General features: G+C 67.7%; 59 protein-coding genes (2 of these 59 only partly in view). 24 read left to right on the forward strand and 35 right to left on the reverse strand.

Annotation, left to right across the window (positions count from 1 at the left end):
• The 5 genes from BUR94_RS19540 to BUR94_RS19560 all read right to left on the reverse strand — a co-directional run.
• A protein-coding gene (locus BUR94_RS19540; RefSeq protein ID WP_074258105.1) for a hypothetical protein crosses the window boundary here: on the reverse strand, positions 1 to 1,113 show its beginning. 1,290 nt of this gene lie to the left of the window's left edge; the window shows 1,113 of its 2,403 coding nt (coding positions 1-1,113); its start codon is at positions 1,111 to 1,113; its stop codon lies off the left edge, out of view.
• Positions 1,110 to 1,979: a flagellar motor stator protein MotA gene (gene motA / locus BUR94_RS19545; protein WP_074258106.1), complete on the reverse strand. Its 870-nt coding sequence runs from the start codon at positions 1,977 to 1,979 to the stop codon at positions 1,110 to 1,112. The genes BUR94_RS19540 and motA overlap by 4 nt, the downstream gene beginning before the upstream one ends.
• 87 nt (positions 1,980 to 2,066) lie before the next feature.
• Positions 2,067 to 2,678 carry a MotE family protein gene (locus tag BUR94_RS19550; protein WP_074258107.1) on the reverse strand — a complete coding sequence of 204 codons (612 nt, stop codon included), beginning with the start codon at positions 2,676 to 2,678 and terminating at the stop codon, positions 2,067 to 2,069.
• Positions 2,678 to 3,046: a hypothetical protein gene (locus BUR94_RS19555; RefSeq protein ID WP_425445250.1), complete on the reverse strand. Its 369-nt coding sequence runs from the start codon at positions 3,044 to 3,046 to the stop codon at positions 2,678 to 2,680. Before BUR94_RS19555 ends, BUR94_RS19550 begins: the two co-directional genes overlap by 1 nt.
• Positions 3,047 to 3,055: 9 nt before the next feature.
• On the reverse strand, positions 3,056 to 3,559 hold the full coding sequence (locus BUR94_RS19560; RefSeq protein WP_074258108.1) for a flagellar basal body-associated FliL family protein: 504 nt from the start codon (positions 3,557 to 3,559) through the stop codon (positions 3,056 to 3,058).
• A 120-nt stretch (positions 3,560 to 3,679) separates the two neighbouring features.
• On the opposite strand from BUR94_RS19560, the gene fliF reads away from it, so the two are divergent.
• From fliF to fliP, 4 genes are read left to right on the forward strand one after another with little or no spacing between them, the layout of a single operon-like run.
• Positions 3,680 to 5,332 (forward strand): flagellar basal-body MS-ring/collar protein FliF, encoded by a 1,653-nt coding sequence (gene fliF / locus BUR94_RS19565; protein WP_139301366.1) that lies wholly within the window; start codon positions 3,680 to 3,682, stop codon positions 5,330 to 5,332.
• Complete coding sequence (locus BUR94_RS19570; protein WP_074258110.1) at positions 5,329 to 5,919, forward strand: FliH/SctL family protein; 591 nt, start codon at positions 5,329 to 5,331, stop codon at positions 5,917 to 5,919. The genes fliF and BUR94_RS19570 overlap by 4 nt, the downstream gene beginning before the upstream one ends.
• 3 nt (positions 5,920 to 5,922) lie before the next feature.
• A complete protein-coding gene (locus BUR94_RS19575) occupies positions 5,923 to 6,198 on the forward strand; it encodes a FliM/FliN family flagellar motor switch protein (protein WP_074258111.1) in 276 nt (91 codons plus the stop codon).
• Between the two features lie 5 nt (positions 6,199 to 6,203).
• Positions 6,204 to 6,932: a flagellar type III secretion system pore protein FliP gene (gene fliP / locus BUR94_RS19580; RefSeq protein WP_074258112.1), complete on the forward strand. Its 729-nt coding sequence runs from the start codon at positions 6,204 to 6,206 to the stop codon at positions 6,930 to 6,932.
• A gap of 263 nt (positions 6,933 to 7,195) precedes the next feature.
• Here fliP and BUR94_RS19585 read toward each other — a convergent pair whose 3' ends face one another.
• From BUR94_RS19585 to BUR94_RS19610, 6 genes are all read right to left on the reverse strand, one after another.
• On the reverse strand, positions 7,196 to 8,299 hold the full coding sequence (locus tag BUR94_RS19585; protein WP_074258113.1) for a flagellar basal body P-ring protein FlgI: 1,104 nt from the start codon (positions 8,297 to 8,299) through the stop codon (positions 7,196 to 7,198).
• The gene (locus BUR94_RS19590) at positions 8,299 to 9,306 is read right to left on the reverse strand and encodes a flagellin (protein ID WP_074258114.1); all 1,008 of its coding nucleotides are present in this window, start codon (positions 9,304 to 9,306) and stop codon (positions 8,299 to 8,301) included. Before BUR94_RS19590 ends, BUR94_RS19585 begins: the two co-directional genes overlap by 1 nt.
• A 13-nt stretch (positions 9,307 to 9,319) precedes the next feature.
• Positions 9,320 to 10,765 (reverse strand): flagellar hook-associated protein FlgK, encoded by a 1,446-nt coding sequence (gene flgK, locus BUR94_RS19595; protein WP_074258115.1) that lies wholly within the window; start codon positions 10,763 to 10,765, stop codon positions 9,320 to 9,322.
• Between the two features lie 36 nt (positions 10,766 to 10,801).
• A complete protein-coding gene (locus BUR94_RS19600; RefSeq protein WP_074258116.1) occupies positions 10,802 to 12,106 on the reverse strand; it encodes a flagellar hook protein FlgE in 1,305 nt (434 codons plus the stop codon).
• Positions 12,107 to 12,218: 112 nt separating this feature from the next.
• Positions 12,219 to 13,070, reverse strand: coding sequence for a flagellar motor protein MotB (locus tag BUR94_RS19605; protein WP_074258117.1), 852 nt, complete (start codon positions 13,068 to 13,070; stop codon positions 12,219 to 12,221).
• Between the two features lie 94 nt (positions 13,071 to 13,164).
• Complete coding sequence (locus tag BUR94_RS19610) at positions 13,165 to 14,550, reverse strand: phosphohexomutase domain-containing protein (protein ID WP_074258118.1); 1,386 nt, start codon at positions 14,548 to 14,550, stop codon at positions 13,165 to 13,167.
• Between the two features lie 157 nt (positions 14,551 to 14,707).
• Between BUR94_RS19610 and BUR94_RS19615 the strand changes: the two genes are divergently transcribed.
• Entirely contained in the window at positions 14,708 to 15,730 is a 1,023-nt protein-coding gene (locus BUR94_RS19615; RefSeq protein ID WP_074258119.1) for an aspartate-semialdehyde dehydrogenase, read from the forward strand.
• A 190-nt stretch (positions 15,731 to 15,920) separates the two neighbouring features.
• Positions 15,921 to 17,576 carry a mucoidy inhibitor MuiA family protein gene (locus BUR94_RS19620; protein ID WP_074258120.1) on the forward strand — a complete coding sequence of 552 codons (1,656 nt, stop codon included), beginning with the start codon at positions 15,921 to 15,923 and terminating at the stop codon, positions 17,574 to 17,576.
• Between the two features lie 67 nt (positions 17,577 to 17,643).
• On the opposite strand, the gene BUR94_RS19625 is transcribed toward BUR94_RS19620, so the two are convergent.
• Entirely contained in the window at positions 17,644 to 18,099 is a 456-nt protein-coding gene (locus tag BUR94_RS19625) for a hypothetical protein (RefSeq protein WP_175570507.1), read from the reverse strand.
• A 69-nt stretch (positions 18,100 to 18,168) separates the two neighbouring features.
• Positions 18,169 to 18,822, reverse strand: coding sequence for a carbonic anhydrase (locus tag BUR94_RS19630; RefSeq protein ID WP_074258122.1), 654 nt, complete (start codon positions 18,820 to 18,822; stop codon positions 18,169 to 18,171).
• A 234-nt stretch (positions 18,823 to 19,056) separates the two neighbouring features.
• Here BUR94_RS19630 and BUR94_RS19635 point away from each other — a divergent pair, with 234 nt between their 5' ends.
• The 3 genes from BUR94_RS19635 (at position 19,057) to BUR94_RS19645 (ending at position 21,698) form a co-directional block, all read left to right on the forward strand.
• Positions 19,057 to 19,437 (forward strand): hypothetical protein, encoded by a 381-nt coding sequence (locus BUR94_RS19635; protein ID WP_074258123.1) that lies wholly within the window; start codon positions 19,057 to 19,059, stop codon positions 19,435 to 19,437.
• Positions 19,438 to 19,500: 63 nt separating this feature from the next.
• Complete coding sequence (locus BUR94_RS19640) at positions 19,501 to 20,880, forward strand: leucyl aminopeptidase family protein (protein ID WP_074258124.1); 1,380 nt, start codon at positions 19,501 to 19,503, stop codon at positions 20,878 to 20,880.
• Positions 20,877 to 21,698, forward strand: coding sequence for a C40 family peptidase (locus tag BUR94_RS19645; protein WP_074258125.1), 822 nt, complete (start codon positions 20,877 to 20,879; stop codon positions 21,696 to 21,698). The genes BUR94_RS19640 and BUR94_RS19645 overlap by 4 nt, the downstream gene beginning before the upstream one ends.
• Here BUR94_RS19645 and BUR94_RS19650 read toward each other — a convergent pair.
• The 4 genes from BUR94_RS19650 to BUR94_RS19665 form a co-directional block, all read right to left on the reverse strand.
• Positions 21,695 to 22,510, reverse strand: coding sequence for a M90 family metallopeptidase (locus tag BUR94_RS19650; RefSeq protein ID WP_074258126.1), 816 nt, complete (start codon positions 22,508 to 22,510; stop codon positions 21,695 to 21,697). The genes BUR94_RS19645 and BUR94_RS19650 overlap by 4 nt on opposite strands.
• 13 nt (positions 22,511 to 22,523) lie before the next feature.
• Positions 22,524 to 22,868, reverse strand: a complete 345-nt coding sequence (locus BUR94_RS19655; RefSeq protein WP_074258127.1) for a DUF2794 domain-containing protein — start codon at positions 22,866 to 22,868, stop codon at positions 22,524 to 22,526.
• A 255-nt stretch (positions 22,869 to 23,123) separates the two neighbouring features.
• Positions 23,124 to 24,797, reverse strand: coding sequence for a Y-family DNA polymerase (locus tag BUR94_RS19660; protein ID WP_074258128.1), 1,674 nt, complete (start codon positions 24,795 to 24,797; stop codon positions 23,124 to 23,126).
• Between the two features lie 78 nt (positions 24,798 to 24,875).
• Positions 24,876 to 25,196 (reverse strand): I78 family peptidase inhibitor, encoded by a 321-nt coding sequence (locus BUR94_RS19665; protein ID WP_074258129.1) that lies wholly within the window; start codon positions 25,194 to 25,196, stop codon positions 24,876 to 24,878.
• 84 nt (positions 25,197 to 25,280) lie between these two features.
• Here BUR94_RS19665 and BUR94_RS19670 point away from each other — a divergent pair, with 84 nt between their 5' ends.
• The 3 genes from BUR94_RS19670 (at position 25,281) to BUR94_RS19680 (ending at position 27,174) form a co-directional block, all read left to right on the forward strand.
• A complete protein-coding gene (locus tag BUR94_RS19670) occupies positions 25,281 to 26,408 on the forward strand; it encodes an S-(hydroxymethyl)glutathione dehydrogenase/class III alcohol dehydrogenase (protein ID WP_074258130.1) in 1,128 nt (375 codons plus the stop codon).
• The gene (locus BUR94_RS19675; RefSeq protein WP_074258131.1) at positions 26,405 to 26,782 is read left to right on the forward strand and encodes a hypothetical protein; all 378 of its coding nucleotides are present in this window, start codon (positions 26,405 to 26,407) and stop codon (positions 26,780 to 26,782) included. Before BUR94_RS19670 ends, BUR94_RS19675 begins: the two co-directional genes overlap by 4 nt.
• A 65-nt stretch (positions 26,783 to 26,847) precedes the next feature.
• Entirely contained in the window at positions 26,848 to 27,174 is a 327-nt protein-coding gene (locus BUR94_RS19680; protein WP_245794653.1) for a hypothetical protein, read from the forward strand.
• Here the strand turns inward: BUR94_RS19680 and BUR94_RS19685 are convergent.
• Positions 27,171 to 27,782: a class I SAM-dependent methyltransferase gene (locus BUR94_RS19685; protein ID WP_074258132.1), complete on the reverse strand. Its 612-nt coding sequence runs from the start codon at positions 27,780 to 27,782 to the stop codon at positions 27,171 to 27,173. The genes BUR94_RS19680 and BUR94_RS19685 overlap by 4 nt on opposite strands.
• 97 nt (positions 27,783 to 27,879) lie before the next feature.
• Between BUR94_RS19685 and BUR94_RS19690 the strand changes: the two genes are divergently transcribed.
• Positions 27,880 to 28,782: a LysR family transcriptional regulator gene (locus BUR94_RS19690; RefSeq protein WP_074258133.1), complete on the forward strand. Its 903-nt coding sequence runs from the start codon at positions 27,880 to 27,882 to the stop codon at positions 28,780 to 28,782.
• A 10-nt stretch (positions 28,783 to 28,792) separates the two neighbouring features.
• Positions 28,793 to 29,509, forward strand: coding sequence for an NYN domain-containing protein (locus BUR94_RS19695; protein ID WP_074258134.1), 717 nt, complete (start codon positions 28,793 to 28,795; stop codon positions 29,507 to 29,509).
• Between the two features lie 39 nt (positions 29,510 to 29,548).
• On the opposite strand, the gene BUR94_RS19700 is transcribed toward BUR94_RS19695, so the two are convergent.
• Positions 29,549 to 31,186 carry an AMP-binding protein gene (locus BUR94_RS19700; RefSeq protein WP_074258135.1) on the reverse strand — a complete coding sequence of 546 codons (1,638 nt, stop codon included), beginning with the start codon at positions 31,184 to 31,186 and terminating at the stop codon, positions 29,549 to 29,551.
• Between the two features lie 97 nt (positions 31,187 to 31,283).
• Between BUR94_RS19700 and BUR94_RS19705 the strand changes: the two genes are divergently transcribed.
• Together BUR94_RS19705 and BUR94_RS19710 are read left to right on the forward strand one after the other, a co-directional pair.
• Positions 31,284 to 31,940 carry a sulfotransferase family 2 domain-containing protein gene (locus BUR94_RS19705; protein ID WP_074258136.1) on the forward strand — a complete coding sequence of 219 codons (657 nt, stop codon included), beginning with the start codon at positions 31,284 to 31,286 and terminating at the stop codon, positions 31,938 to 31,940.
• Between the two features lie 197 nt (positions 31,941 to 32,137).
• A complete protein-coding gene (locus BUR94_RS19710) occupies positions 32,138 to 32,821 on the forward strand; it encodes a Hint domain-containing protein (protein ID WP_175570508.1) in 684 nt (227 codons plus the stop codon).
• Positions 32,822 to 32,966: 145 nt separating this feature from the next.
• Here BUR94_RS19710 and BUR94_RS19715 read toward each other — a convergent pair whose 3' ends face one another.
• The 10 genes from BUR94_RS19715 to BUR94_RS19765 form a co-directional block, all read right to left on the reverse strand.
• Positions 32,967 to 35,168 (reverse strand): 3-hydroxyacyl-CoA dehydrogenase NAD-binding domain-containing protein, encoded by a 2,202-nt coding sequence (locus BUR94_RS19715; RefSeq protein WP_074258138.1) that lies wholly within the window; start codon positions 35,166 to 35,168, stop codon positions 32,967 to 32,969.
• On the reverse strand, positions 35,165 to 36,112 hold the full coding sequence (locus tag BUR94_RS21110) for a cupin domain-containing protein (protein ID WP_084193219.1): 948 nt from the start codon (positions 36,110 to 36,112) through the stop codon (positions 35,165 to 35,167). Before BUR94_RS21110 ends, BUR94_RS19715 begins: the two co-directional genes overlap by 4 nt.
• Complete coding sequence (locus BUR94_RS19730; RefSeq protein WP_074258139.1) at positions 36,103 to 36,570, reverse strand: hypothetical protein; 468 nt, start codon at positions 36,568 to 36,570, stop codon at positions 36,103 to 36,105. The genes BUR94_RS21110 and BUR94_RS19730 overlap by 10 nt, the downstream gene beginning before the upstream one ends.
• 7 nt (positions 36,571 to 36,577) lie before the next feature.
• Entirely contained in the window at positions 36,578 to 37,789 is a 1,212-nt protein-coding gene (locus tag BUR94_RS19735; RefSeq protein ID WP_074258140.1) for an acetyl-CoA C-acetyltransferase, read from the reverse strand.
• Between the two features lie 21 nt (positions 37,790 to 37,810).
• Positions 37,811 to 38,437, reverse strand: coding sequence for a glutathione S-transferase family protein (locus BUR94_RS19740; protein WP_074258141.1), 627 nt, complete (start codon positions 38,435 to 38,437; stop codon positions 37,811 to 37,813).
• 177 nt (positions 38,438 to 38,614) lie between these two features.
• Positions 38,615 to 38,818, reverse strand: a complete 204-nt coding sequence (locus BUR94_RS19745; protein ID WP_139301368.1) for a hypothetical protein — start codon at positions 38,816 to 38,818, stop codon at positions 38,615 to 38,617.
• Positions 38,815 to 39,027: a hypothetical protein gene (locus BUR94_RS19750; protein WP_074258143.1), complete on the reverse strand. Its 213-nt coding sequence runs from the start codon at positions 39,025 to 39,027 to the stop codon at positions 38,815 to 38,817. The genes BUR94_RS19745 and BUR94_RS19750 overlap by 4 nt, the downstream gene beginning before the upstream one ends.
• A gap of 56 nt (positions 39,028 to 39,083) precedes the next feature.
• The gene (locus BUR94_RS19755; RefSeq protein ID WP_074258144.1) at positions 39,084 to 40,862 is read right to left on the reverse strand and encodes an acyl-CoA dehydrogenase C-terminal domain-containing protein; all 1,779 of its coding nucleotides are present in this window, start codon (positions 40,860 to 40,862) and stop codon (positions 39,084 to 39,086) included.
• Positions 40,863 to 40,887: 25 nt separating this feature from the next.
• Positions 40,888 to 41,283 carry a MerR family transcriptional regulator gene (locus tag BUR94_RS19760; protein WP_074258145.1) on the reverse strand — a complete coding sequence of 132 codons (396 nt, stop codon included), beginning with the start codon at positions 41,281 to 41,283 and terminating at the stop codon, positions 40,888 to 40,890.
• A 269-nt stretch (positions 41,284 to 41,552) separates the two neighbouring features.
• A complete protein-coding gene (locus BUR94_RS19765; protein WP_074258146.1) occupies positions 41,553 to 41,933 on the reverse strand; it encodes a MerR family transcriptional regulator in 381 nt (126 codons plus the stop codon).
• Between the two features lie 136 nt (positions 41,934 to 42,069).
• Between BUR94_RS19765 and BUR94_RS19770 the strand changes: the two genes are divergently transcribed.
• Genes BUR94_RS19770 through BUR94_RS19780 form a run of 3 tightly spaced genes read left to right on the forward strand, consistent with a single transcriptional unit; the run spans position 42,070 to position 44,403 of the window.
• On the forward strand, positions 42,070 to 42,558 hold the full coding sequence (locus BUR94_RS19770) for a PaaI family thioesterase (RefSeq protein WP_074258147.1): 489 nt from the start codon (positions 42,070 to 42,072) through the stop codon (positions 42,556 to 42,558).
• Complete coding sequence (locus BUR94_RS19775; RefSeq protein ID WP_074258148.1) at positions 42,555 to 43,061, forward strand: PaaI family thioesterase; 507 nt, start codon at positions 42,555 to 42,557, stop codon at positions 43,059 to 43,061. The genes BUR94_RS19770 and BUR94_RS19775 overlap by 4 nt, the downstream gene beginning before the upstream one ends.
• Before the next feature lie 4 nt (positions 43,062 to 43,065).
• Positions 43,066 to 44,403, forward strand: a complete 1,338-nt coding sequence (locus BUR94_RS19780) for an MATE family efflux transporter (RefSeq protein WP_245794655.1) — start codon at positions 43,066 to 43,068, stop codon at positions 44,401 to 44,403.
• Between the two features lie 17 nt (positions 44,404 to 44,420).
• Here the strand turns inward: BUR94_RS19780 and arsC are convergent, their stop codons facing one another.
• The 3 genes from arsC to BUR94_RS19795 are packed head-to-tail and all read right to left on the reverse strand — an operon-like array spanning position 44,421 to position 46,155.
• Positions 44,421 to 44,765 (reverse strand): arsenate reductase (glutaredoxin), encoded by a 345-nt coding sequence (gene arsC / locus BUR94_RS19785; protein ID WP_074258149.1) that lies wholly within the window; start codon positions 44,763 to 44,765, stop codon positions 44,421 to 44,423.
• Positions 44,762 to 45,820 (reverse strand): quinone-dependent dihydroorotate dehydrogenase, encoded by a 1,059-nt coding sequence (locus tag BUR94_RS19790; RefSeq protein WP_074258150.1) that lies wholly within the window; start codon positions 45,818 to 45,820, stop codon positions 44,762 to 44,764. Before BUR94_RS19790 ends, arsC begins: the two co-directional genes overlap by 4 nt.
• Entirely contained in the window at positions 45,817 to 46,155 is a 339-nt protein-coding gene (locus BUR94_RS19795) for a DUF952 domain-containing protein (protein WP_074258263.1), read from the reverse strand. Before BUR94_RS19795 ends, BUR94_RS19790 begins: the two co-directional genes overlap by 4 nt.
• Positions 46,156 to 46,295: 140 nt before the next feature.
• Here BUR94_RS19795 and BUR94_RS19800 point away from each other — a divergent pair, with 140 nt between their 5' ends.
• The 3 genes from BUR94_RS19800 (at position 46,296) to BUR94_RS19810 (ending at position 50,118) form a co-directional block, all read left to right on the forward strand.
• A complete protein-coding gene (locus BUR94_RS19800) occupies positions 46,296 to 47,528 on the forward strand; it encodes an MFS transporter (RefSeq protein WP_074258264.1) in 1,233 nt (410 codons plus the stop codon).
• A 98-nt stretch (positions 47,529 to 47,626) separates the two neighbouring features.
• Positions 47,627 to 49,207, forward strand: a complete 1,581-nt coding sequence (locus tag BUR94_RS19805; protein ID WP_074258151.1) for a bifunctional metallophosphatase/5'-nucleotidase — start codon at positions 47,627 to 47,629, stop codon at positions 49,205 to 49,207.
• A gap of 443 nt (positions 49,208 to 49,650) precedes the next feature.
• A complete protein-coding gene (locus BUR94_RS19810; RefSeq protein WP_074258152.1) occupies positions 49,651 to 50,118 on the forward strand; it encodes a GFA family protein in 468 nt (155 codons plus the stop codon).
• Between the two features lie 47 nt (positions 50,119 to 50,165).
• Here BUR94_RS19810 and BUR94_RS19815 read toward each other — a convergent pair whose 3' ends face one another.
• On the reverse strand, positions 50,166 to 51,275 hold the full coding sequence (locus BUR94_RS19815; protein ID WP_074258265.1) for an aminomethyltransferase family protein: 1,110 nt from the start codon (positions 51,273 to 51,275) through the stop codon (positions 50,166 to 50,168).
• Between the two features lie 103 nt (positions 51,276 to 51,378).
• Between BUR94_RS19815 and BUR94_RS19820 the strand changes: the two genes are divergently transcribed.
• The gene (locus tag BUR94_RS19820) at positions 51,379 to 51,681 is read left to right on the forward strand and encodes a DnaJ family domain-containing protein (protein WP_074258153.1); all 303 of its coding nucleotides are present in this window, start codon (positions 51,379 to 51,381) and stop codon (positions 51,679 to 51,681) included.
• Between the two features lie 4 nt (positions 51,682 to 51,685).
• A complete protein-coding gene (locus tag BUR94_RS19825; protein ID WP_074258154.1) occupies positions 51,686 to 52,360 on the forward strand; it encodes an SOS response-associated peptidase in 675 nt (224 codons plus the stop codon).
• A gap of 61 nt (positions 52,361 to 52,421) precedes the next feature.
• Here BUR94_RS19825 and BUR94_RS19830 read toward each other — a convergent pair whose 3' ends face one another.
• Both BUR94_RS19830 and BUR94_RS19835 read right to left on the reverse strand, forming a co-directional pair.
• Complete coding sequence (locus BUR94_RS19830) at positions 52,422 to 52,850, reverse strand: cupredoxin domain-containing protein (RefSeq protein WP_074258155.1); 429 nt, start codon at positions 52,848 to 52,850, stop codon at positions 52,422 to 52,424.
• A 109-nt stretch (positions 52,851 to 52,959) separates the two neighbouring features.
• On the reverse strand, positions 52,960 to 53,136 hold the final stretch of the coding sequence (locus tag BUR94_RS19835) for a GntR family transcriptional regulator (protein ID WP_074258156.1). It continues 573 nt past the right edge of the window; the window shows 177 of its 750 coding nt (coding positions 574-750); its start codon lies beyond the right edge, outside the window; its stop codon occupies positions 52,960 to 52,962.

The following is a 53,136-nucleotide window of genomic DNA, read 5'->3' on the forward strand; positions in this document are numbered from 1 at the left end:
ATCGACGCCGGCGGCGAGGGCGAGGTAGAGCGGCGCGAGATCGGAGGAGGCGAGATACCCCTCGACCACCTGCCGCGCCTCGGCCCCGAAGCCGAGGTAGAGATAGACCCGCGCGAGCGCCTCGGCGGCCTGGCTGCTCGGGGCGTCGAACTCCTGCAGCAGGGCCTGACGCGCGGCCGAGATCATGTCATGCGGGGCGGTCTCCGGCTCGGAGATGAGGAAATCGAAGTGCCGCGGGTCCAGGCAGGCCCCGCGGGCATCCTCGGGCGGCGGCGCGGCGTCGGGCGCGGCGCGGTCGACGCCGGTGATTGCATCCACGTTCTCGCCGGGGTGATTGCTCGGCGGCGTGCTGGCGTCGGGCTGGGCAACCTCTCCCTCGATGCCGCCATACCGGGGGTTTGGCTCGACCATGCCTTGCGCACCGGCGCGGGCCAGCTGCTTGAGCAGTTCGGCCTCGATCTCCGCGATGCGCCGCCGCTCGGCCGCCTCCCTGAACGGGTCGGTCACCGGCGCCTCGCCACCGTCCGGTTGCCGGGGCTGCGGTGGCTCGGCCGCGCGGACCCGGGCGCCGGGCAGGGTGATCTGCCGGTCATAGCGCCGCCTCAAGGCATCGGAGTGGAGCGGGGGAAGAGCGCCCTCGGCAAGCTCGGTGCCAGGGGCTGCGGGTGGCCTTGCCGCAGAGGGCTCCGGCGCGGGCACGGACGGAAAGAGCGCGGTATTGAAACGGTCCGGCACGGGGGGTGGCCCATCGACGATATCGACCACGATGACATTGCGACCCGCCTCGAAGGCCTTGGCGTGACAGGTGCAATCCGTGGCGATGCGCAACAGGCCGCTTGTCGGGTCATGCTCGAGGTTGCGGATCCGGTCGCGGGGAATCAGATCGAAGGCGCCGGAGAGGTCGATGGTGATATCGCGACGGTCCAGCTCGAGCCCGAACCCGCCCTCGATGCGACCGACCCGCCACGCGCTCTCGCGCCCCAGAACGAGGGCGATCCTGGTGAATCCGACGTGCTCGCCCGACCGGAGACGCACGGTCTCGGCCGGGAGGGCGGCCCCGGTCAGGAGGCCGGCGCAGAGAACCGAGAGGCGGAGCCACCCTGTCGGGGTCATGCGGCCTCCGACTTCAGGTTCTTCAGCGCCTCCTCGAGCTCGGAGAAGCTGGGACGGCTGTGGCCGGGCGTGTTCTGGCGGCCGACCTCGATGCAGATGTTGGTGGCATGCTGGTGCAGGTTGGCCACCAGCACCTCGCGGATGAGCTGGTAGAAATGCGCGTCTTCCTCGATCACGGCCTTCATCTTGGAGGCGAAGGGCCCCACGATGCCGTAGGCGAGGAACACGCCCAGAAACGTGCCCACCAGCGCCCCGCCGATCATCTTGCCGAGGATCTCGGGCGGCTGGTCGATGGATCCCATCGTCTTGATCACGCCGAGCACGGCAGCAACGATGCCAAGGGCGGGCAGACCGTCGGCCATGGTCTGCATGGCGTGGGAGGAATGCATGGCGTGGTGCAATTTGGCAGACATCCGCTTTTCAAGCACCTCCTCCACCTGGTTCGGGTCATCGTAATTCATCGAGGCCGAGCGCAGGGTATCGCAGATCATCTCGATCGCCTCGCTGTCCGCGAGAATCTTGGGGTAGCGGGAGATGATCGCGCTCTCGGCCGGAGTCTCTATGTGCTCTTCCAGCGCCACGGGATTTTGCCGGGCGAGCCGGATCAGCTCGAAGAGCAGGCAGAGCAGATCCTTGTAGTCGCTGTGGTCCCAGTGCGGACCCTTGAACACCTTCTTGATGTCCTTCAGCGTGTGCTTGATCGCGGCCATGTCGTTGGAAATGACGAAGGCCCCGATCGCCGCCCCGCCGATCATCGTCAGCTCGAAGGGCAGCGACTTCATGATGATGCCCATCTTGCCGCCCGCGGCGAGATAGCCGCCGAAAACCATCACGAAGATGATGATGATGCCGACAATTCCGATCATGCTCTGCTTGCCCTTGCGCTGCCTTCCGGGACATTGCCCGCCCTCCTTCTGGCAGACCGCAGTTAATTTTCTCTGATCCGTCGCCGCCTATTCGGTCGGGACGGTGCCATTGCGACCGGCGAGGATGAGCGACAGCCGGTAGGCCGCCTTCGGCTCCATGCCGGCGAGCACGGCAGCGGCGCGTTCAGGCTGCATCCGCCCAAGAAACCCGGCGGCGAAGACCGGGTCCATCTCCTCGAAGAGCGCGGCGGCCTCCTTGGGTTTCATGACCTCGTACATGCGGGTGAGCCGGGCGAGGTCGTTCTCGGCCGCACCGTCGGCCAGGGCCAGGGTCTCTTCGAGCTGGGCCTCCGCCTCACGCAGCACGGCCATCTCGCGGGCCACCTCCTCGCGCGCGCGCGCAAGCGCGAGCAACTCGTCAGATACCGCGGCCTCGCGGGCGGTGACGGCGGTCTCGCGGGCGCCGAGCGCGGCCAGAAGGGCGGCGATCTCGGGCTCAGGTTCGCAGCCCGCCACGACAGGCGCCTCGGCCTGCTCCGCGCCGGTCATCCGGTTGGCCACTTCGCGCGCCAGGGCCGCGCCGGTGCCCCCGGTCAGCCGCAGCGTCGCCGAGGCGAGGAGCAGCGCGGCAAGCGTGGTCAGCAGCCCGCGGCCCAGCTTTTGGCGCAGTCGCCTGCGCGGTTTGCCCCTGCCGGCCATCAGGCTGCCTCCTGTTCCTCGCTGCGGGCCGCGCGCCGCCGCCGTGTCACGGTGGGCCGCGCAGAGGGCTGGGCTGCCGTGTCGGGCAGGTCGTGCATCGACGCCAGCAGGATCTCGAGCCGGGCGGCGGAGTCCTCGGCCCTTTTGGTCAGATCGGTGAGCTGCGACAGGCTCCCCCGAGAGGCCTTGCGCGCCTCCTCCAGCGCCCGGGTCAGGTCATCGACCTGCACCGAGAGCACCGCGACGGCGCCGCCCATCCCGCTCTCGAGATCGGTGAACCGCGACAACCGCCGCGACAGGACGAGGCAATAGAGGCCCGCCCCGATCGCTCCGGCGGCCAGCAGCACATCTGCAATCAGGTTCAGCATCGGACTCTCCTAGTTTACCACGAATTCGGTCACGAGCAGGTCCTTCACCCGGCCTTCCCCCGTGACGATCTGTATGCGGCGCAGCATCTGCGCCCGCAGGCTCATCAGCGCGCTCGGGCGCTCGATCTCGCTCACCTCGACGGCGCGGAGGTAGGTGTTGAGCACGTCAAGGATGCGCGGCATCAGCAGTGTGACCTCCTCCTGCCTGCCGGGCTGAACCTCGAGCTCGGCCCGGAACCGCAGATGCGCAGCGTGACCCTCGGACCGGACGGCGATGATGATCGGGTCGAGCGGCACGAAGGCAACGGGCTCCAGCGGCGCGGCCTCGGCGATCTCTTCCTGCATCTCGTCTGCACCCTGTACGCCGCCCAACAGGCCCGTGAAGGTGGCAAAGAAGGCCCCGCCGCCACCGCCCAGCATGAGAATCACGCCCAGGATCAGCGGCAACCTGGACTTCTTCTTCGGTGCTTCGGCCTCTTCACCGGCGTCCGCGGCAGCCTCTTGCTCGGCCATGTCATCGGTTCTCCTGAACAAATCCCTCGATCCGTTCATAGCCCGAAGGTGGCTAACCGATTGTTAAGGCCGATGGGCGATCTAGGGGGCACCGGGGAGAAACCTCGGAGTCGGCGGAGAATGCGCGTGCAAAACCTTTTGGACACCTGGAATGGCCTCGACGCCCGGCGGCGAATCACCGTTCTGGTTGCCACCCTGGCGATGTTTGCGGCGGTGCTGGCCCTGAGCCGGATGGCGACGGCACCGGGGATGACGCTGCTCTATGCCGGGCTCGAGCCGGCCGCCGCCGGCGAGGTGGTGACCTCGCTCGACCAGCAGGGCGTGGCCTATGAGGTGCGCGGCGGTGCGATCTATGTCGACAGCGCCCGGCGCGACGCGCTGCGGATGACCCTCGCGGGCGAGGGCCTTCCGGCAAACGGCGGGCAGGGCTACGAAATTCTCGACGGGCTCACCGGCTTCGGCACGACCAGCCAGATGTTCGACGCCGCCTATTGGCGCGCGAAGGAGGGCGAATTGGCTCGCACGATCCTGGCCTCGCCGCGCGTCCGCGCCGCGCGGGTGCATATCTCCAACCCGGCGAGCCAAGGGTTCGGCCGGACCGAGGCCGCCTCCGCTTCGGTCTCGGTCACGGCCACGGGCGGACGGGTGACGCCGGCCGAAGCGAAGGCCTTCAAGTTCCTGATCGCCAGCGCCGTCGCCGGGCTGACGCCGGAAGGCGTGTCGGTGATCGACGGCACCAGCGGCGCGGTCGTGGCGCCCGACGACGCCCTCGGCGATGCGGCGGGCGACGAGCGCGCCGATGCGCTGCGGCGCAACGTGCAACGGCTGCTCGAGGCCCATGTCGGGCCCGGCAACGCGGTGGTGGAAGTATCGGTCGAAACCCAGACCGACCGGGAGCAGATCATCGAGCGCCGGTTCGATCCGGATGGACGGGTGGCCGTGAGCTCCGAAACCGAGGAACGCTCGAACAGCGCCAGCGGCACCAATCCCTCGGCCGTGACGGTGGCCTCCAACCTGCCCGATGGCGAGGCCGCTGGCGCCGGCGGCGAGAGCCAGAGCCAGGAGAGCACGACCCGGGAACGCACCAACTTTGAAGTCTCTGAAACACAACGCGAAGTGCTGCGCGCGCCGGGTGCGGTGAAACGGCTCACCGTGGCCGTTCTGGTCGACGGGATCCGCGGCGAGGACGCCAGTGGCAGCGCCATCTGGACGGCCCGGAGCGACGAGCAGCTCGGCGCCCTGCGCGAGCTGGTGGCCAGCGCGGTGGGGTACAACGAGGAGCGGGGCGACCAGATCACCATCAAGTCGCTGGAGTTCCTGCCGGTCGAGGAAGTTGGCACGATGGCAGGTGGCTCGCTGCTGGACCGGCTGAACATCATGACCCTGATCCAGCTCGCGATCCTGGCGCTGGTCACGCTCGGCCTCGGCCTCTTCGTGCTCAAACCCGCGCTGACCGCCAGGGCGCTGCCCGCGCCCGAAACCCCGGTGGCGGCGCTGCCGCCCGGTGCGCCGGCGGAAACGGGCCGGGCCGATCTCGACGACATCGCGATGCCCGACGCGCTCACCGGCGAAATCGACGACAGTGACATGGACCTGCCAGACCTCGCCGTGGTGAACGATTTCGACGTGTCGGGGGTGCCCGGAATGGAGGGGTTCGGCGGCAACGGCCGCGATCCGGTGGCCCGACTCCGGCAAATGATCGAGGAGCGCCAGGACGAGACCATCGAGATCCTGAAGAGCTGGATGGAAGAGGATGAGGAGGCCCGGGCGTGAGCAAGGGCGGAATCACCCTCGAAGAGTTCAGCGGTGCCCCGAAGAAGGCGCGCGAGCCGGCTGGTGATGGCGCGCTGGCCGAGGCCCAGCTCGCGGCCTTCGACAAGGGCTACCGGGAGGGCTGGGACGATGCCGCCCGCGCCCATGCCGAGGAGCAGCGGGCGATCGCGGCCGACCTGGCCCGCGCGCTGGACGACATGAGCTTCACCTATCACGAGGCGCGCCGGGCGATGCTGGCCGAAATGCGCGCGCTGATCACCGGGATCGTCGCCAAGGTGCTGCCCGGAACCCTTGCCGGAAGTCTCGGCCCCACGATTTTGGAGCGGATCGAGGCGGCCGTACAGGCGCGCAGCGAAGTCTCTGTCGAGGTGACCGTCGCGCCCGGGAACATGGCGCGCATCGAGCCCCTTCTGCAGGGCGCGGCCACCATCCCGGTGCGGCTGGCCGAAGAACCGAGCCTCGGGCCGGGCCAGGCGGTGCTGCGGTTTGCCAGTGCCGAGGAGATCATCGACCTCGACGCGGTGCTCGAGGGCATCGCCCAGGTCGTCGCAGGGTTTTTTGAGGGTCAGGCGACCCGGGAAGGATGAGACATGACCGAAGAGGCACAATCCGCAGGCAACCCGTTCAGCCAGGTTCCGGTGGAGATCACCGTCGCGGTGGGCAAGGCCCGGCCGCGGGTCTCCGAACTGCTGAAGCTCGGGCCCGACGCGGTCTTGCCGCTCGACCGGCGGGTCGAGGACCCGGTGGAGCTTTACGTGGGCGACAAGCTCATCGCGCGGGGCGAGCTGACCGAGGCCGAAGACGGCCAGCCGGGCCAGCTGGCCGTGCGGCTGACCGAGGTGGCTGACCTCAAGGGCGGGCTGTGAGCCCGATGTTGCGTGCCGCCGGCCTTGCCCTCGTGGTCGCAACCCTGGCGGCGCCACTCGCCGCGCAGGACATCACGATAGACCTGGGGGACGGCGCAGGCGGATTCACCAGCCACACGATCGGGCTCTTCGCGCTCATCACCATCCTGAGCCTCGTGCCCGGAATCGCGGTGATGGTCACCTGTTTTCCGTTCATCGTGACCGTGCTCTCGATCCTGCGCCAGGCCATCGGCCTGCAGCAGTCGCCGCCCAACATGCTGATCGTCTCGCTGGCACTGTTCCTCACCTGGTTCATCATGGACCCGGTGTTCCAGGAGGCCTGGCGCACGGGCGTTCGCCCGCTGCTCGATGCGCAGCTCCCGCTCGAGGAGGCCCTGGCCAACACGATGGCACCGTTCCGGCTGTTCATGGCGGCGCGGGTGGATCCTGAGACGTTGCGCACATTGGGCGAGGTGCGGCCCGGTGCGGTTGCAGGGCCCGCGCCGGGGGAGGCGCCCTTGTCGCTGCTCGTTCCCTCGTTCTTGCTGAGCGAGGTCGAGCGCGCCTTTCAGATCGGGTTCCTGATCTTCCTGCCCTTCCTCATCATCGACCTGGTGGTCGCGGCGGTCCTCATGTCGATGGGGATGATGATGGTGCCGCCGGCGATCGTCGCGCTGCCCTTCAAACTGGCCTTCTTCGTGGTCGCCGACGGCTGGGCGCTGATCTCGGGCGCGTTGATCCGAAGCTACTTCTGACCGGAGACAACGGCGGGACGCAAGGCGACAGATGAGTGCCGCCCGCTGAGCGTGAGCGTTGACCGAAGCGCCGCGGCTGCTGGCGCGCCCTTCCTGCCTGAAGGCGAACCTGCCGTGGATGCGAAGCGGCGGCGCAGCGGGAGGCGAGGGCCGGGCGTGGCTTTGGCAAGCGGAGCGCTGGCACCGCGGCCGGAAAAGGGGCGCTGCGGCTTCGGGCCGCGAGCGAAGCCTGCCCCGAGTGCACCGATCCTCGGGCCCTCGGATCACCGGACAATGAAGTCGGCGTGGAGCGCCCCTGCGGCCTTGATGCTCTTGAGGATGTCGATCATGTCGCGCGGCGAGACCCCCAGGGCATTGAGGCCGGCCACGACCTCGGAGAGCGAAGTGCCCTCGGCGACCTCGGCCAGACCGATGCCAGGCTCTTCGTTGATCTCGGCAGTGGTGTTGGGCAGCACCACGGTTTCGCCGGGGGCGAAGGGGTTGGGCTGCACGGCGATCGGCTTTTCCTCGATCCGGATCGTCAGGTTGCCCTGGCTCACCGCGACCCGGCTGATGCGCACGTCCTCGCCCATCACGATCGTGCCCGAGCGCTGGTCGACCACGACCATGGCGCGGCGCTGGGGCTCTACGGCGATGTTCTCGATCCGGCTCACCATATGGGCCGGCGAGCGCGTGCCACTGCCCGACAGGGTGATCTGCACGGTGCCGGCATCGAGCATGCGGGCGACGGGGGCACCGAAAGCAGCGTTGATCGCCGTCTCGATCCGGTTCGCGGTCGTGAAATCCTGCGTGCGCAGCGCCAGCCGCATGCTGCGCAACTGGGTGAAGTCGAAGGGCACCTCGCGCTCGACCCGGGCGCCGGAGGGGACGGTGCCGGCGGTGGGCACGCCCTGGGTGACCGTGGCGCCATCGCCCTCGGCCGTCGCGCCGCCCGCGATGATGGTGCCCTGCGCCACCGCGTAGATCTGGCCGTCGGCAGCGGTGAGCGGGGTCATCACCAGGGTTCCGCCGAGCAGGCTCTTGGCGTCGCCGATGGCCGAGACGGTAACGTCGATCTGGCTGCCCGCGCGGGCGAAGGGCGGCAGGGTGGCCGTGACGAAGACGGCCGCCACGTTCTTTGGGCGGAACTGTTCGCCGGTGACGTTGACGCCGAGGCGCTCAAGCATGTTCTGCATGATCTCCTCGGTAAAGGGCGCGTTGCGCAACCCGTCGCCCGAGCCGTTGAGCCCGACGACCAGGCCGTAGCCGACGAGATCGTTGCCGCGCACCCCGTCGAACTCGACGAGATCCTTGATGCGGACGGGCGTGGCAGAGGCAGCACCGGCGAGGGCAAGCGCGAGAAGGCAGGCGAGGAGGGTGCGAAACATCAGAGGTAATTCACCAGGCTCAAGGACTGCATTCGGGCAGTCACCGCGTAGATGGTTTCGAGCTGCAACTGAACCTGTTGCAGGCGCGAGGCGGTTTCGTAGGGATCCACTTCGAGCAGGCCGGAGCGGGTGACGGTGAGAGCGGAGGTCTCGGCGGCGCGTGCGGTGTCGGCCTCCTCGATCAGCGCCTCGACGGTGCCGAGCCGGGCCTGGAGCCGGGTCAGGCCGGACTCGCCCTCGATCAGGATCTCGCCGGCGTTCCGGAGCAGCTCGGCGCGTGCGGCATCATCGCCGGCCAGGGCGCCTTCGCCGACCAGCCCGGCCAGGGCGATGCCCTTCAGCGTGGCGCGCAGCTCGGGGTCGAATGCAGTGAAGCCGAGGTCGGCCGAAACCTCCTGCCCGATGTCGACAGGGTCGAGCGGGGTTGTGGAGCCGAGGTAGACGGTGCTCTCGAAGCCGCCGCCCGTGTCGAACCAGGCATCGACGGCCGCCATCAGGCTGGCCACGTCGGTGGCGACCGCGGTTGCGGCGGTGAGCCCTGCCATCAGGGTGGCGGCATCGGCCACCGCAGGGCCGCTGACCGCCTCGCCGGCAAACACGCTGCGGCCGCCGAACTCGGTGTTCAGGGCGGCGAGCACGGGCTGGAGCCGCGCGGCGGTATCCTTCGCAGCGGTGCCGATCAGCTCGGGCTGGGCCGCCTGGCTGGCGTTGAGAAGGTTGGAGGCGGATTCGGCCCCGAAGGCGGAGATGGTCTGGTAGGCGTGCTGCATTACCGAGGCGAAGCTGGCGGCCTCGGTGCTGGCGGTCCGGAAGGCGCTGTTGCGGGCGAGGCTCATCTCGATGCTGGTGATCGGGGCGAAATCGCCCTTCACCGCCTCGGCAATGCTCGACTTCCGGCCCGACGCCATTTCCTGCGTCAGGCGCGTCAGCTCCGACTTGGCGTCGTGGTTGGAGCGGTTCATCGAGTGCAGGCGGGCGAGGTCGCCGAAGCCCAGTTGTCTCAGCATGTGGTCAGCCCTTTCAGATGGCCATGATCCGCTGGATCATCTCGTCGATCGTCTGAAGGACCTTGGCGTTGGCGGCATAGGCCTGCTCGACGATCAGCAGCTGTTGCAGTTCGCGGTCGGTATCCACGCCGCCGGCCAGTTCGGCGCCGAGGAGCGTGTCGTAGCGCGCCATCTGGTAGCCAAGCTCGACCTCGCCGCTCTGCCGCCGGGCGGCGAGGCCGGAGAGGAAGTCGGCGGCATGGCCGGAGGCGGAACGGGACAGGCCGGTGGCGGCGGCGGAGGGGGAACTGCGGCTCTCGTTCAGGCGGTCGGCGACGGCCTGCAGCAGCGAGGCGTTGCCGACCGGGCCGGTCACCGCGGCACCGAGCCCGTCACGCAGGCGCCAGCTGTCGCCGCCGCGATCCGGGTCGGCGAGGATGTTGAACTCGAGCCGGGCGGACAGGCCCTCCTCATCGGTGGAGACAAAGGCCGCGCCGCCGTCGGTGAAGAGGCCCGCATCGCCCGGGGCGAGCGTGGTGTCGAGCGCGGGATCCTGGAAGCGCTCGACGAGGTCGCGGGCCATCATGTCGAGCCCGGCCTGAGCTTCGACGGCGATCTCGTCGCGCTGGGCGAAGAGGGCGTGGAGCGTACCGCCCGCAAAGGGGGCGTTGTCGCCATCGGTGCGGACCGGATTGCCGTTGAGGGTGAGGCCGGAGAGGGCGCCCGAGGCGAGTGTCATGTCGGGGGTGATGAGGTTCACGGGCGTGAAGCCGATGGTGGCGGCGGTGCCCTCGAGCAGGATGCCGCCGGTGGGCGTGAAGAGCGCCACCTTGCCGCCCTCCCGTTGGACCTGCCGGAGCGGAACGATCTCGGAAACACTGTCGATGAGCACCTGGCGCTGATCTTGCAGGGCGGCCGCATCCTGCCCATTGGAACCGGAGTTGAAGATCAGCGCGTTCAGCTCGGCGATCTGCTGGAGCGAGCTGTTGAGCCGGGTCACCTCGCGGGCGATCTGCTGATCGACTTCGAGCCGCAGGTCCTGGAGGCCGTCGGAGATGCTCTCGAAGCGGTCGGCGAGGGCCACGCCGGCCCGCGCGACGGTATCGAGCCGGGCGGGCACGTCGGGCCGGCTGGAGGCCTCGATCAGTGCCCCTTCGAAGCGGGCGTAGGCGGCTGTCAGGGAGCTGGCCTCGTCGGGCGCGCCGAGCAGGCCCTCGATCCGGAGCAGGGCCTGGGCACGGGTGTCGGCCTCGCCGGCGGCGGCCTGGGCGAGCCGCCGGTCGCCGATGATGCGCTCGTTGACGTTGCGCTGGACCGTCCCGACCTCGACGCCGCCCAGCGGCCGGACGGAGAGGGCCACGCTGCGCCGCCCGTAGCCCTCGGTCAGCGCGTTGGCGATGTTGGAGCTGATGACATCGGTCTGGCGCCTGGTGGCGTTCAGCCCCGAGAGCGCGGCCGACATGGAAGCGGAGAGGGTCATGGGAGGCCTCCTGGGTTAGCCTTGGCCGAGAGCGCCTCAGCGTTTGATGTTGGTGGTTTCCTGCAGCATCTCGTCGACGGTCTGGATGACCTTGGCGTTGGAGGAATAGGCGCGCTGGGTCTGGATCAGCGCGGTCAGCTCTCCGGCGACATCGGTGGCGCTCTCCTCGAGCGCGTAACTGAGGATGTCGCCCGTGGGGCCATCGGCGGCGTCCCAGAGGAAGAAGGAGCCGGAGGCGTTGGAGGTCTGGTAGGTCTGGTTGTCGAGCGCAAGCAGCCCGTTGGGGTTGGGCAGGTCGACCAGAGGGATCTGGTAGATGGTGCGGGTGATGCCGATGTCGAAGGCGGCGTAGAGGAAGCCGTTGGCATCGACCTCGACCGAGACCATGTTGCCCACGGGCGAGCCGTCCTTGCTGATGGAGGTGGGCGCGAAACTGTCGGAGAGCTGGGTCATCAGGTTGCCCGAGCCGATGGCGCCGATGTTGATGTCGATCGGGCCGCCATCGACGGTGATGGTGAAAATGCCGGTCACGCCGTCGTAGGCGCCGCCCGCGCCGGTCAGCGTGACCGACTGGATGGTGCCGCCGGAGCCGCGGCTGTCATCGAACACGAGCTGGTATTCGCCCACCACGGCACCGCCCGAGGCGCTGTCTGTGATCGACATGTCCCAGGTGTTGGACGAGCCGGAACCGGGGATCTGGGGTGTGAAGGTGATGGTGAGCGACTCGGAGGTGCCGAGGTTGTCGAAATATTCGATCGACAGGTCGAGCGGGTCGCCCGAGGCGTCGAAATCGGTTTCGGTTGCGGGGAGGTTCATGCCGAGCTGCATGTTCTCCGTCGGTTCGCCGGCGAACTGGTTCACGTTGATCTGGATCGGCTCGAGGCCATCGGCGGTGTCGCGCGCGTAGTTGGGGATGGAGCCATCGGAATCGGCGGGCCAGCCCATGAGCACGAGGCCCGACTCCGTGACCAGGTAGCCATCGGCATTGGTGCGGAAGGAGCCTGTGGTGGCCAGATACATCGGCCGGTCGCCAGTGAGGTTGTTCAGCGAGGCCTCGGTGGTGACGGGCAGGAAGCCGCGGCCGCGCACCGCGAGGTCGGTGGGGTTCTCGGTCGACAGGAGGGCGCCGGGCTGGTCGATGAAGCGCGTGGTGGTCACCCGCACGCCACCGGCAGAGTAGGTGCCGCGCCCGGAGGTGATGACCATGGCGTGAAAGTCGGCCACGGCGCGCTTGTAGCCATTGGTGGCGCTGTTGGCGATGTTATCGGAGATCGTTGCCAGCCGGCTGGCGTTTGCCGCCAGGCCGGCCACGCCCGCATTGAGCGAGGAAGAAATGGTCATGAGAAGCGCCTTTCTGCTGCTTGGGAGCTTGCTTGCAGGCACTATGGGGGTGCGTCCTTAAGGGAGGGCTAACATATAAAATACCAGCGGTTTTGCCGCATTCGCGCCGCAATCAGATGTCGGTGCGCAGCAGGATGAACTCGAGCCGGTTGTTGCGGATCGACATGGGATTGCCCTCGCTCGGCTTGCGGTCGGCGAAGCCCGACACCCGTTGCAGGCGCTGCTCCTCCAGCCCGGCTTCGACCAGCAGGCGATGGCCGGCCGCCGCGCGATCGGCCGAGAGACGCCAGACCGGGTTGTTGGCCCGCACCACCGGCTCGGAGGCGGTGTGGCCATTGACCGCGACCGGGTTGGCGGCGAGGTCGAAGACGCGGGCCAGCATGGCGGTGATCTCGGTCATGATGCGGGTGGGCCTGTCGGTGCCCGGCTCGAAGAGGGGCACGCCCTCGATGTCGAAGACCTCGACGATCAGCCCCTCGTCGGTGACCTTGGTGACGATGTGGCGCAGCGCCTCGCTGGCCGACATGCTCTCGCCCGACATGGCCATGAGCGCCTGCTCGATATCGGTCAGATCGACCGATTGGGTGAGGCTCTCCTCGAGCGCCGCGCCGTCCCGATCGCCCTCCTCGCCGGAGGCCTGGCTCTCCTCGGTGGGGTTGACCTCGGTCGCGCCGGTGCCGGTTTGGGGCAGGGTCTCTTCGGTAAAGACGGAATCGCCGCCGAAGGCGCCCTCGCCCCCGCCCGACACGCGGGAGAGCGGGACGTTGGGGTTGAAATAGTCGGCGATGCCCTTGCGCTGCTTCTCGGTGGTGGCGTTGAGCAGCCACATCAGCAGGAAGAAGGCCATCATCGCGGTCACGAAATCGGCATAGGCCACCTTCCAGGCGCCACCGTGGTGCCCGTCGGCGGCGATGATCTTCTTCTTCTTGATGATGATCGGACGAACATCGTTGGCAGCAGACATACCGCGCCCCTCGCTTTGATACCTGTCTTCACCCGGTCACCGGCTTAGCAGCGGCGGGTGAAGCGGGGCTTAACAGGTAAAATCCGAAGCGGAATCAGGCGGGCTGGCCGGTGTCGCGGATCAGGGCGGAAATCTCGGCGACCTTGTCGTCGAGCAGGGCACGGTCGCCGCGGGTTTCCACGTTCAGGCGCAGGACCGGCTCGGTGTTGGACGAGCGCAGGTTGACCCGCCAGTCGGCAAACTCGAGCGACAGCCCGTCGAGGCGGCTTTCGTCGACCACGCCCGGATCGCCCGCATAGGCGGCCTCGAAGGCAGCCTTGGCGGCCTCGGCATCCTTGAGGCGGAAGTTGATCTCGCCCGATGACGGATAGGCCGCGCGCATCTGCGCCACCATCTCGGAGAGCGGCTTGCCCTCGGTGCCCATCAGCGCGGCGATCATGAGCCAGGGGATCATGCCGCTGTCGCAATAGAAGAAATCGCGGAAGTAGTGATGGGCCGAGATCTCGCCGCCGTAGATGCCGTCTTCGGCGCGCATCAGCCGCTTGATCAGCGAGTGGCCGGAGGGCGAGGGCACGGCCACGCCGCCGGCCTCGGCGATCACCTCGCGGGCGTTGAAGGCCACGCGGGTGTCATGGACGATCTTGGCACCGGGATGCGCGGCCAGAAAACTCTTGGCCAGAAGCGCCACCACGAACTCGCCCTCGACAAAGTTGCCGGCCTCGTCGCAGAGGAAACAGCGGTCGAAATCGCCATCCCAGGCCACGCCCATGTCGGCACCGGCGGCCTTGACCCGGTCGGCCGTGGCAGGCTGGTTCTCGGGGAGGAGCGGGTTGGGGATGCCGTTGGGAAAGGTCGCATCGGGCGTGTGGTGCATGCGCTCGAAGGTGAGCGGGGCACCGGCCGAAGAGAGCCTGGCGGCGATGGCATCGAAGGTCGGGCCGGCCACGCCGTTGCCTGCATTGACCAGAATTTTCAGCGGCTTCAGCGCCGACAGGTCAAGAAAGCTGACGATCTTGTCGGCATAGGCATCGCGGGTGTCGGCCTCGGTGCGGGTGCCGGGCCTGGCGGCGTCGGGCAGGTCGGAGCCGGCGCAGAGCTGCTTGAGCTGTTCCATCTCGCCATCGGCGGTGAGCGGGCGGGAGCCCTCGCCCACCATCTTGATGCCGTTGTAGTCGATCGGGTTGTGCGAGGCGGTCACCATCAGGCCGCCATCGGCGCCGAGGTGGGAGGTGGCAAAGTAGACCTCCTCTGTGCCGACAAGGCCGATGTCTGTCACATCCACGCCCCCGGCGATCAGACCCTCGGTCAGCGCCGCGGTGATCTCGGGCGAGGAGGGGCGGATGTCGCGCCCGATGACGGCGGTCTTGCAGCCCATCACCTCGGCAAAGGCCCGGCCGATCTTGCGGGCGAGGGCCACATCGAGGTTGACGCCGATCTGGCCGCGGATGTCGTAGGCCTTGAATGCGGAAAGATCGGTCATGGGGACTCCGGTGCTGGTTCGGTCGTGCTGCGGTTGCGAAGGGATCGTAGGCAGCACGCGGGAATTGGCAACCCCGGTGCTTCACGCGCGGCTTTGCCCTTTAAACGCGCGCATAAACCCTATATGGCCCCGCATCGTGCAACCAAAGGAGACCCTTATGGGCTATCGCGTCGTCGTCGCCGGCGCCACGGGCAATGTGGGCCGCGAAATGCTGAACATCCTGGCCGAGCGCCAGTTCCCCGTTGACGAGATTGTCGCGCTTGCGAGCCGCAAATCTCTCGGCACAGAGGTTTCGTTCGGCGACAAGACCCTGAAGACCAAGGATCTCGACACCTTCGATTTCGCCGGCTGGGACATTGCGCTCTTCGCCATCGGGTCGGATGCGACCAAGACCTATGCTCCCGCCGCGGCCAAGGCCGGCTGCCTGGTGATCGACAACTCCTCGCTCTACCGCTACGACCCGGAGATCCCGCTGATCGTGCCGGAGGTGAACGCCGACGCCATCGAGGGCTACAAGAACAAGATGATCATCGCCAACCCCAACTGCTCCACGGCGCAGATGGTGGTGGCGCTGAAGCCGCTGCACGACCGCGCGAAGATCAAGCGGGTGGTGGTGAGCACCTACCAGTCGGTCTCGGGCGCCGGCAAGGACGGCATGGACGAGCTCTGGGACCAGACCAAGGGCATGTATGTGCCGGGCCAGGAGAGGGCGCCTTCGAAGTTCCAGAAGCAGATCGCCTTCAACGTGATCCCGCAGATCGACGTTTTCATGGAAGACGGGTCGACCAAGGAAGAGTGGAAGATGGTCGTGGAGACCAAGAAGATCATCGACCCCTCGATCAAGGTCACCGCGACCTGCGTGCGGGTGCCGGTTTTCGTGGGCCATTCCGAAGCGGTCAACGTCGAGACCGAGGAGTTCCTGGATGAGGACGAAGCCCGCGACATCCTGCGCGAGGCGCCGGGGATCCTCGTCGTCGACAAGCGCGAACCGGGTGGCTACACCACGCCGGTGGAATGTGTGGGCGATTTTGCCACCTTCATCAGCCGCATCCGTCAGGACTCGACGGTGGAGAACGGCCTGAACTTCTGGTGCGTGAGCGACAACCTGCGCAAGGGCGCGGCGCTGAACGCGGTACAGATCGCCGAGCTCTACGGCCAGCGGATCCTGAAAAAGGGCTAAGGCGGCGCGCCGTGACGGCGCAGCCTTCCAACACCTAAAAATTTTTTGAGGGCCGGTCCAAGGATCGGCCCTTGGCTTGCGTCCTACCTCGTGAACGGCGCCCGAAAGCGCCGGGAAACGCAACTTGCTTTCACGCAGCCGGAGGCAGAGACTCCGGGCCGAAGGCATTTGAAAACGAGGTTCTTTACGCATGAAGACGTTGCTTTGGGCCACGGCCCTGACCACCCTGCCCGTAGCACTGATGGCGGCCGACTTTCAGGCCGCCGCGCCGGTGACGGGGGCGACCGTCTATCCCCAGGGCGCCACGGTGACCCGCACGGTGCGGGCCGAGGTGCCTGCGGGCGCGCACCGGCTGCTGTTTCCGGTTCGGCAGGGGATGATGAATTACGGGCCGCCGCGCATTCTGGCCTCGGGCGGGATTGCGCTGGGGGCGACCCAGTTGCTGACCGGCTATGTGACCGACGCCGAAACCGTCTACTCCCCGGCGCAGGCCGAGGGGCGCGCGCGGGTCGAGGCGGCGGAAGACGCGGTGACGGCCAAGGCCGACGAGATCGCCAGCGCGCAGGTGGCGCTGGACGCGGCCAACGCGCGGCTGGAGTTTCTGGGCTCGGTGAAGGGCGGCGCGCTGGATGCGATCGACCCCGAGGCGCTGCGCGCGGCGGCGGGGTTGATCGGCTCGGAGACGGCGGCGGCCCAGCTCGAGAAGCAGCAGACCCAGGAGGCGCTGCGCGGGCTCGCCGAGGAGATGGCCGACCTGAAGACGGCGCTGGCGCAGGCGCAATCCGACCTGGCGCGCCTCACACCGCCGGCCGGCCCGATCGACATGCTGGCGGTTTCGCTCGAACTCGACGCGCCGCAGGAGGTGGTGCTGGAGGTGGTCTACCTCGACGGCGCGGCGGCCTGGCGGCCGGACTATGACCTGCGGCTGACCCGAGGCGAGGATGCGTCGGTCGCCATCGACCGCAAGGCGGTGGTGCAGCAGTATACCGGCGAGCTCTGGGACGGGATAGAGCTTGTGCTCTCGACCGCCGACCCCTTTGCCGGGATCGTGCCGACGGAGCCGGTGCCCAACCTCGCCCAGATGGGGGCCGCCGCCTACAAGGGCCGCGCCTCGGCGGGAGCCTCCTACGACACCGCCAGCGTGGCGCGGGAGTCCGAGGTGATGGAAGAGCCGATGGTCGAGGTGGCGACCCCGATCGTCGCCGGGCTGAAGGTGGAGGGCCTTGCGGTGACCTACGACTATCCGCGCAGGGTGACTCTGGCCCCGGACGGCGGCGAGGGTCTGCAACTGGCGCTCGACACGGTGACGCTGGAGGCCGAGGAGAAAATCATCGCTTCGCCACGCACCGACCAGACGGCCTTTCTGCTGGCAGAGCTGCGCAACACGCTGCCGGAGCCGATCCTGCCGGGTGAGGCCTCTGTCTACCGTGACGGGGTGTTCGTGGGCCGCAACTCGGTGCCGCTCATTCCGGCGGGGGCGGAGGAGAAGCTCTCCTTCGGGCCGCTCGAAGCGGTGCGGCTGGAATGGAAGCTGCTGAACAACGACACCGGCGACAAGGGGATCGTCAGCCGCTCGAACACCCGCGAGCAGGCGATGGAGTTCACGGTAGAGAACCTGAGCGACGAGGCGGTGGAGCTGACCGCGCTTTACGCGCTGCCTTATTCGGAGCAGGAGGATCTCGAGGTGGACGTTACCGCGCGCCCGTCACCCACCCGTGAGGACTGGGAGAAGAAGCGGGGCGTGGGCGAGTGGGACATGAGCCTCGCGCCGGGCGAGAAGAAGCTGGTGCGGATCGACGTGACGCTGGACTGGCCTAGCGGGTCCGACCTGTTCTGGTACCCGTAAGCGGAGATCTGAAGGCCGGAGGGGCCGGGGCAGATCTGCCTCGGCCCCCCGGTTTGCGGGGCGGCGCTCAGGCGGCGCGCCTTTCAGCGCCGGTCTGTGCTGCCTTCTCGCGCTGTTCCATCGGGCGGCCGGGGAAGTGGCTGGCGAACTTGATCGTCAGATCCTCGCGGCTCACGCCGAGACGGGTCAGCGGGACCAACGGCTTTTCCTCCGGCCAGGTGCAGAGGATCAGCGGGGGCTGGCCGGTGCGCCCATTCTCGCCCGGGGCGCGGAGCACGTAGCCGAGCTTGCGCAACCGGGCCTGCAAGCCGGGCCAGGTGACGGAATCCTCGATGGCCTGGGCCAGGGCGCGGCGCTTGTCGACCACGGCGGGCGGCACCTTGGGTGCCTCGCCGAGCTGGGAGAGGATGGCTTGCCGAAGAAACTCGGCAAGGGTCTGGTCCGCCGCGCGGGCTGCGCGATTGGCCTTGTTGAGGAGCTTCAGGGGCATCCGGAGGGTGAGGTTCATGGCGGGCTGTTTCATGGCCCGCACATTGCCCCCAAGCCGGTTAATGCCCGGTTTATCGCGCAGCGAAATCGTGGCGTCGACGTGTCAGACCGGCTCGAAGCCCTTGGCCTGGGGGTTGTAGCCCTCGAGCGCGCCTTCGCGGATGTCGAACCACAGCCCGTGCAGGCTGAGCTCCTCGGCCTCGATGGCGCTCTGGACGAAGGGAAAGCCGATCAGGTTGCTCAGCGATTCGACAACCGCCTCGCGTTCCAGCGCCCGCTTCTGCTCGTCGGGGTCGGTCATGTCCTTCACCCGCTCGTAGCCGGGGCGGAGGATATCGAGCCAGCGCCCGATGAAGCTGCTCTTCTCTTCGAGTTCCGGCATCTTGCCTGCGCACATGTCGAGGCAGCCCGCGACGCCGCCGCAGTTGGAATGGCCCACCACGATCAGATGCGCGACCTTGAGCACGGTCACGGCATATTCGATGGCCGCGGAGGTGCCGTGGGGGTCGCCGTCGGGCTCGTAGGGCGGCACGAGGTTTGCGATGTTGCGGTGCAGGAAGATGTCGCCGGTCTGGGCGCCGAACATCTCGTTCACGTTCACCCGGCTGTCGCAGCAGGCGATCACCATCATCGGCGGTCGCTGGCCCTCGTCGGCGAGCCGGCGATACCAGCTCTTGTTCTCTTCGTAGCTTGTTGCCTTCCATCCCTGGTAGCGCCCGACGAGATAAGCCGGCAGCGGTTTGACGAGCCGTTCCATGGCAGTGCCCCTCCTGACGTTTGGGGTTTCTAAACCACATCCCGGCGACGGGGAAAAGGGAAACGCCGGGTGCAAGGCGCGGCACGGCGAGGCGGAGGCGGCCAAGGGACGGGCCGATTGACCGCCGTTCGATGCAAATTGAGGCGATGCAGCACGCGCCGGATAACGGAATCTTCAGCCGTTCGGGCCATCTTCCGCCCCGGGTAAATCGGGGGCTTCTGAGAGGTGCGAGAGATGGCGCAGGTATCCGTATTGCAAGTTGAAGATGAAATCCGACTCGATCCCGATCGGCTGGGCTCGCTCTACTACCAGTTGGGCGACCAGGGGGCGGAAGACGTGGTCTGCCGTGCGATGGAGGAGCTGGCGGTGCGGCTGGCGGATGTGGACGCGCGCTTCCGCGCCCAGGACTGGGACGGCGTGGCGCGGCTCGCACGCGGGCTGATCGCGATTGCCGAACAGATCGGCATGGTGGGCCTCGCCCGGGTGGCGGGCGATGTCGTGCGCTCGGCCAAGGCACTGGATTTTCCAGCGATTTCGGCCACGCTGGCCCGGCTCGGCCGGATCGCGGACCGGTCGCTCACCGAGGTCTGGGACACGCAGGATCTCTCGGTCTAGCCGGGCTTCCGGCGGCGGCGGGCATGTTCTAGTCTGGCGGCCAAACCGCCAGACGGAGCGCATATGTACCCCACCCCCCTGCCGCAATTCGCCCCCTCCGATGCAGAGGCCTGCCCGATCCGGGCCGTCGGCCCCGAGGGGCTCGAGGGCCTGACCGGCGCCGAGGCCGCCTGGGCCAAGGCCACGGCCTTCAAGGCGGGGGCGGGAGAGGTCTGTCTCGTGCCGGGTGCGGAGGGGCTCGGCGCGGTGCTGCTCGGGCTGGGAAGCACGGCCACGCGGGACCGGCGCCGCCTGGTGACCGGCGACCTGCCGGGCCGGCTGCCCGAGGGCATCTACGCGCTCGCCGGCGACTGGAGCGCGCGCGAGGCAGAGGAGGCGGCGCTGGGCTGGCTCTTTGGCTCTTACCGATTCACCCGTTATGTCGAGGGTCCGGCGGTGGCGGCGCGGCTGGTCTGCCCGGAGGGGGTGGACGCGGCACGGCTCGAGGCCATCGCAGCGGGTGAGTTTCTGACCCGTGATCTCATCAATACGCCGACCTCCGACATGGGGCCGGAGGCGCTGGAGGATGCCTTCTTTGCGCTGGCCGCCGAGCATGGCGCGCAGGCGAGCGCGGTCCGGGGCGACGACCTGCTGGTGCAGAACTTTCCGATGATCCACGCGGTGGGCCGGGCCAGCGCCGAGGCGCCGCGCCTGCTGGAGCTGCGCTGGGGCGAGGCGGGGCCCGCGCTCACGCTCGTCGGCAAGGGCGTGTGCTTCGATACCGGGGGGCTCGACCTGAAGCCCGCGTCCTCCATGGGCCTCATGAAGAAGGACATGGGCGGCGCGGCGACCGTGATGGGCCTGGCGCGAATGATCATGGCGCTGGGGCTCAAGCTGCGGCTCCGAGTGCTGGTTCCGGCGGTGGAGAACTCGGTTTCTTCCAACAGCTTCCGGCCGCAGGACATCTTGACGAGCCGCAAGGGGCTGACGGTGGAGATCAACAACACCGACGCCGAAGGCCGGCTGGTGCTGGCCGATGCGCTGACGCTGGCGGGCGAGAAGAGCCCCGACATGATCGTGAGCTTTGCCACGCTGACGGGCGCGGCGCGGGTGGCGGTGGGCGATGATCTTGCGCCCTTCTTCACCGGCAACGAGGCGCTGGCAACGGCGCTCGGCGAGGCGGGCGCGGAGGTGGCGGACCCGGTCTGGCGGCTGCCGTTCCACGCGCCCTACGAGCCGCGCATCGAGCCGGGCATCGCCGACCTCGACAACGCGCCGAAGGGCGGCCTGGCCGGGTCGATCACCGCCGCGCTCTTTCTCCGCCGCTTCGTGCCGGAGGGCGCGGATTACACCCATTTCGACATCTACGGCTGGCAGCCCTCCGCCGCGCCGGGGCGGCCCAAGGGGGGCGTCGGCATGGGCGCGCGGGCGCTGCTCGCTGCGCTGCCGAAGGTGCTGAAATGAAACTCGACCGCAGGCTCACCCCGGCCAACTCCCGCGTTGCCGCCGCCGCCCTGAAGGGGCTGGTGGAGGCGGAGGCCTATGTGGAGGGCGAGGCGGCCTGCGTGACCGCGCCTGTCACTGACATCTGCCGCGACCCGGCGGGCGATCGCGAGCGGCAGCTGCTGATGGGCGCGCGGGTGGTGATCTACGAACGGATCGGCAACGCGGCCTTCGTGCAATCCGCCGCGGATGGCTACGTGGGCTACGTGGCGCAGGACGACCTCGGGCCGGTGGTGGCGCCGACCCACCGCGTGGCGGCCCGCCAGAGCCACCTTTACCCGGAGCCCTCGATCAAGACCCGCGAGAGGGCCTCGCTTTCCTTCGGGGCGCAGGTGGTGGTGACGGGGCAGGAGGGCGAGCTGTGGCAGACGCCGCTGGGGTTCATCCCGCGCCAGCACCTCGTGGAGATCGGCACACGCACCGACCGGCGGGAGGTGGCACAGCTCTTTCTCGGCACGCCCTACCTCTGGGGCGGCAACTCGGGCGCGGGCATCGACTGCTCGGGGCTGGTGCAGGCCGCGCTTTGGGCGGAAGGGCACGATTGCCCCGGAGACAGCGACATGCAGGAGGAGGCAGTGGGGGCGGACCTGCCGCTCGATGCGCCCGTGGAGCCCGGCGACCTGTTTTTCTGGAAGGGCCATGTGGCGATGGCGCTGGATGCCGACCGGCTCATTCATGCGACCGGGCACTACATGAGCACGGTGATCGAGCCTCTCGCGGAGGCCCTCAGGCGGATCGAGGCGTCGGGGCACCCGCTGCGCTCGCGCCGCAGGGTCTAGCGCCACTCCACCGGGTTCAGGTTGAAGAGCGTGGAGAGCTGGGCGTAGACCTCCGGTTCCTCGTCGCGCAGGGCGGCGGGTTGTTCGAAGAAGACCTCGACGGCCACGGCGAAGAACTCCTCGTGACCCTCGCAGCCATAGGGGTCGATCACCCCGCGTTCGCCGCGTGCGGTGCGTTCGCATAGGCGCTCGTAGGCTCCGGTGAAGACGCGCGCCCACTGCGCAAAGCTCTGGCCCGGGGCCATGACCGGGGCACCATCGGCACGGCCCGACAGGTCATCGACCTGGTGGGCGAACTCGTGCAGCACGACGTTTTGGCCGTCGCTGTCATCGGCCGCGCCGGCCTCGGAATGTGCCCAGCTCAGGATCACCGGCCCGCGTGCCCAGCTCTCGCCGGTGCGGACCGTTTCATGCTCGGTCACGACGAAGCCGTTGTGGCTTTGGCGGCGTGACTTGAAGGCGCCGGGGTAGACCAGGATCGTGCGCAGGTTCACGTACCATGTGTCGGTGTTGACCACGAGCAGGCAGGCCTGCGCGGCGATGGAGAGGCGCATCTCGTCGGTCACCTCCAGCCCGCCGCGCCCGATGAACTCGACCTGGTCGAGAAAGAGGTTGATCCGGCCTTCGAGGACCCGCGCCAGATCGGCAGGCAGGCGGCGGGTGATGGGCACCTTCGCCGCGACGATCTCGCGGTGGGCGGGGGCGAGCGGGCTTTGCAGCAGAAGCGCCCGCGCACGGCGGCGGCGCAGGCGGTGCAGGCCATAGGCCAGGGCGGCGAGCGCCAGCAGGGCGAGGACGAGGAGGGCGGGCACGGGGCGGCGGAGGCTACTCGACGGCGCGGATCAGCTTGCGCTCGAGCACCCCGAGCACCGTGCGCAGATCATGCCCGCGCTTCAGCACCTGGCCGTCCATGCCGATCACGGCATACATGCCTTGCCGGCCGCGCAGGCGCGGGCGCTTCTCGATGCGGTAGATCGGGTGCTCGGCGGTGCGTCGGAAGATCGAGAACACCGCCACGTCGCGCAGGCAGGAGATGCCGTAGTCACGCCATTCGCCGGCGGCGACGAAGCGCCCGTAAAGGCCCAGAATGAGCGAGAGTTCGGGCCGCTGGAAGGCGACCTGTTCGTTTGCGCGTTGCCCGGGAAAGGGCGTGGGCGACTGCACGTTCATGAAACAGAGAGTGGGGTGAAGCGGGCGCGAAATCAAGCGCCGCCAAATTGCCGCGAAAACGCCGCCGCCCCGACGTCGCCGTTTCGTCACGCCGCCGCGATCCTTCGGCATGAAGGGCCTTACGCAACGAGCCCCAGGCTCGACCCCGGTGGGGTGGCATCATAGCCCCCACCCAGTCGCCCCATCGGGGTGCCAGACTAGAGCGCCCGCCGGCTTTGTCCGGCGGGCCTTTTTCGTTCAGGATCAGGATCAGGTTCAGGCGAAGCTGCCGTGGCAGAACCAGCCGCCGGTGACCGTGCCGCCATGGGCGTAGAACAGCCACAGCCTTGCGCCGCAGGCGGTTTCGACCTGCCAGTAGTCGCGCTGACCCGAGCGCCAGGCCTGTTCGTCGAGCCACCACTCGGGCGCGATCCGCTCGGGCCCGGTGGCCGAGGCGGTGGCAAAGCGGCGGCGGCGCCAGCGAAACTCCAGCGGCAGGGCGGCGGGGGTGGCGCCGGGCGTGCCGGAAGGGGTGACGAACTCGGGCAGGAACAGGGTGAGCGGGCGCGATGCGGCGGGCCGTTCGGGCCAGTCGGTCGCGGGGGGCGACCAGGCGGCGGCGCGGAGCTGGGTGCCTTTCTCGGGCAGGTGGCTGTCGCCGGGGTGGAGCCGGTGGATCTGCTCCAGCCCGATCCGTGCGCCGAGTCGGCCGATCAGGTCGTCGAGCGCGGTATCGTTCTGCAGCCGGGCTCCCGCATCGGCACTGGCCCCGGCATGGCCCCGGTGCTGGGTGGCGTGGATCGGCTCGGTGACGGTGGCGACGAGGCGGATGGCGTCGATCCCGTCGCCTGCCTCGGCCTCGGCGAGCTTCATCCGCAGGAGCGGGCGCAGGCGGTCGGGATCGGCGGAGGGGCGGGCGAGGCCTAGTTCGAGCACCTGGGAGGAGTGGTCGCAGCGCAGCAGGTGCAGCCTGAGCTGCCGCGCGCCCATGCCGCGCGCCTTGAGGCGCGTCTCCAGCGCGGGCAGCAGGCGGTCGATCCCGGCGGCGAGGTCGGCCTCCAGCCCGATCGGCTCGGGCAGGGTGAGGCGGACGGCGAAGCGCGGTTCGGGCCGGGCGGGAGAGACCGGCTCGGGCGCGGTGCCGAAGGCCTGGTCGAGCCGCAGCACAAGGTCGGCCCCGAAGCGGCGGGCCAGCGCGGCGCGGGGCTGGTCGGCCAGTTCGCCCACGCGCCGGAGCCCGAGGCGGGCGAGCTGCTGGGCGGTCCTTGCCGGCAGGCGCAGGGCGGCGATGGGCAGGGGCGCCAGTGCCTCCCGCGCCTGGCCGGGGGCGGCGATGCGGCCCTTTGGCGCGAGGGTGTCGACCCCTGCGGGCACCGGCCCGCCGCGCTCCCAGTGCCGCCGTTTCACCGCGCGGGCGCGGGTGGCATAGGCCTCCTGGTCGATGGCATCGCCCGAGCGCAGCGCGCCCGGCCCCTGCCCGGCGAAGCGCGCCAGCGCCCAGGCCGCGCCCACGGTGTCGGCCACGCCGGCGCAGAGCGTGAGGCCGAGTCGCGCGCAATCGGCCTCGGCCTCCTCCATCAGTTCGGCCTCGCCACCGAAGAGATGGGCGCAGCCGGAGATATCCACCACCAGCCCGTCGGGCGGGGCTTCGCTGATCCAGGGGGAGAACTTGCCCGCCCAGCGCCGCAGCACGGTGAGAAACCCCGCCTCTACGGCGGGCCGCTCCAGCCGGGTGACCAGATCGGGGCAGACGGCCTGGGCATCGCGCAGGGGTTGACCGGGGCGAAGCCCCGCCGCGGAGGCGGCGACGGAGAGCGAGGCGAGGCTCACCACATTGCCGCTTTCGCGCACCACCGCCAGCGGCGCGTCGGCCAGCGCGGGCTCGACACGGATCAGCCGCTCGGCGGCAAGCCGGGGAAACCACAGCGAGAGGATTCGGCGGTTGGGCATGAGGCAGCGACGTTCATGATTTGTTCCAGATTAGCCGCAGCCTTGCGGGGAGTCGAGTCCGCTCCCCGCGTGGAGATGTCAGCCGCAGGAGACGCGGGTGATCAGGCCGGAGCCGTCGAGATAGAAGTTCATCCGGTAGGGGCTGTACTCCTGCGTCACGATCCCGCCGTGCGGGATGACGCGGATCTGCCGGGTCACGCCGAGTGTGGGGATCACGCTGGAGGGCTGGCCGACGGCGCGCTCGCGGTAGGCGGCGGCCCCGCAGATGTCGGGCTCGCGCTCCACCAGCCCGCTGTCGGAATTGTCCTGAAGCGGCGAGTCGTCGATCGGAGGGGTTTCCAGCGGGGGCTGGCACGCCGCGAGCGCAGTCAGGAGAACAAGGGCCTTCAGAGCTTTCATCGGGTGTTTCTTCCCATATCCGGTTGATTAAGCGCGGAGACTCCCCCACGGTTCCGCCGGACAGATTAACGGGAGATTTGGCAAATGAAAACGCGTGCGGCTGTAGCCCTCGAAGCCGGCAAACCGCTCGAGGTGATGGAGGTCAACCTCGAAGGCCCGAAGGCCGGGGAGGTTCTGGTGGAGATCAAGGCCACGGGCATCTGCCACACCGACGAGTTCACATTGTCGGGGGCCGATCCGGAGGGGCTGTTTCCGTCGATCCTGGGCCACGAGGGCGCGGGCGTGGTGCTGGAGGTCGGCGAAGGCGTGACCACGCTGAAGCCGGGCGACCATGTCATCCCGCTCTACACGCCGGAATGCCGGCAATGCGCCAGCTGCCTGAGCGGCAAGACAAACCTCTGCACCGCGATCCGCAACACGCAAGGTCAGGGCCTGATGCCCGATGGCACCACGCGGTTCTCGATGCTCGATGGCACGCCGATCTATCACTACATGGGCTGCTCGACCTTCGCGAACCACACGGTGATGCCCGAGATCGCGCTGGCCAAGGTGCGCAACGACGCCCCCTTCGACAAGATCTGCTACATCGGCTGCGGTGTGACCACGGGCATCGGTGCGGTGATCAACACTGCGGGTGTGGAGATCGGCTCCACAGCCGCGGTCTTCGGCCTCGGCGGGATCGGGCTGAACGTGATCCAGGGCCTGCGGATGGCGGGCGCGGACAAGATCATCGGGGTCGACTTGAACGACGCCAAGGCCGAGATGGCGAAGAAGTTCGGCATGACCCATTTCGTGAACCCCTCGAAGGTGGAGAACACGGTTCAGGCGATCGTCGACATCACCAAGACCGATTTCGACCAGATCGGCGGCGTGGACTATTCCTTTGATGCCACCGGCAATGTGAAGGTGATGCGCGACGCTCTGGAGTGCTCCCACCGCGGCTGGGGCGTCAGCGTCATCATCGGCGTGGCGCCTGCCGGGGCCGAGATTTCTACCCGGCCGTTCCAGCTTGTCACTGGCCGGGTCTGGAAGGGCACGGCCTTTGGCGGCGCCAAGGGGCGGACCGATGTGCCGAAGTTCGTGGATTGGTACATGGACGGCAAGATCGAGATCGACCCGATGATCACCCACAAGCTGACGCTCGACAACATCAACGAAGGTTTCGAGCTGATGCACGCGGGCAAGTCCATTCGCGCCGTGGTGGAATATTGATCCGCGTCGCGGCGCTGTCGGCGATGCTGGCTGCCTGCTCCCCGGTGTCGTCCGGGGAGCCGGTGCTGGCGTTCGCTGCGGGGGCGGATGTGGTCCTGGCCACCGCGGGTGACATCGAGAGCGTCGCGATCATGGAAAGTTTTCCGCCAGGCCTGAGTATTGGGATAAGTCCCGATCTGTCAGAACGTCTTGGTGGTTTGACCGCCGCCCATGTGGGCGAGGAAGTGGTGCTTTCGATCTGTGACGAAGAGGTTGCGCGGCCTCGGATCGCGGAGCCGATCCAGGGCCGGAACGTGGTGATCTCGCAGGTTGCGCCGGAGAAGGCCGAGGGTTTTGCGGCGGTGCTTGGGGGAGAGGCCTCCTGCCCGGGGTGAGCGTGCAGGCCCCTGACGGAACCTTGGCGGGCGCGGCGCGGTTCTTCTTCAAAGGAGACCTGCCGATGAACACCAAGCCCGCCTTCCCTGCCGACCTCCTGCCCACCGAACGTCAGGCCGATCGCCTCGTGCCCGTGGCGGTCGCCGCCGGCCTCGTCGCCGCCGGTGCGCTGCTCTGGCGGGCCCGGCCCCATGCGCTCGACTTTCCCGACCCGGTCCCGCTCGACGGCAACCCCAGCCGCAGCCTCTTCCGTCGTGCGGCCCGCAAGGGCAGAGACGGGCTGCGGCGCGTGTCACCCGACAACCTCTCGGTCTCGCTCGGGCGCTCGATGGTGATCGCGGGCGGGGCGCTGCTTCTCACCCGTCTGCTCGACGAGCTCTCCGGCGACTAGCCCTTGCGCGCCACCACGAAGCGAGCGGGCGGCTTGGCCGGGTAATTGCCGGTTTCGACAATGGTCAGCCCGGCGGCCTCGTGCAGCGCGTCAATCTCACCGACGCTGAAGAACCGCACCTTGGGGGCTTTTCCGACGAGACGCATCGCGCCGATGAGCGGACGCAGATACCACATGCGGTTCAGCGCCGTGGTCTTGGTGATGACGTATCCGTCGGGCCTGACTCGGGCGGCGAGGCTGGCGACGGCGGCGGCGGGGTCGGGCACGAGATGCAGGAGGTTGAAGGCGATGGCGGCATCGAACTGGCCCTCCGGCAGGGCCTCGATTCCGGTCTGCTCCAACGAGATGTTGGTGAGATCGTCGGCCTCGATCCGGCTTCGGGCGATCTCGAGCAGGCCATCGGAGATGTCGGTGGCCACGATCCGCCCCGCGTGGGGCGAGAGGCGGCGGGCGGTGGTGCCGGTGCCTGCGCCGGCCTCGAGCACCTGGGCATCGGTGCCGAGGTAGCTCGCGGTGCGCTCGAGCGTGGTGGCATAGGCCGCCTCGTCGGTGATCGGGCGGGCCGCGTAACGGGGGGCAACCTTGTTCCAGAAGTCTGCGTCTTTCATTTCGGGCTCCGTGAGGTCGATCGGCTGGCAAGAGATGTAGCCAAACGCGGATCACATAAGAATTGCCTGAATTCGCATTTGATCTATGCATAAGTGCATGAAACCCCCTGCCGCCTCCTTTGACTGGAACCAGGCGCGTGCCTTTCTGGCGGCGGCAGAGGAAGGCTCTCTTTCGGCCGCCGCCCGCAGGCTCGGACAGACACAGCCGACACTCGGGCGGCAGGTAAGCGGATTGGAGGAGGCGCTTGGGGTCACGCTCTTCGAGCGGGCCGGGCGCAGCTTGCAGCTTACCGATGCGGGCCGCCAACTGCTGCCGCACCTGCGCAGCATGGAAGAGAGCGCCGGCCATGTGGCGATGGTGGCCGCCGGGCAGGCACAGGGCCTGAAGGGTCGGGTCGTGATTTCGGCGGCCGACATGATGGCGGCGCGGGTGTTGCCGCCGATCATCGCGAAGCTGGTGCGAAGTGCGCCGGAGTTGCAGATCGAGCTGGTCTCCTCGAACAGCCTGTCGGACCTGACCCGGCGCGAGGCCGATATCGCCTTGCGTCACGTGCGCCCGACGGAGCCGGAGCTGATCGGGCGGCTGGTCGCGGAGCAGCGGGCGACGTTCTATGCCGCCACCGCCTACCTCGAAAGGGCGGGGCGGCCGGAGAGCCTTGCCGAGCTTTCGAGGCACGATTGGGTGGGCCATTCCGACGCGGAGATGATGCTCGAATACCTTGCCGCAAAGGGCATCGAGGTGCCGCGCGAGCGTGTGCGCGTGGTCGCCGACAATGGCCTGGCCTACTGGGAGCTGCTGCGGCAGGGCCTGGGGATCGGGATCATGGCGCGGGAGGAGGTGCTGCTGGGCGAGGGGATTGAGCCGGTGCTGCCGGATTTCACCTTCATGACCGTGCCGGTCTGGCTGGTGGCACATTCCGAGCTGCACTCCGCGCACCGGATCCGCGTGGTCTGGGAATATCTGGCAGAGTCGCTTTCAAAGCGCGCGGCGAAGGCCTAGGTAGTGGCACATGGATAACAAGAACAACACACCCCTCCTCGCCGTCCTGATCGACGCCGACAACACCTCTCCCAAATGGACCAAGGCGATCTTCGACGAGATCGCGGGCATGGGCGAGGCGAGTGTCCGGCGGGTCTACGGCGATTTCTCCTCCAGCCAGATGAACGGCTGGGCCAAGGTGCAGGCCGAGTTCGGCCTGGTGCCGCACCACCAGCCGGCGAACACCGTGGGCAAGAACGCCTCCGACATCGCGCTGGTGATCGACTGCATGGACCTGCTGCACACCGGCCGGTTCGACGGGTTCATCCTCGTCAGTTCCGACAGCGACTTCACCCGCCTCGCGAGCCGCATCCGCGAACAGGGCTACGACGTGTTCGGCATCGGCGCCCAGAAGACGCCCGAGGCCTTCCGCAAGGCCTGCAAGCGGTTCATCTTTCTGGAGAACCTCGAAAAGATCGAAGGCGCGCCGCAGCAGAAGCAGGCCGCGAAGGGCGGCGACAGGCTGAACGAGGCCCGCGACATGATCTTCCGCGCGATGGACGCGCTGGAGACCGAGGACGACTGGTATGCCCTCGGGCCATTGGGTCAGCAGGTGACGACCGCCAACCCCGACTTCGACGTGCGGACCTACGGGTTTCGCAAGTTCTCCGATTTGGTGGGCAAGATCGCCGTGCTGGAAACCCGCCGCGGATCGGGCAACCAGTTGCAGGTGCGCCGGGTGGATTGAGGCGGTCTGTTCCGTTTGCTCCGGGTCTCGAGCGGGGCCTCACCCCGCCGACCACTCCTTCGCATGTTTCCTCAACTCGAACTTCTGGATCTTCCCCGTGGGCGTCTTCGGCAACTCGTGGAAGACCACGTGCTTGGGGGTCTTGAAGCCCGCCAGCGAGGCGCGGCAGTGGGCGATCAGCTCCTCCTCCGTCACCTCCGCCCCCGGTTTCAGCTCGACATAGGCGCAGGGCACCTCGCCCCATTTCTCGTCCGGTTTCGCCACCACGGCGCAGAGCAGCACCGCCGGGTGGTGCATCAGCACGCCCTCGACCTCGACCGATGACACGTTTTCGCCGCCGGAGATGATGATGTCCTTGGCACGGTCGGTGATCTGGATGTAGCCGTCGGGGTGCTGGATGGCGATGTCTTCGCTGTGGAAGTAGCCGCCGCTGAAGGCCTTTTCGCTGGCCTCGGGGTTCTTGTAATAGCCCTTCATCACCATGTTGCCGCGCATCATGATCTCGCCGGGGGTTTCGGCGTCCATCGGGGTCTGGCTCATGAATTCGTCCATCACCGTCACCTCCTCGGCGGTGGGCATGGCAACCCCGGTGCGGGCCTTGATGGCGGCGCGGTCCTTCTGCGCGAGCCCGTCCCAGCGGGCGCTGTCCCAGAGGCACTCGGTGATGGGCCCGTAGGTTTCGGTCAGCCCGTAGACCTGGGTCACGTTGAACCCCAGCGGCTCCACGGCGGCCAGGATGGCGGCGGGCGGCGGCGCGCCGGCGGTGAAGACCTCGACGGTATGATTGAAGCTGCGCCGCTCGGCCTCGGGCGCGTTCACCAGCAGGCCAAGCACGATGGGCGCTCCGCCGAAATGGGTGACCCCCTCGTCGGCGATGGCGTTGAAGATATTCCGGGCGGTCACGTCGCGGCAGCACACGACGGTGCCACCCAAGGCGGGGATCATCCAGGTGTGGCACCAGTTGTTGCAGTGAAACAGCGGCACGATCACCAGGTAGCGCGGCTCCATCACCATCCGCCAGGAGATCACCTGCCCCAGGGTGGAGAGATAGGCGCCGCGATGGTGATAAACCACGCCCTTGGGCCGCCCGGTGGTGCCGGAGGTGTAGTTGAGCGTGAGGCTCTCCCACTCGTCCTCGGGCATGATCCAGGGAAAGTCCTCGCGGCCCTCGGCCAGAAGCTCCTCGTAGATGGTGTGGCGCCCGGTGGCCTCCAGTCCCGCCTCGGCGTCGGGCACCTCGATGAGCACGGGTTTCTCACCCTCCATCACCGAGAGTGCCTCCTCGGCCAGGGGGATGAAGGCGGTGTCGCACAGCACAAGCCGGGCCTCGGAATGCTCGAAGATATAGGCCACCGTGCCCACGTCGAGCCGGACGTTGATGGCGTTGAGCACCGCGCCGCAGGCGGGCACGCCGAAATGCGCCTCGACATGGGGCAGGGTGTTGAGCAGCAGGGAGGAGACGACCTCGCCGGGGCGGATGCCGCGGGCCTCGAGCGCCGAAGCGAGGCGGGAAACGCGGGCGTGATACTGGGCGTAGCTGTGGCGGGTGGCACCGTAAACCACCGCCTCGCGCTCGGGAAAGAGCCGGGCCGCGCGGGCGAGGTGGCTCAGCGGCGTCAGCGGCGCATGGTTGGCGCGGCGTTTCTGGAGCCCGCTCTCGTCTCGCATCCATCCCATCGGCTTGCTCCCCCTCTGCCCGGTCGCACCAGAATAGACGGCGCGCGGCGCGGATCAAGAAATTGCCGGGGGCGGGGCGCGCGGATAGGGTCGCCGCATGATCCTTTCACGCGGGCGCGGCTACCTTTTCATTCATATCCCCAAGACCGGCGGCACCTCGATGGCGCTGGCGCTGGAGGCGCGCGCGATGGCGGATGACGTGATGCTGGGAGATACGCCCAAGGCGCTGAAGCGGCGCAGGCGGGTGAAGGAGGTGACAACCGCCGGGCGGCTCTGGAAGCACTCCCGCCTCAGGGACCTGCCGGGGCTCGTGGAGGAGGAGGAGATGCGGCGGCTGTTTGTCTTCACCCTCGTCCGCAACCCCTGGGCGCGGATGGTGAGCTATTATCACTGGCTGCGGGCGCAGAGCTTCGACCACCCGGCGGTGCTGCTTGCACGGCGGACGGAGTTTGAGGACTTCGTGGCGCATCCGCACACGCGGGCCAGCCTCGGGGCGGCAGATTATGGCAGCTATGTGTGCCTGCCCTCCGGTGCGGAGCACTGCCGATTGTTCCTGCGGTTGGAACATATCGAGGAGGATATCGCGCCCCTGGAGGCGCACCTGGGCTTCGCCCTCGCACCCCTGCCGCATGTGAACCGGAGCGCCCGGGATGCCGACTGGCGGGGGGGCTACAGCGAAGCCAGCAAGGCCGCCGTGGCCGAGCTTGCAGCGAAGGACATAGCCCGCTTCGGCTATCGCTTTGGGCCTGAATGAAGGGGATTGGCAGATTGCGGAGAGCATCTGAATCAATTTTTTGAGACCCGTCGAATTGTAACCCCTGCCGAAACACTGCCCCATTTTGGCCCGCTTCCAGTCTGATTGAAGGCTAGGGAATCACCCCAACTGACCTTGCTGCCACCGGAACCGCAGCTGCCAGGAAGGTTCCGCAACAAGGGATGGTTCGCATGTTCATGGGATGGAAAACGAGCGATTTGGGCATCACCGGGAGCCGGCCCGCGGGGGATCGCCGCCGGGACGCGCGCGGCGCGGGGCACGGGATCGTGGCAGGCACGCTGGTGGCCACCTCGATGGGTTGGCGCCCGGTCGAGGCGCTCATGGTGGGCGATGAGGTCATGACCTTCGACGGCGGGATGCAGCGGATCACCGGCATGAGCCGGGCGCGGCTGTGGACCGGCGAGGCAGAGTGCCCCCGGCCGATGTGGCCGATCCGGGTTCCCGCCGGGGTGATGGGCAACCGCCGCGATCTGGCGTTGATGCCCGAGGAGACCGTGGTGATCGAGAGCGACGCCGCCGAGGACATGTTTGACGACCCCTTCGCCCTCATCCCCGCGCTGGCGCTCATCGACATGCCCGGCGTCGAGCGGATCCGCCCGGCGCGCGAGGTCGAGGTTGTCTCGATCAGCTTTGCCGAGGACCAGGTGATCTTTGTCGAGGGCTCCGCGCTGATCTTCTGCCCGACCGGCGCGGCCGGGGCGCCGATCGGCATGGCGGCCGTGCTGAGCGAAGAGTTCAACGGGACGGCAAGCAGCGCCTACCAGGTGTTGTCGCTCGACGATGCAAGGCTTCTGGCGAGCTGCATGGTCGCGGAGCAGGCCGCCCGTGACGTGCCCGCCGCTGCTCGCAAGGCGGCCTGACTCGATTGCCGGGATCGCGGGCCAGGGATGGCCCGCCCCAGCGATCTTTCGATCCCGTCCGGCATTGGGCCGCTGAAAGAAAAACCCCGGCGAGACAGATCTCCGCCGGGGTTCCTTGTGGTTTCAGGGTGGTGGGTGCCTCACCTCACGCTGCCTTGGCGTCTGCTCCGGTGCCGAAGCGGTCGTAGAAGCTGCCGCCGGAGGCTGCGATCTCGCGCAGCAGGCCCGGTGTGGCGAAGCGGTCGCCGAACTTGGCCGTCAGGGCCTCGGTCAGCTCCACGGCGCGCTCTGCGCCCAGGATATCCAGCCAGCTGAACGGCCCGCCCGACCAGGGCGCGAAGCCCCAGCCGAGGATCGCGCCCACGTCGCCCTCGCGGATGTCTTCCAGCACGCCCTCTTCCAGCGCCCGCACGGCCTCGAGTACCTGCGCGAAGAGCAGGCGGTGCTGGACTTCGCTGAGGTCGGGCTGCTCATCGTCCACCGGATACTTTGCCTCCAGCCCCTCCCAGAGCAGGCCGCGCTTGCCCTTCTCGTCGTAGGTGTAGAATCCGGCGTTGGACTTGCGTCCCAAGCGGCCCTCGTCGGCCATCCAGAACAGCACCTCGTCCACGGCGCCGTCGGGGTAGGCATCGCCCATCGCGGCGCGGGTGGCCTTGGCGATCTTCACGCCGAGATCGATCGAGGTTTCATCGACCAGTTGCAGCGGGCCGAGCGGCATGCCCACCAGCTTGGCGGCGTTCTCCACCAGCGCGGGCTCCACGCCCTCCTTCACCATGCGGATTCCCTCGTTGATGTAGGGGATGATGCAGCGGTTGGCATAGAAGAATCGGGCGTCGTTCACCACGATTGGCGTCTTGCGGATCTGGCGGACGTAGTCGAGCGCCTTGGCCACGGCCACATCGCCCGTCTTCTCGCCCTTGATGATCTCAACCAGCATCATCTTTTCGACCGGCGAGAAGAAGTGGATGCCGATGAACTGTTCGGGATTGTCCGAGGCCTTGGCCAGCTCGGAGATCGGCAGGGTGGAGGTGTTGGTGGCGAAGATGCACTCGGGGCCGACGGCGGCCAGCACCTCCCTGGTCACGGCGGCCTTCACGCCCACGTCTTCGAAGACGGCTTCCACGACCAGATCGCAGCCCTTCAGTGCGGCGTAGTCGGTGGTCGCGGTGATGCGCGAGAGCACCTCTTCCTTCTTCTCCGGTGTGGTCTTCTTCCGGGCGATGCCCTTGTCGAGATAGCTCTCGGAGTAGGACTTGCCCTTGTCGGCGGCCTCCTGCTTCTGGTCGATCAGCACCACCTCGATGCCGGCCTGCGCCGAGACCAGAGCGATGCCTGCGCCCATCATGCCCGCGCCGATCACGCCCACCTTGCGCACCTTCTGGTCGGCCACATCGGGTCGGTTGGCGCCCTTTTCCAGCGCCTCCTTGTTGATGAAGAGCGAGCGGATCATCGCGGCGGAGGAGGGGTTCATCAGCACGTTGACGAACCAACGCGCCTCGATCCGGAGCGCGGTGTCGAAGGGCACCTGCATCCCTTCGTAGACCGAGGACAGCAGCGCCTTGGCGGCCGGATAGACGCCCTTGGTGTTGCCGTTGACCATTGCAGAAGCGCCGACGAAGGTCATGAAGCCTGCCGGGTGATAGGGCTCGCCGCCGGGGATCTTGTAGCCCTTCTCGTCCCAGGGCTTCACGATCTTGGGCTCGGAGAGCACCCATTCCCTGGCGCGGGTCAGCAGCTCTTCGGGGGCCACGACCTCATCGACCACACCGGCGGCCTTGGCCTTCTTCGGGTCGTTCAGCTTGCCTTCGAGCAGCAGGGGCGAGGCGCCCATTGCGCCCAGCTTCCAGCTCAGCCGGGTGGTGCCGCCCATGCCGGGGAAGATGCCGACCATGATCTCGGGCAGGCCGATCTTGGCCTTCGGGTTGTCGGCGGCGATGATGTAGTGGCAGGCCAGCGGGATCTCAAGGCCGATGCCCAGCGCGGTGCCGGGCAGGGCGGCGACGATGGGCTTGCCGCCCTTGTTCTTGTCGTCCATCCCGCCGCGCTCGAGTTTGCGCAGGATCTTGTGGGTCGCCATGATGCCGTCGAAGAGGCCCTTGGCGGGGTTGTCGCCGGCGCTCTCCTTCATCCTGGCGATGATGTTGAGGTCCATGCCGCCGGCAAAGCTGCCCTCCTTGCCGGAGGTCAGGATCACGCCTTTCACGGCGTCATCGGCCAGTACGTCGTCGATCAGGGCGTCAAGCTCTTGAAACCCCTCCATGTTCATCACGTTCATGGACTTGCCGGGGGTGTCCCAGGTGAGGGTCGCCACGCCGTCGGCGTCGATGCTCTTGGTGAATTGGGTCATGTTGTTCTCCCTTGGCGCGGCCCGTCCCACGGGCTGCCGTCTGAATAGGTGAAGCGGGCGTTACCGCTTTCGATTTCGATGCGGAGGTCATGATCGGCATAGTGGGCCACCTCGCGGGGGGCCTTGGTGCCGATCACGAGGAACGAGGCGGGGGCCTCGCTCCGGTTGGTCATGTGATGGCCGTTCGGGTCGCCCGCCGGGAAGGCGGCCACGTCACCGGGGCCCATCGGGTGCGCGCCCTGATCGTCGACCAGCACGAAAGCGCCCTCGGTCACGATCAGGAACTCGTCCTCGTTCTCGTGCCAGTGCCGGAGCGAGGCGAGCGCGCCGGGCTGGAGGGTGACGAGATTGGCGCCGAACTGGGTCAGCCCGCCCATCTGCCCGAGCCGCAGCGAGGCGCGGCCCGCCATCATCGCGGCGTAGGGCTCGGGGTAGATCGACCCGGTCTTCACCGGCGCGGCGCCGAGGTCGAGCACGGCGCTGGGCAGATCGGCGGGAGCTGGCATGTCGTCGGGCCGCATCTGACGGGGGCCGCCTTCGGGGATCAGCTTTTTCTCGCCCTGGTCGGGGTAGTGCACCACGTCATCGCCGCCACGCTTGCCGACGACGAGGTAGCTGCAGGGGGCATCGCCTGCATTCTCGATGCAGTGGGCATTGGCCACGCCCTTGGGCCAGGCGACGGCATCGCCGGGACGGAGGGTCACGCTGCCGCGGTTCTCGTGCAGCGTGGCGACGCCTGAGAGCATCCAGAGAAACTCGTCCTGCTCCTCGTGCCAGTGGCGGTTCGAGGAACGCGACCCCGGAGCCAGCTCCTCGATGAAGGCGCCGAACTGGGTGAGCCCCGCCGTATCGGAGTAGAGCCGCGCCTCAAAGGCCCCGTGACTGGCGATGGCCTCGGGGGTGCCGGAGTCGCGGCGCACGGTCTGGTGCGAGATCACTGGCATGGCCGGTCCTCCCAGCTCCGGCCGAGCGCCTTGGCGAGGCGCTCGTCATCGGTGGCATATTGGCTGGAGGCGATCATCCACCGCCCCTCGATCCGTCGCAGCAACGAGAAGGCAGGAAAGGGCGAAGACAGCAGCGCGCTGCCGCACATCATGCGAGTGACGTGTGTGGCCTTCACCGTATCCGGTCCGTCGAACTCGGCGGCGACGCAATCGCGCTCCAGCGAGGTCAGGCCGATCTGGTCGAAATAGGCCATGACTTCGGTGAAGAGGTCGTGCAGGTCGGCGAGATCCGTCACCAGCCGGACGCCGCCGAAACTGTGCACATCGCCGGGCACGACGAAGTTGCACGCGAAGGCGGCGTAATCGCGGTTGCGATAGGCCGCGCCGGTCACGTCCAGCAGGTGCTGGCTGATGGCGCGGGCCTCCTCGTCGGTGCCTATGGTGCCGGACGCGTCCAAGAGGGCCTCAGACGCGCTCGATGATCGTGGCCGCGCCCATGCCGGAGGCGACGCAGAGGGTGGCGAGGCCGAGCTCCTTGTCCTGCCGCTCCAGCTCGTCGAGCAGGGTGCCGAGGATGATCGCCCCGGTCGCGCCGAGCGGGTGACCCATGGCGATGGCGCCGCCGTTGGGGTTGACCTGTGCCGGGTCAACGTCGAAGGCCTGCATGAAGCGCAGGACCACGGCGGCGAAGGCCTCGTTGACCTCGAAGAGGTCGATGTCGCTCACCTTCATGCCGTTGTCGGACATGATCTTCTCGGTCACGGGCACCGGGCCGGTGAGCATGATGGTCGGGTCGGTGCCGATCTTGGCGGTCGCGCGGATGCGGGCACGGGGCTTCAGCCCGTGGGCCTCGCCGAAGGCCTTGGAGCCGATCAGCACACCCGCAGAGCCATCGACGATGCCCGAGCTGTTGCCGGCGTGGTGGATGTGGTTGATCCGCTCGAGGTGCGGGTATTTCATCAGCGCGATCTTGTCGAAGCCGGGCATGACCTCGCCCATGTCCTTGAAGGACGGGTTGAGGGAGCCGAGCGCCTGCATGTCGGTGCCGGGGCGCATGTATTCATCCGTCGCAAGGATGGTCAGGCCGTTCTGGTCGGTCACGGGCACGATCGTCTTCGCAAAGCGGTTGTCGGCCCAGGCGGCGGCGGCGCGGTTCTGGGACTCGACGGCCAGCGCGTCGGCGTCATCGCGGGAGAACCCGTATTCGGTGGCGATGATATCGGCGCTGATCCCCTGCGGGACGAAATAGTGCTTCATGGCGACGGAGGGATCGACGGCCACGGCGGCCCCGTCCGAGCCCATCGGCACCCGGCTCATGCACTCCACGCCGCCCGCGATGTAGCCCGCGCCCGCGCCGCCCTTCACCTGATTGGCGGCGAGGTTCACGGCTTCCAATCCGCTCGCGCAGAACCGGTTGATCGAAAGGCCGGGGATGCGCTCGTCGAGATCGGAGGCCAGCACCGCGGTGCGGGCCAGGCAGCCGCCCTGCTCCTTGACCTGGGTCGCATTGCCCCAGATCACGTCTTCCACCGCGTGGCCTTCCAGACCGTTGCGCTCTTTCAGGGCATTCAGCACGCCCGCAGAAAGGGTCATCGCGGTGACCTCGTGCAGGCTGCCGTCCTTGCGGCCCTTGCCGCGCGGGGTGCGAACAGCGTCGTAGATATAGGCTTCAGACATGGGGTGTCCTCCGTTATTCGGTCACGCCCGATCCGCGGGCGAGCCGGGCATCAGGTCGTAGGGGTGTTTCCAGCCGGGCAGGGCGCTGATGCGCGAGAGCCAGGCATCGATGGCGATGAAGTCGGCTCGGTCGAAGCCGAAGGGTTCGGGGTAGTAGAGGTAGCCGCAGCAGGCGATGTCGGCGATGGTGAAGGCCTCGCCGGCGACCCAGTCGCGGCCGGTCAGGTGGGCCTCCAGCACCTTCAGCGCGGCCTGGACGCGCCCGCTGACGAAGCCGATGGCCTCCTTGGGGCGCTTGTCCTCGGGCAGGAAGTTCATCAGGAAGCGGAGCGGACCTTGCTGGCCGGTGCCCTTCTGGGCGTCCCAGAGGATCCAGCGGAGGATCTCGGAGCGCGGGGCATCCATGAACTGGCCGGTCTTCTCGCCGATGTGAAACAGGATCGCGCCCGACTGGGTGATGGTCTCGTCGCCGTCAATCAGCACGGGCACCTCGCCCATCTCGTTGATCTCGCGAAACTCCGGAGTGCGGGCGGCGCCGTTGAAGAAGTCGACGAACACCGGCTCCCAGGCGAGCCCTGACAGCTCGAGCGCGAGGGCCGCCTTGTAGGCATTGCCGGATTCGCCGAAGCAATAGAGCTTCATGGTCATGTGTTGGCTCCCTTGGCTCGTGTCGGAGCGGGGGCAGGCCCCCGCACCTTGCGGTCTGTGCACCAAGAAGATGGGCAGGGCTGCTCCGTTTCAGCCTGTCCGTTCCTCCCTCTTGGCGCATAGAGTCCACGAGTTGACCTGCGCGGCAAGGGCGACGTCACGTTGTTTTGGCCTGGCTCAGGCCGAGAGGCGCTCGAGGGTCGTGGCGTTGAGGCGGGTGCGAAGGAGGATGCTCCCGTCCTTCGGGCCGTGAATCAGCGTGGTGGCGCACCATTTGCCCTTGCAGGGGCGGCCCCGTGAGATGGCCAGGGCGGCCTCGGGCGGCGTGGCCGCGGGAAGGGGGACGTTGCCCGGCCAGGGGGCCAGCGCGGGGTGCATCATGTCTCCTGGGCGGCCAGAGCGGCCTTGAAGGCGCGAAGGCGGTGGGGAAGCGTCTCTTCGTGGAACACCGAGGAGGCGTTCTCGAAGAGGAAGGTGAGCGCGTGATCGGGAGAAAGGCCGCTCTCGTCGCAGAACCGCTTGAGGTTGCGGTGAGCCGTTTCGGTCAGGGCGACCTGATGCTTGCGGGTCAGGCGGAGCTTGTGGGCCATGTCTTCTCTCGCGGTCGGAGGGCGGGACTTGTCCCGCCCCTTGGTTGACCGCGAGGTTAGAACGCCTCTGCCGCGAGGTCCATCACCGGCTCGGCGCCGCTCTCGATGCGCTTGAGGTGCATCGCGGTCGCGGGCAGGCGGCGGGCCATGTAGTAGCGCCCGGTGGCCAGCTTGGTCTTGTGGAAGTCGGGGTCGGAGGTACCCGACTCCAGAGCTTCGAGCGAGGCCTTGGCCATCATCGACCAGATCAGCCCGAGGCAGGTGTGGCCGAAGAGGTGCATGAAGTCATACGACCCGGCCAGCGCCGCATTGGGGTTTTTCATGCCGTTCTGCATGAAGAACATCCCGGCGGCCTGAAGATCCTTGGAGGCTTGCTTCAGCGGCTCGAGGAAGCCCGATTTCAGCTCGAGGTTGCCCTCGTTCTCCTTGATGAAGCCTTTCACCAGATCGAAGAAAGCCATCACGTGCTTGCCGCCGTCCTGCGCCAGCTTGCGGCCGACCAGGTCGAGTGCCTGAACGCCGTTGGCGCCTTCGTAGATCTGGGTGATCCGGGCATCGCGGACGTATTGCGACATGCCCCATTCCTCGATGTAGCCGTGGCCGCCGTAGACCTGCTGGGCCTGCACCGCCATGTCGAAGCCCTGGTCGGTGAGGAAGCCCTTCAATACCGGGGTGAGCAGCGAGATCAGCCCTTCGGCCTCCTCGTCACCGGCGCGGTGCGACTTGTCGATCAGGTGCGCACCCCAGAACAGGAAGGCGCGGGCGCCTTCGACAAAGCTCTTCTGGTCCATCAGGTTGCGGCGGATGTCGGGATGCACGATCAGCGGATCGGCGGGACCGTCGGGGTTTTTCACCCCGGTCACGTCGCGGCCCTGGAGCCGGTCCTTGGCATAGGCCAGCGCGTTCTCGTAGGCGATGGCGGCCTGGGCCAGGCCCTGCATGCCGACGCCGAGTCTCGCCTCGTTCATCATGGTGAACATGGCGCGCATGCCCTTGTGCTCGGTGCCGAGCAGGTAGCCCTCCGCCGCGTCGTAGTTCATGACGCAGGTGGCGTTGCCGTGGATGCCCATCTTCTCTTCGAGCTTGCCGCAGCTCACGCCGTTGCGGGCGCCCATCTTGCCCTCGTCATCGACGAGGAACTTGGGAACGATAAACAGCGAAATACCCTTCACGCCATCGGGGCCGCCGGGGATCTTTGCCAGCACCAGATGCACGATGTTCTCGGCCATGTCGTGCTCGCCGGCCGAGATGAAGATCTTCTGGCCGGTGATCTTGTAACTGCCGTCGCCCTGGGGCTCGGCCTTGGTGCGCAGCAGGCCCAGATCGGTGCCGCAATGGGGCTCGGTCAGGTTCATCGTGCCCGTCCACTCGCAGCTCACCATCTTGGGCAGCCACTTGGCCTTCTGCTCGTCCGTGCCGTGGGCGAGGATCGCCGAGGCGGCTCCGTGCGTCAGGCCTTGGTACATCGTGAACGACTGGTTCGCTGCAGAGAACATCTCGCCGACGGCGGTGCCCATCAGATAGGGCATCCCCTGGCCGCCGAACTCCTCGGGAAGGTCGAGGCCGGTCCAGCCGCCCTCCTTGACCTGCTCGAAGGCGGCCTTGAAGCCCTCGGGCGTGCGCACCACGCCGTTTTCGAGCTTGCAGCCCTGCTGATCGCCCACGGGGTTGAGAGGAGCCAGAACCTCGGAGGCCAGCTTGCCTGCCTCCTCCAGCACCGCGCCGGTGAAATCGGCTTCAAGTTCGCTGTAGCCGGGAATATCGGACTGCGAGACCTTGAGGACATCGTGCAGGATGAATTGCATGTCCTTGGTAGGCGCGGTGTAGGTGGGCATCTGTTTCCTCCCTTGCGGCCCCGTGTTATTCGGCCGCCTGTTTCACTTGCTTGGCTGCGAGGGCGTTCTGACCCCAGTTGATCTGGGACTTCAGCTCCTCGATGGCCACGTTCAATTCGTCGCGTTGCGCTTCCATCTCGGCCACCCGTTTCTCGGCCATGTCGATCGAGGCCGCCAGTTGACGGTGCTCGCCGTTTTCCATGTCGTACAGGTCAAGAAGCTGGCGGATGCCCTCAAGCGAAAACCCGAAGCGCTTGCCGCGCAGAATGAGTTTCAGCCGAGCCTCGTCGCGCTTGGTGAACAGACGTTTCTGCCCCTCACGCACCGGAAACAGCAGCTCCTTGGCCTCGTAGAACCGCAGGGTCCGCGCAGTCACCTGGTAGGCGTCGCACATCTCGCGGATGGTCAGGTACTTCTCCATTTTTCTTTCTCCCGTGTGGCGGTCCAGAGTGTCTTTAGCTGAACGCTGCGGGAGATGATGAGTTCGACGGCAGCATACAAGTATCGCGTGCGTTGCCGCAGTTGGAACGCTGCGTCATTTACCGTCCGGTAAAACTTTCGGAAAGTTTACGCAGGGGAACGAGTAACTTTTTTCGACGCCAAACCGCTTTGGGTTCCTCTGAAATTGGAGCTGAAACTATTTATCATGATAAATTGTGGTGGGCTTTGGCGCACCCGGTAATTCGCCTTTCAGGAGAGTGACGCTTCGGTCTCGTCGCGCAGTTGGCGCAGCTCGGCGATGGTCGAGTCGAGTTCGGCGCGCTGCCTCTCCAGCTCCTCGAGCTGGCGGTCGGCGCGCTCGATCCAGATCTCGAGCTGGGGCCGGTTGCCGTCGTTCTCGTACATCTCGAGCCACTGGCGGATGTTCTCGAGCGAAAACCCGAAGCGGCGGCCCCGCAGGATCAGGGTCATCCGCGCCACCTCGCGCGGGCCGTAGAAACGCGAGCGGCCCTGCTTCTCGGGATCGAGGAGTTCGATGTACTCGTAATAGCGCAGAGTCCGTGGCGTCACGTCGAAGCGTGCACACATCTCCTTGAAACTGAGCCGCTGTTCGGGCTTCGTTTCGGCCATGGGCGATGGCTCCCTGTCCTGACTTCCCCACTCGGGTCCAGCCTAAATGAGAGGCACCGGCTTATCAATCATGCAGGGTTGCGGGTGGCTCGCGGCGCGCGGATAGTGGAGCGGAAGACAGAAGGGAACCTCCTTGATGAGCGATTTCAGCGTGGACTGGGTGCAGTCCTTCATCGACGCGCTGCCCTATTCGCGTGCCCTGGGCATGACGGCAGAGGCCGTGTCGGAAGGGCAGGTCACCATTTCGATGCCATACGACGAGGCCCTCACGGGGGATGGCGCGGTGCTGCATGGCGGGGCGATCTCTGCCTTGATGGACACCACCAGCGGCACCGCCGTGATGACCCTGCCGGAGGGGCTGGGCACGGCTACGCTCGACCTGCGGATCGACTACATGCGCGCCGCGACGCCGGGCCAGCGGGTGACGGCTGCGGCGGAGTGCTATCACATCACGCGGACGGTCGTTTTTGTGCGCACCACGGCCTGGGACGAGGATGACGCCAAGCCGGTGGCCACCGCTGCCGGGGCCTTCACCTATGGCCACATGCGGGCGCCCCGCACGACCGAAGAGATGCAGGCGGCGATGCAGGCCCTCGCGGAACGGCAGAAGGAGCTGGGGCAATGAAGAAGCCGGAGCCGGTGCAGGTTATCAAGGAACGCCGCGACACGGCGCTCACGAGGCTGGTGGGAGGCATCGCCTTCGTCCGGTTTCTCGGCATCCGTTTCGACCGGAAGGGCGACGAGCTGACGGCGGTGCTGCCCTACGACCCCAAGCTGATCGGCAACCCGATGCTGCCCGCGCTTCACGGCGGGGCGACGGCGGGATTTCTGGAAGTGGCCGCAGTGGTGCAGCTTGCGTGGCAGGAGCTCTGGAGCCAGATCGAGGGCCGCGCTGTCGATCCGCAGCGCCTTGCCGCCGAGGGACAGCCGCGCCTGCCGAAGACGATTGATTTCTCGGTCGACTACCTGCGCGCCGGCCTGCCGCGCGACGCCTATGCCCGAGCGCGGGTCAATCGCTCGGGGCGGCGCTATGCGAGCGTGCATGTGGAGGCCTGGCAGGACAATGTGCACCGGCCCTTCGCGCAGGCCACCGGGCACTTCCTGATGCCGCAGCAGAAGACGGACTAGGGGCGTGACGCCACTGCCGGCCGGGGTGGCCAAACCGGTGACCCACCGCCGGATCCTGAAGATCGCGGTGCCCATCGTCATCTCCAACGCGACGGTGCCGATCCTTGGCGCGGTGGATACCGGCGTGGTCGGACAGCTCGGCGACCCGGTGCCGATCGGCGCTGTCGGGATCGGGGCGATCATTCTCACCGCGATCTACTGGATCTTCGGCTTCCTGCGGATGGGCACCGTGGGCCTGACGAGCCAGGCCGAAGGCGCCGGGGACGCGGCGGAGGTTTCGGCGCTGCTGGTGCGGGCCCTGCTCATCGCGGCGGCGGGCGGTGCGGCGCTGATCGTGCTGCAATGGCCGATCTTTGCCGGCGCGTTCCTGCTCTCGCCGGCAAGCGCCGAGGTGGAGGACGCCGCGCGTGGCTACATGGCGATCCGGGTCTGGTCGGCGCCTGCGGCGATCGCGGTTTACGGCCTCACCGGCTGGCTCATCGCCAAGGAGCGCACCCAGGCCGTGCTCGTGATCCAGCTGTGGATGAACCTCAGCAACATCGCGCTCGACTTCGCCTTCGTTCTCGGCCTTGGCTGGGGGGTGAACGGCGTGGCCTTTGCGACCTTCCTTGCCGAATGGTCGGGAGCGGCGCTTGGGCTCTGGCTGTGCCGTACGGCCTTCATGGGAGGGCATTGGAACAACCGGGCGCTGATCTTCGACACGGCCCGGCTGATGCACATGGCGGATGTGAACACCAACATCCTGCTGCGCACGCTGATGCTCGAGGTGATCTTCGTCTCCTTCCTGTTTCTCGGTGCGCGCTTCGGCGACGTCAAGCTCGCCGCCAACCAGATCCTGCTGCAGTTTCTCTACATCACCGCCTATGCGCTCGACGGTTTTGCCTTTGCCGCGGAGGTCTTCGTGGGGCAGGCCTACGGGCGCAGGAGCCCGGCGGAGGTGCGGCGCGGCGCGGTGATGACCAGCCTCTGGGGCGGCGGCACGGGGGCGCTGCTGGGGCTCGCGTTTCTCGCCTTCGGGCCGCTGCTGGTGGACGTGATGACGACCGCGCCCGGCGTGCGCGAGGCGGCGAGGGCGCATCTGGTCTGGATGGTGCTCGCCCCCTTCGTCGGTGCGGCTGCCTGGATGCTGGACGGTATCTACATCGGGGCCACACGCAGCCGGGACATGCGCAACCTGATGTTCCTGTCGCTGATCTGCTACGGCGCCGCCCTGGCCACGCTGCTGCCGTTGCTGGGCAACCACGGCGTCTGGGCGGCGCTGCTGGTGAGTTTCGCCGCACGCGGCCTGTTCATGGGCTGGCGCTATCCGGCGCTGGAGCGTGATGCGCTGCGCGCGACCTAGGGCCGCGCGCCGCCGGTTCAGTCGAGGATCGCGAGCACGTCTTCCGGCGGGCGGCCAATGGCGGCCTTGCCGTTGTGAAAGACGATGGGCCGCTCGATCATGATCGGGTCGGCGGCCATTGCGGCGAAGAGCATGTCGGCGGGCATGTCGTCGGTCAGCGCCCTGGCGGGCTCTTCCTTGCGGCGGATCAGCGTGATCGGGGCCACTCCCAGAAGGCGGCAGGTATGCTCCAGCTCGGCCGGGTCGGGCGGGTTTTCGAGGTAGAGGCGGACCTGGGGGGTATAGCCCCGCTCCTCCAGCAGCTTCAGGGTCTCGCGGGACTTGGAGCAGCGCGGATTGTGCCAGATGATCGGGTTGCTCATAGCCACGCCTCCCTGTTGGTGCCTGTGGCCTGAGAGATATGGGTATATCCCTTCGAGGCAAGCAGCGTGTCGAGATCGCGGGCGATGCGGGCGGCCAGGCTGAGGCCGCCGTAGACGAGGGCGGTGTAGAGCTGCACCGCGGAGGCGCCTGCGGTGATCTTGGCGAAGGCCTGCTCGGCCGAGGCGATTCCGCCCACGCCGATGAGGGGGATGCTGCCTTCGGTCGCCTTGGAGAGCGCGGCCAGCACGCGCGTGGATCTCTCGAAGAGCGGCGCACCGGATAGCCCGCCCTGCTCTCCCGCGTGGGGGCTCTGAAGGTCTGCGCGGTCCAGCGTTGTGTTGGTGGCGATGATCGCGTCGATCCCGGTGGTGCGGGCGACGAGGGCGATATCGGCGATCTCCTGCGCGTCCAGGTCGGGCGCGATCTTGAGGAACACCGGAATCGGCCGGGCCAGCGCATTGCGGGCGGCCATGACCCCGTTCAGCAGGGCAGTCAGCGCGTCGGCGCCCTGAAGATCGCGGAGTCTCTCGGTATTCGGGCTGCTCACGTTGACGGTGGCGAAATCCAGATGGGCGCCGCAGCGGCTGAGAACGGTGGCAAAATCGGAGGCGCGGTCGGCGCTGTCCTTGTTGGCACCAAGGTTGAGCCCGATGGCAAGGCCCTGCGGACGGGTGGCGAGGCGGGCGGCCATGGCCTCCATCCCCTCGTTGTTGAACCCGAAGCGGTTGATGGCGGCGCGGTCCTCCGTCAGCCGGAAGAGGCGGGGCCTGGGGTTGCCGGGCTGGGGGCGCGGGGTGATGGCGCCGAGCTCGATGAAGCCGAAGCCCGCACGGGCGAGCGGGTGCATTGCGGTGCCGTTCTTGTCAAAGCCCGCGGCAAGGCCCACCGGGTTGGGCAGCGCAAGGCCCGCGATCTCGCTGGCAAGGCGCGACGAGGTGACCGGGCCGGGCAAGGGGACGAAAGGCGTGTGCAGGGCCCTGAGGGCGAGGCCGTGGGCCCGCTCAGGGTCGAGCCTGCGCAGCGCCGCGAGGCCCAGTTGCTCGACGAGGCTCACAACAGGCCTTCGGGAAAGATATGGCCCGCCTGGCCCAGCGGCAGGGACTTGTCCCAGACCACCTCCGACAGCGCCAGCCGCCTGTAGAGATGCGGAAAGAGCGCGCCGCCGCGCGAGGGCTCCCACTTCAGGGCCGCGCCCAGCGTATCGGGGTCGAAGGCGACCAGCACGAGGTCGCTCTCGGTGGCGAAGTGCTTGGCCGCTGTCTCGACGACCTGCGCGGCGGTCGAGAAGTGGATGTAGCCATCGGCCACGTCGATCGGCGCGCCGTCGGTGAGGCCGGCGTTGCGGAAGGCATCCCATTCGGGGCGGCGGAAGATCTTGTAGATCAGCATGACCGCCGGGATGCCCCAGCGGCGCGGGGCGGTCAAGGTCGGAGGCCATGCGGAGCACGGCACGAAAACGACATGGGGTCGCTATCGGAGGCGCGGGGAGCGCGGGTTTGTGGCGAATGGGCCACGAGAGGCAGGCCGGAATGCACGAAAGACGAATCCCCGAGTGGCTCCGCCACGCCCCCACCCCCGGCGTGCGCGGTTTTGCCGTGCTGGCGGGCACCGAGGCGGTGGCGCGGGGCATGCTGATCTCGGTCTTTCCGCTGGCGATGTACACGGCGCTTGGTGACGCGCGGCTGGTGTCGGCAGTCTACTTTGCAATCGGGGTGGCCTCGCTTCTCACCGGGCTTCTGGTGCCCTCGGTGATCCGCTTCATCCCGCGCCGCTTTGTCTATGCCACGGGCTGCTTGATGTTCGCGGCAGGGGCGCTGACCGCCGCCACCGGCGTACCGCTTGCCGTTTGCGCGGGCCTTGCGCTGGTGACCTGCGCAACCGTCACCTGCTTTGTCTGCTTCAACGCCTATGTGCTCGACTACATCGCCCGGGTGGAGCTGGGGCAGCTCGAGACCTCTCGGCTTTTCTACTCGGCGCTGGGATGGACCGTTGGCCCGGTCGCCGGGGTCACGCTGCGCGAGGTCTGGGCGCCTGCGCCCTTCATCGTCTCGGCCTGCGCGGCGCTGGGGATGCTTGCGGTGTTCCTCGTGATGCGGCTGGGCAACGGGCGGCTCATCACCCGCAGCCGGGGGCCGGAGGCCAACCCCTTCGGCTACCTCGCCCGCTTTCTGGGGCAGCCGCGTCTGGTGGCGGGCTGGCTCTTTGCGGTGATCCGCTCCTGCGGCTGGTGGGTCTACGTGGTGTACCTGCCGATCTTTGCCGTGGAGGCAGGCCTGGGGCCAAGGCTGGGCGGGTTTGCGCTCTCGGCGTCCAATGCGGCGCTGTTCCTCGCGCCCCTGATGCTGCGCTACATGCAGCGCCGCTCGGTGCGCAGGACGGTGCGCACCGGGTTCGCCATGGCCGGGCTGCTGTTTTGCCTCGCGGGCGCGGTGCAGGCGCTGCCCCATGCCGCCGTGCTCTGCCTGTTGGCGGGGGCCTGTTTTCTGATCCTGCTGGATGTCAGTGCGGGCCTGCCGTTTCTGCTGGCGGTGAAGCCTTCGGAACGCACCGAGATGTCGGCGATCTATGCGAGCTTCCGGGATGTGTCGGGCATTCTCACCCCCGGCGCGGCCTGGCTGGTGCTGTTGGCTGCTCCGGTGGCGGGGGTCTTTTGGGCTGGCGGGGCAGCTCTGCTGGGGGCCTGGGCACTGGCGGGGCAGCTGCACCCGAGGCTGGGTGCGGCGCGGGTCGGACCGCAAGGCGCTGTGGCCGAAGCCGGGTGACGTTGCGATGACGGCGCGGTCGGACGGGTTTCCGGCCTTTGACTCTCCCGCCAAAGCGGGGTCAAACTCGGGAAAAATCACCAACCGGGAGCCCTAACATGCCGACCAGATTCCTGACATCCGTTGCCGCACTGGCCCTCAGCGCCGGTGCCGCGCAGGCCGATTTCACCCTGCACGTTCTGCACATCAACGACCTTCACAGCCGGATCGAATCCGTCTCCAAGTACGACTCCACCTGTTCGGCCGAAGACGAGACCGCCGGCGAGTGCTTCGGCGGCGTCGCCCGCGTGGCCACCAAGATCAAGGAGCTGCGCGACCAGATCGCGGGCGAGGGCGGCAACGTGATCGTTCTCGACGCGGGCGACCAGTTCCAGGGCTCGCTGTTCTACTCCACCTACAAGGGCAAGGCCGCGGCCGAGTTCATGAACGCCATCGGCTTCGACGCCATGGCGGTGGGCAACCACGAGTTCGACGACGGCCCGGCCGGGCTCTCGGGGTTCATCGACATGGTCGATGTGCCGGTGGTCTCGGGCAACCTCGACCTCAGCCAGTCCAACGAGCTGAACGGCAAGGTCGAAGACAGCCTCGTGCTCGAGGTGGGCGGCGAGAAGATCGGGATCGTCTCGGCGCTGGCGACCGACACTGTCGAAACCGCCTCTCCGGGCCCGAACGTCATTTTCCAGGACGAGATCGAGGCTCTGACCGCCGATGTCGAAGCGCTGGAAGCGGAAGGCGTCGACAAGATCATCGCGCTGACCCACGTGGGCGTGAAGAAGGATCTGGAGATCGCCGAGAAGGTGCCGGGGCTCGATGTGGTGGTCGGCGGCCACTCGCATACGCTCTTCAGCAATGACGAGGGCAGCGAGTACAAGTATCCCACCATGGTGGGCGAAGTTCCGGTGGTGCAGGCCTATGCCTATTCCAAATACGTCGGCCACCTGGTGCTGACCTTCGACGACAGCGGCAAGCTGGTGAGCGCCGAGGGCGAGCCGGTGTTGCTCGACGCCTCCGTCACCCCCGACGAGGCCATCGCCGCCCGCGTGGTCGAACTGGCCGGTCCGCTCGATGAACTGCGCCAGAAGGTCGTGGCCGAGAGCTCCGATGTCATCGACGGCGGCCGCGACACCTGCCGCGCCGGCGAGTGCCAGATGGGCAACCTGATCGCCGACGCCATGCTCGACCGGGTGAAGGACCAGGGCATCACCATCGCCATTCAGAACGGCGGCGGCGTGCGCGCCTCCATCGACGCCGGCGAGGTGACCATGGGCGAGGTGCTGACCGTGCTGCCGTTCCAGAACACGCTCTCCACCTTCCAGGTCAGCGGTGCCGCGGTGAAGGAAGCGCTGGAGAACGGCGTGAGCCAGCTCGAGGAGGGCGCAGGTCGCTTCCCGCAGGTCGCCGGCCTGAAGTATACCTTCGATGCCGCCGCCGAGGTGGGCTCCCGCGTGTCTGACGTGATGGTGCAGGAAGGCGAGGAGTGGCTGCCGCTGGACGAGGCCAAGACCTACGGGCTGGTGTCCAACAACTACGTCCGCAACGGCGGTGACGGTTACGCGATGTTCGTGGATGCCGAGAACGCCTACGACTTCGGCCCCGACCTGGCCGACGTGACCGCCGAATACATGGCGAAGGGTGGCAGCTACACGCCCTACACCGACGGCCGCATCACCAAGAAGTAACGGCGTTCAGCCCCTGGGAAAGGGCGCTCTTCGGGGCGCCCTTTTTGCTGCCCGCCCGAGCCGCGCAAAGCTAGGGGCCAGCGGCGGCCGCGCGGAGGCATTCAGCGGGTCCGCTGGCGCTCCTGGTGCGGGCGGTGGCGCCGCAGGACTGGCATTGAAACAGGTCATCCTCGCGGGCCTCCCAATGGCAGGCGCGGCGGCGGGGGATGCCGGAGGGTTGGGCAGAGGTGCGGGGCCGGCGGCGGCGCAACAGCAAGTAGAGCATCGTGCAGAAGCAGAGCGACCCGAGAACCCAGTAAAACATAGCAAAAAACCCGCCGGACACGACACTCGACCTCAGGTTGCGTGGCAAGCGCCAGGATTGCAAGACGTAAGGTCAACGTGTTGACTTCCTCGCCGCGGTGGCGCCCATTCGCAACGTGAACTGACATGCGGAGGCCCCGATGGACGGAGGCTGCAGCTGCGAAGATCTCCGCTATCGGCTGACGGACAAGCCGCTGTTCGTGCACTGTTGCCATTGCACCTGGTGTCAGCGCGAGACCGGCTCGGCCTTCGTGCTCAACGCCATGATCGAGACCGCCTGCGTGGAGCTGCTCCATGGCGAGACCGAGGCGGTGGAGACGCCGAGCCATAGCGGGAGGGGGCAGATCATCCACCGGTGTCCGCGCTGCAAGGTGGCGCTCTGGAGCCACTATTCGGGTGCGGGCGAGCTCATTGCATTTGTCCGGGTGGGCACGCTCGACAACGCGGCCGCGCTGCCGCCCGACATTCACATCTTCACCGAAACCAAGCTGCCCTGGGTGGTGATCCCCGAGGGTGTTCCGGTGATGAAGGAATTCTACGCGCGATCCGAGCACTGGCCGGACTGGGCGCTGGCCCGGCGCGACAAGGCTCTGGCGCACAGGATGTGAGGGGCGGGCGGAAAGCCGCGCCCGGCGCCGCGCTCTCCCGGCCTCGTTCAGTCCCCGGACGCGCGGGGCACGACGCGGCGCGGGCCATCGGGCAGGGACACCGACAGCACCGCGCCTTCGGGCAGATCGCGGGGCAGCATGCCGTGGGCGATGTTCAGCCCGAGGCGGCGGGAATGCGCCATCTCGAAGAGCGTGCCGACCTCGGCGCCGCCCTGCACAAGAGGAAGCGGGTGGGCATTGCCGTCTACCGGCGCCCCCTCGACCTCCAGAATTCGGCGCTCGCGCTTCCAGCCCTCGGCCTTGATGCGCTCCAGCGCGGCGCGGCCGATGAAGTCATGGCCCGCCTCCAGGTTCACCATGGCGGCAAAGCCCATCTCGAAGGGGTTGGCCGGCTGGCACTGGCGACGCATGTCGGCACCATAGGAGATGAGGCCGCTCTCGAGCCTCTCGATATCGTTCGGAGCGCCCGGCCCGATCCCGAAGGGCTGGCCTGCCGCCTTGACCCGTTGCCACAATTCGCTGCCCTTGGTGCCATCGCGCAGGTAAAGCTCCACGCCGCCCTGCCTGGACCAGCCGGAGCGCGCGACGACGAGCGGGATGCCTGCCAGCTCCATCTCGCGGAAGCCGAAGAAGGGAAGCTCGCGCACCCAGTTGCCCAGCAGCGCCTCGGCCACGTCCATTGCCCTGGGGCCCTGGATCGCCAGCGGCGACACGTCGGGCTCGCGCACCTGCACATCCATGCCACCCTCCCGGGCCACGGCCAGCGCCCAGAGGTGAATGTCGCTGTCGGCCACCGAGAGCCAGAAGCGATCATCGGCCAGCTTGAGCAAGACCGGATCGTTGATGAGCCAGCCGTCATGGTCGCAGAGCGGCACGTAGCGGCCCCGTCCTGGCTGAAGGCTCGCAAGATCGCGCGGCGTGAGGCGCTGAGCCAGGCGGGCGGCGTCGGGGCCGGTGAGTTCCACCTGCCGCTGGGCGGCGACATCCCACATCGCCACGCCGTTCAGCAGCCGGTCATACTCGGCCTCGGGGTCGCCGAAATGGCCGGGGATGAACATGTGGTTGTAGACGGAAAACCCCTGCACTCCGTCGGCCACGGTCGCATCGAAATAGGGAGACTTGCGGATGTTGGGGCCGATGTGGAGTGCGTAGGGCATGGCGGGGCCTTCGGTGGGGGCAGGTGTGGCGGGCATATCCCCGGCTGCGGGGTGGCTGTAAGCCGGGGCTTTCCCGGCTGTGGCAAAGGGCTAGATTGGGCGCATGGACCACCCGCTGATCGACCTCATCAACGCGAAGATCGCTGCCGCCGAAGCCGAAGGGCAGTTCGACAACCTGGCCGGTGCCGGCCAGCCCTTGCCTGCCTGCGATGACCCGGAAAACGCGGTTCTGCACCGGATCCTGAAGGAGAACGGCGCGGTGCCGGAGTTCGTTTCGCTCTCGCGCGAACTGGCCCGGCTGCGGGAGGCCCTGCGCGAGACCGGAGACCGGACACGGCGTTCGGAGATCCTGAGGGAGATGTCGATGATGGAGGCGAAAATCGAACTCGCCCGCCGCCGGGGCTGAAGCCATGTGCGGCCGTTTCGCCATTACCCTGCCCGACGAGGCCATGGCCCAGCTCTTCGATGCGCTGCCCGGCAATGATTTGCCGGAGGTGCCGCGCTACAACGTCTGCCCGACGACCCAGGTGGCGACGGTGGTGAGTGGTGAGGGCGCGCGGCGGCTGAGGCCGATGCGCTGGGGGTTCATCCCGCATTGGTACAAGTCACCGGCGGACGGGCCGCTGCTGATCAACGCCCGCGCCGAGACCATCGCCGAGAAACCCGCCTTCAGGGCCGCCTGCCGCGAGCGGCGCTGCATCGTGCCGGCAAGCGGGTTCTACGAATGGACAAAGGACGCCGAGGGCAACCGTCTGCCTTGGTACATCACCCGGACGGACGGCGCGCCGATGGGTTTTGCCGCGATCTGGCAGGACTGGTCACGCGAGGGCGAGGACAAGGTGGACGGGCCGACCTGCGCCATCGTCACCTGCGCGGCAACGCACGAGATGGCCGGGATCCACCACAGATCGCCCGTGATCCTGGAGCCGGATGACTGGGCCAAGTGGCTTGGTGAAGAGGGCAAGGGCGCCGCCACGCTGATGCAGCCGCCGGCGCAAGGCGTGGTGCGGATGTGGCGGGTGGACCCGGCGGTCAACTCGAACCGGGCCAGTGGCGCGGCGCTCGTGCAGCCGGTCGGGGCCTGACATGGCAACAGGCCGCTCTCCCTGCCGGGAGGCGGCCCATGCATGGTCATGAAGACGAAGATCAGTTGCTCGAGGATGCCTCGAAGTAGATCTGGCCCTCGTCGAGTTCGCCGTTTTCGTTGGTATCGGAGATGTCGATGCCCGCTTCGAGAACGCCACCGAAGGGATCGGAGCCTTCGCCGACGCTGTAGTCGATGAAGAAGGTCTCATCGAGCTGGTACTCCAGCGACATGCTGGGCGTCACGGTGAACTCCACGGCGACGCCGGCGGGGATCGGCCCGGTGGACCAGGTCATGTCTGTCGACCACACCACGTGGACGCCGAGGTCGTCATTGTTGAATCGCACCTTGTCGCCCGGCTGGGCGAGCACGACGGGTGGCATGAGGTCGTTGTCGAAGATGTTGACTTCGTGAACGGTTTCATCCGCCATCGCGGAGCCAGCGGAGAGCACCGCGGCGAGGGCGGCGAAAGTCACTGTTTTGCGCAGCATCGGAGCCTCCTTGGACTGCGTTAACGCCCCTACCCGGGGGTATCAAAGCAATTGATGCGCTGGAAATCCGGCCAAAACGTGGCCCTGCGGAGGCGAAAGCCGTGACATTTCAAGGTGAATTTTCAGCGGCGACGAGCGAAAGGCCCGGAATGTCCTCCGTGAGGGCATCATTCGGCGCGCGCAGCGCCTGGTCGAAGTTCTGCCGGGCGAGGCGCGCGTGTTCGCGGCCAAGCGCCTCGGCGCGTGTGCCTTCGCGGGCGGTGACGGCGGAGAGCATGGCGCGATG

The organism is Vannielia litorea, from assembly GCF_900142295.1.
Classification (GTDB): domain Bacteria; phylum Pseudomonadota; class Alphaproteobacteria; order Rhodobacterales; family Rhodobacteraceae; genus Vannielia; species Vannielia litorea.

What these genes read in the sequence shown, in the direction of transcription:
- BUR94_RS19755 (WP_074258144.1), bottom strand. Translation starts at nt 40,862, where the DNA reads ATGCCCACCTACACCGCGCCTACCAAGGACATGCAATTCATCCTGCAC.
- BUR94_RS19605 (WP_074258117.1), bottom strand. Translation starts at nt 13,070, where the DNA reads ATGTCTGCTGCCAACGATGTTCGTCCGATCATCATCAAGAAGAAGAAG.
- BUR94_RS19550 (WP_074258107.1), bottom strand. Translation starts at nt 2,678, where the DNA reads ATGGCCGGCAGGGGCAAACCGCGCAGGCGACTGCGCCAAAAGCTGGGC.
- BUR94_RS21110 (WP_084193219.1), bottom strand. Translation starts at nt 36,112, where the DNA reads ATGCCAGTGATCTCGCACCAGACCGTGCGCCGCGACTCCGGCACCCCC.
- BUR94_RS19635 (WP_074258123.1), top strand. Translation starts at nt 19,057, where the DNA reads ATGGCGCAGGTATCCGTATTGCAAGTTGAAGATGAAATCCGACTCGAT.
- BUR94_RS19740 (WP_074258141.1), bottom strand. Translation starts at nt 38,437, where the DNA reads ATGACCATGAAGCTCTATTGCTTCGGCGAATCCGGCAATGCCTACAAG.
- BUR94_RS19715 (WP_074258138.1), bottom strand. Translation starts at nt 35,168, where the DNA reads ATGACCCAATTCACCAAGAGCATCGACGCCGACGGCGTGGCGACCCTC.
- BUR94_RS19645 (WP_074258125.1), top strand. Translation starts at nt 20,877, where the DNA reads ATGAAACTCGACCGCAGGCTCACCCCGGCCAACTCCCGCGTTGCCGCC.
- BUR94_RS19620 (WP_074258120.1), top strand. Translation starts at nt 15,921, where the DNA reads ATGAAGACGTTGCTTTGGGCCACGGCCCTGACCACCCTGCCCGTAGCA.
- BUR94_RS19735 (WP_074258140.1), bottom strand. Translation starts at nt 37,789, where the DNA reads ATGTCTGAAGCCTATATCTACGACGCTGTTCGCACCCCGCGCGGCAAG.
- BUR94_RS19685 (WP_074258132.1), bottom strand. Translation starts at nt 27,782, where the DNA reads ATGAAAGACGCAGACTTCTGGAACAAGGTTGCCCCCCGTTACGCGGCC.
- BUR94_RS19670 (WP_074258130.1), top strand. Translation starts at nt 25,281, where the DNA reads ATGAAAACGCGTGCGGCTGTAGCCCTCGAAGCCGGCAAACCGCTCGAG.
- BUR94_RS19750 (WP_074258143.1), bottom strand. Translation starts at nt 39,027, where the DNA reads ATGGCCCACAAGCTCCGCCTGACCCGCAAGCATCAGGTCGCCCTGACC.
- BUR94_RS19760 (WP_074258145.1), bottom strand. Translation starts at nt 41,283, where the DNA reads ATGGAGAAGTACCTGACCATCCGCGAGATGTGCGACGCCTACCAGGTG.
- BUR94_RS19640 (WP_074258124.1), top strand. Translation starts at nt 19,501, where the DNA reads ATGTACCCCACCCCCCTGCCGCAATTCGCCCCCTCCGATGCAGAGGCC.
- BUR94_RS19655 (WP_074258127.1), bottom strand. Translation starts at nt 22,868, where the DNA reads ATGAACGTGCAGTCGCCCACGCCCTTTCCCGGGCAACGCGCAAACGAA.
- BUR94_RS19575 (WP_074258111.1), top strand. Translation starts at nt 5,923, where the DNA reads ATGACCGAAGAGGCACAATCCGCAGGCAACCCGTTCAGCCAGGTTCCG.
- BUR94_RS19560 (WP_074258108.1), bottom strand. Translation starts at nt 3,559, where the DNA reads ATGGCCGAGCAAGAGGCTGCCGCGGACGCCGGTGAAGAGGCCGAAGCA.
- BUR94_RS19745 (WP_139301368.1), bottom strand. Translation starts at nt 38,818, where the DNA reads ATGATGCACCCCGCGCTGGCCCCCTGGCCGGGCAACGTCCCCCTTCCC.
- fliP (WP_074258112.1), top strand. Translation starts at nt 6,204, where the DNA reads ATGTTGCGTGCCGCCGGCCTTGCCCTCGTGGTCGCAACCCTGGCGGCG.
- BUR94_RS19795 (WP_074258263.1), bottom strand. Translation starts at nt 46,155, where the DNA reads ATGCTGATCTACAAGATCTTCCGCCGCCCCGAATGGGATGCCTTCCGC.
- BUR94_RS19590 (WP_074258114.1), bottom strand. Translation starts at nt 9,306, where the DNA reads ATGCTGAGACAACTGGGCTTCGGCGACCTCGCCCGCCTGCACTCGATG.
- BUR94_RS19600 (WP_074258116.1), bottom strand. Translation starts at nt 12,106, where the DNA reads ATGACCATTTCTTCCTCGCTCAATGCGGGCGTGGCCGGCCTGGCGGCA.
- BUR94_RS19705 (WP_074258136.1), top strand. Translation starts at nt 31,284, where the DNA reads ATGATCCTTTCACGCGGGCGCGGCTACCTTTTCATTCATATCCCCAAG.
- BUR94_RS19665 (WP_074258129.1), bottom strand. Translation starts at nt 25,196, where the DNA reads ATGAAAGCTCTGAAGGCCCTTGTTCTCCTGACTGCGCTCGCGGCGTGC.
- BUR94_RS19695 (WP_074258134.1), top strand. Translation starts at nt 28,793, where the DNA reads ATGGATAACAAGAACAACACACCCCTCCTCGCCGTCCTGATCGACGCC.
- motA (WP_074258106.1), bottom strand. Translation starts at nt 1,979, where the DNA reads ATGATCGGAATTGTCGGCATCATCATCATCTTCGTGATGGTTTTCGGC.
- BUR94_RS19630 (WP_074258122.1), bottom strand. Translation starts at nt 18,822, where the DNA reads ATGGAACGGCTCGTCAAACCGCTGCCGGCTTATCTCGTCGGGCGCTAC.
- BUR94_RS19830 (WP_074258155.1), bottom strand. Translation starts at nt 52,850, where the DNA reads ATGCTGCGCAAAACAGTGACTTTCGCCGCCCTCGCCGCGGTGCTCTCC.
- flgK (WP_074258115.1), bottom strand. Translation starts at nt 10,765, where the DNA reads ATGACCCTCTCCGCTTCCATGTCGGCCGCGCTCTCGGGGCTGAACGCC.
- BUR94_RS19825 (WP_074258154.1), top strand. Translation starts at nt 51,686, where the DNA reads ATGTGCGGCCGTTTCGCCATTACCCTGCCCGACGAGGCCATGGCCCAG.
- BUR94_RS19700 (WP_074258135.1), bottom strand. Translation starts at nt 31,186, where the DNA reads ATGGGATGGATGCGAGACGAGAGCGGGCTCCAGAAACGCCGCGCCAAC.
- BUR94_RS19805 (WP_074258151.1), top strand. Translation starts at nt 47,627, where the DNA reads ATGCCGACCAGATTCCTGACATCCGTTGCCGCACTGGCCCTCAGCGCC.
- BUR94_RS19800 (WP_074258264.1), top strand. Translation starts at nt 46,296, where the DNA reads ATGCACGAAAGACGAATCCCCGAGTGGCTCCGCCACGCCCCCACCCCC.
- BUR94_RS19555 (WP_425445250.1), bottom strand. Translation starts at nt 3,046, where the DNA reads ATGCTGAACCTGATTGCAGATGTGCTGCTGGCCGCCGGAGCGATCGGG.
- BUR94_RS19820 (WP_074258153.1), top strand. Translation starts at nt 51,379, where the DNA reads ATGGACCACCCGCTGATCGACCTCATCAACGCGAAGATCGCTGCCGCC.
- BUR94_RS19625 (WP_175570507.1), bottom strand. Translation starts at nt 18,099, where the DNA reads ATGAAACAGCCCGCCATGAACCTCACCCTCCGGATGCCCCTGAAGCTC.
- BUR94_RS19660 (WP_074258128.1), bottom strand. Translation starts at nt 24,797, where the DNA reads ATGCCCAACCGCCGAATCCTCTCGCTGTGGTTTCCCCGGCTTGCCGCC.
- arsC (WP_074258149.1), bottom strand. Translation starts at nt 44,765, where the DNA reads ATGAGCAACCCGATCATCTGGCACAATCCGCGCTGCTCCAAGTCCCGC.
- BUR94_RS19765 (WP_074258146.1), bottom strand. Translation starts at nt 41,933, where the DNA reads ATGGCCGAAACGAAGCCCGAACAGCGGCTCAGTTTCAAGGAGATGTGT.
- BUR94_RS19615 (WP_074258119.1), top strand. Translation starts at nt 14,708, where the DNA reads ATGGGCTATCGCGTCGTCGTCGCCGGCGCCACGGGCAATGTGGGCCGC.
- BUR94_RS19710 (WP_175570508.1), top strand. Translation starts at nt 32,138, where the DNA reads ATGGGATGGAAAACGAGCGATTTGGGCATCACCGGGAGCCGGCCCGCG.
- BUR94_RS19770 (WP_074258147.1), top strand. Translation starts at nt 42,070, where the DNA reads ATGAGCGATTTCAGCGTGGACTGGGTGCAGTCCTTCATCGACGCGCTG.
- BUR94_RS19680 (WP_245794653.1), top strand. Translation starts at nt 26,848, where the DNA reads ATGAACACCAAGCCCGCCTTCCCTGCCGACCTCCTGCCCACCGAACGT.
- BUR94_RS19690 (WP_074258133.1), top strand. Translation starts at nt 27,880, where the DNA reads ATGAAACCCCCTGCCGCCTCCTTTGACTGGAACCAGGCGCGTGCCTTT.
- BUR94_RS19775 (WP_074258148.1), top strand. Translation starts at nt 42,555, where the DNA reads ATGAAGAAGCCGGAGCCGGTGCAGGTTATCAAGGAACGCCGCGACACG.
- BUR94_RS19585 (WP_074258113.1), bottom strand. Translation starts at nt 8,299, where the DNA reads ATGTTTCGCACCCTCCTCGCCTGCCTTCTCGCGCTTGCCCTCGCCGGT.
- BUR94_RS19810 (WP_074258152.1), top strand. Translation starts at nt 49,651, where the DNA reads ATGGACGGAGGCTGCAGCTGCGAAGATCTCCGCTATCGGCTGACGGAC.
- fliF (WP_139301366.1), top strand. Translation starts at nt 3,680, where the DNA reads ATGCGCGTGCAAAACCTTTTGGACACCTGGAATGGCCTCGACGCCCGG.
- BUR94_RS19815 (WP_074258265.1), bottom strand. Translation starts at nt 51,275, where the DNA reads ATGCCCTACGCACTCCACATCGGCCCCAACATCCGCAAGTCTCCCTAT.
- BUR94_RS19610 (WP_074258118.1), bottom strand. Translation starts at nt 14,550, where the DNA reads ATGACCGATCTTTCCGCATTCAAGGCCTACGACATCCGCGGCCAGATC.